The 57,671-nt window shown below is 40.0% G+C and carries 43 protein-coding genes, 1 tRNA gene, 1 riboswitch and 1 other annotated feature (1 of these 46 running past the window's edge); of the genes, 39 read left to right on the top strand and 5 right to left on the bottom strand.

Features of this window, described 5'->3' with window-relative positions:
- The 7 genes from leuC to EO114_RS04805 form a co-directional block, all read left to right on the top strand.
- Positions 1-1,126: the 3' portion of a 3-isopropylmalate dehydratase large subunit gene (gene leuC, locus EO114_RS04835; protein WP_127061840.1), read on the top strand. The gene continues 140 nt to the left of window position 1, outside the view; only the last 1,126 of its 1,266 coding nucleotides appear in the window; the start codon falls outside the window, past its left edge; the stop codon is at positions 1,124-1,126.
- Position 1,127: 1 nt separating this feature from the next.
- Positions 1,128-1,625 carry a 3-isopropylmalate dehydratase small subunit gene (locus EO114_RS04830; protein WP_127061838.1) on the top strand — a complete coding sequence of 166 codons (498 nt, stop codon included), beginning with the start codon at positions 1,128-1,130 and terminating at the stop codon, positions 1,623-1,625.
- A gap of 130 nt (positions 1,626-1,755) precedes the next feature.
- Positions 1,756-2,829, top strand: a complete 1,074-nt coding sequence (gene leuB, locus EO114_RS04825) for a 3-isopropylmalate dehydrogenase (RefSeq protein ID WP_127061836.1) — start codon at positions 1,756-1,758, stop codon at positions 2,827-2,829.
- 272 nt (positions 2,830-3,101) lie between these two features.
- The gene (gene pheA, locus EO114_RS04820; protein ID WP_127061834.1) at positions 3,102-3,989 is read left to right on the top strand and encodes a prephenate dehydratase; all 888 of its coding nucleotides are present in this window, start codon (positions 3,102-3,104) and stop codon (positions 3,987-3,989) included.
- Between the two features lie 343 nt (positions 3,990-4,332).
- Positions 4,333-4,749, top strand: coding sequence for a PepSY domain-containing protein (locus EO114_RS04815; protein WP_127061832.1), 417 nt, complete (start codon positions 4,333-4,335; stop codon positions 4,747-4,749).
- Positions 4,750-5,083: 334 nt separating this feature from the next.
- A complete protein-coding gene (locus EO114_RS04810; RefSeq protein ID WP_127061830.1) occupies positions 5,084-5,593 on the top strand; it encodes a hypothetical protein in 510 nt (169 codons plus the stop codon).
- A gap of 148 nt (positions 5,594-5,741) precedes the next feature.
- The gene (locus EO114_RS04805; protein ID WP_164723767.1) at positions 5,742-7,313 is read left to right on the top strand and encodes a class I SAM-dependent methyltransferase; all 1,572 of its coding nucleotides are present in this window, start codon (positions 5,742-5,744) and stop codon (positions 7,311-7,313) included.
- Between the two features lie 185 nt (positions 7,314-7,498).
- Here EO114_RS04805 and EO114_RS04800 read toward each other — a convergent pair whose 3' ends face one another.
- Positions 7,499-8,944 carry an aminoacyl-histidine dipeptidase gene (locus EO114_RS04800; RefSeq protein WP_127061826.1) on the bottom strand — a complete coding sequence of 482 codons (1,446 nt, stop codon included), beginning with the start codon at positions 8,942-8,944 and terminating at the stop codon, positions 7,499-7,501.
- A 177-nt stretch (positions 8,945-9,121) separates the two neighbouring features.
- Between EO114_RS04800 and EO114_RS04795 the strand changes: the two genes are divergently transcribed.
- Positions 9,122-10,099, top strand: a complete 978-nt coding sequence (locus tag EO114_RS04795; protein WP_127061824.1) for an asparaginase — start codon at positions 9,122-9,124, stop codon at positions 10,097-10,099.
- A gap of 4 nt (positions 10,100-10,103) precedes the next feature.
- Here the strand turns inward: EO114_RS04795 and EO114_RS04790 are convergent, their stop codons facing one another.
- Positions 10,104-10,838, bottom strand: coding sequence for an adenosylcobinamide amidohydrolase (locus tag EO114_RS04790; protein WP_127061822.1), 735 nt, complete (start codon positions 10,836-10,838; stop codon positions 10,104-10,106).
- A gap of 100 nt (positions 10,839-10,938) precedes the next feature.
- On the opposite strand from EO114_RS04790, the gene yfbR reads away from it, so the two are divergent.
- The 17 genes from yfbR to alr all read left to right on the top strand — a co-directional run bounded on the left by yfbR (position 10,939) and on the right by alr (position 29,891).
- The gene (gene yfbR, locus EO114_RS04785; RefSeq protein ID WP_127061820.1) at positions 10,939-11,532 is read left to right on the top strand and encodes a 5'-deoxynucleotidase; all 594 of its coding nucleotides are present in this window, start codon (positions 10,939-10,941) and stop codon (positions 11,530-11,532) included.
- A gap of 187 nt (positions 11,533-11,719) precedes the next feature.
- Positions 11,720-11,930, top strand: a binding site (T-box leader).
- Positions 11,931-12,028: 98 nt separating this feature from the next.
- Entirely contained in the window at positions 12,029-14,689 is a 2,661-nt protein-coding gene (locus EO114_RS04780; RefSeq protein WP_127061818.1) for a valine--tRNA ligase, read from the top strand.
- 11 nt (positions 14,690-14,700) lie between these two features.
- Entirely contained in the window at positions 14,701-15,993 is a 1,293-nt protein-coding gene (locus EO114_RS04775; RefSeq protein WP_127061815.1) for a folylpolyglutamate synthase/dihydrofolate synthase family protein, read from the top strand.
- Positions 15,966-17,192 carry an O-antigen ligase gene (locus EO114_RS04770; protein WP_127061813.1) on the top strand — a complete coding sequence of 409 codons (1,227 nt, stop codon included), beginning with the start codon at positions 15,966-15,968 and terminating at the stop codon, positions 17,190-17,192. The genes EO114_RS04775 and EO114_RS04770 overlap by 28 nt, the downstream gene beginning before the upstream one ends.
- 665 nt (positions 17,193-17,857) lie before the next feature.
- Positions 17,858-19,366: an acetyl-CoA hydrolase/transferase family protein gene (locus tag EO114_RS04765; protein WP_009352985.1), complete on the top strand. Its 1,509-nt coding sequence runs from the start codon at positions 17,858-17,860 to the stop codon at positions 19,364-19,366.
- 21 nt (positions 19,367-19,387) lie between these two features.
- On the top strand, positions 19,388-21,034 hold the full coding sequence (locus EO114_RS04760; RefSeq protein WP_126941051.1) for a methylmalonyl-CoA mutase: 1,647 nt from the start codon (positions 19,388-19,390) through the stop codon (positions 21,032-21,034).
- 30 nt (positions 21,035-21,064) lie between these two features.
- The gene (locus EO114_RS04755) at positions 21,065-21,460 is read left to right on the top strand and encodes a cobalamin B12-binding domain-containing protein (protein WP_009352817.1); all 396 of its coding nucleotides are present in this window, start codon (positions 21,065-21,067) and stop codon (positions 21,458-21,460) included.
- Positions 21,461-21,528: 68 nt separating this feature from the next.
- The gene (gene meaB, locus EO114_RS04750) at positions 21,529-22,470 is read left to right on the top strand and encodes a methylmalonyl Co-A mutase-associated GTPase MeaB (protein ID WP_127061811.1); all 942 of its coding nucleotides are present in this window, start codon (positions 21,529-21,531) and stop codon (positions 22,468-22,470) included.
- Positions 22,471-22,571: 101 nt separating this feature from the next.
- Positions 22,572-22,994 (top strand): methylmalonyl-CoA epimerase, encoded by a 423-nt coding sequence (gene mce, locus EO114_RS04745; protein WP_009352819.1) that lies wholly within the window; start codon positions 22,572-22,574, stop codon positions 22,992-22,994.
- A gap of 36 nt (positions 22,995-23,030) precedes the next feature.
- Entirely contained in the window at positions 23,031-24,560 is a 1,530-nt protein-coding gene (locus tag EO114_RS04740) for a carboxyl transferase domain-containing protein (protein WP_062401066.1), read from the top strand.
- A gap of 80 nt (positions 24,561-24,640) precedes the next feature.
- The gene (locus tag EO114_RS04735) at positions 24,641-24,967 is read left to right on the top strand and encodes an OadG family protein (RefSeq protein WP_062401065.1); all 327 of its coding nucleotides are present in this window, start codon (positions 24,641-24,643) and stop codon (positions 24,965-24,967) included.
- 16 nt (positions 24,968-24,983) lie between these two features.
- Entirely contained in the window at positions 24,984-25,148 is a 165-nt protein-coding gene (locus EO114_RS07850; protein WP_009352831.1) for a hypothetical protein, read from the top strand.
- 59 nt (positions 25,149-25,207) lie between these two features.
- A complete protein-coding gene (locus EO114_RS04730; protein WP_009352906.1) occupies positions 25,208-25,591 on the top strand; it encodes a biotin/lipoyl-containing protein in 384 nt (127 codons plus the stop codon).
- 56 nt (positions 25,592-25,647) lie between these two features.
- Positions 25,648-26,763 carry a sodium ion-translocating decarboxylase subunit beta gene (locus tag EO114_RS04725; RefSeq protein WP_009352994.1) on the top strand — a complete coding sequence of 372 codons (1,116 nt, stop codon included), beginning with the start codon at positions 25,648-25,650 and terminating at the stop codon, positions 26,761-26,763.
- 143 nt (positions 26,764-26,906) lie between these two features.
- Positions 26,907-27,170 carry a hypothetical protein gene (locus EO114_RS04720; RefSeq protein ID WP_009352887.1) on the top strand — a complete coding sequence of 88 codons (264 nt, stop codon included), beginning with the start codon at positions 26,907-26,909 and terminating at the stop codon, positions 27,168-27,170.
- A 51-nt stretch (positions 27,171-27,221) separates the two neighbouring features.
- Entirely contained in the window at positions 27,222-28,517 is a 1,296-nt protein-coding gene (locus tag EO114_RS04715; RefSeq protein WP_126941053.1) for an SLC13 family permease, read from the top strand.
- Positions 28,518-28,781: 264 nt separating this feature from the next.
- Complete coding sequence (gene alr / locus EO114_RS04710; RefSeq protein WP_062401058.1) at positions 28,782-29,891, top strand: alanine racemase; 1,110 nt, start codon at positions 28,782-28,784, stop codon at positions 29,889-29,891.
- A 211-nt stretch (positions 29,892-30,102) separates the two neighbouring features.
- Here alr and metF read toward each other — a convergent pair whose 3' ends face one another.
- Entirely contained in the window at positions 30,103-30,984 is an 882-nt protein-coding gene (gene metF / locus EO114_RS04705) for a methylenetetrahydrofolate reductase [NAD(P)H] (RefSeq protein ID WP_127061809.1), read from the bottom strand.
- Positions 30,985-31,330: 346 nt separating this feature from the next.
- Between metF and EO114_RS04700 the strand changes: the two genes are divergently transcribed.
- The 9 genes from EO114_RS04700 (at position 31,331) to gltB (ending at position 49,776) form a co-directional block, all read left to right on the top strand.
- Positions 31,331-32,491, top strand: a complete 1,161-nt coding sequence (locus tag EO114_RS04700; protein ID WP_126941056.1) for a M20 family metallopeptidase — start codon at positions 31,331-31,333, stop codon at positions 32,489-32,491.
- 34 nt (positions 32,492-32,525) lie between these two features.
- Positions 32,526-33,887 carry a C4-dicarboxylate transporter DcuC gene (gene dcuC / locus EO114_RS04695; RefSeq protein ID WP_126941057.1) on the top strand — a complete coding sequence of 454 codons (1,362 nt, stop codon included), beginning with the start codon at positions 32,526-32,528 and terminating at the stop codon, positions 33,885-33,887.
- A 257-nt stretch (positions 33,888-34,144) separates the two neighbouring features.
- Positions 34,145-35,080, top strand: a complete 936-nt coding sequence (locus EO114_RS04690; protein WP_126941058.1) for a LysR family transcriptional regulator — start codon at positions 34,145-34,147, stop codon at positions 35,078-35,080.
- A gap of 455 nt (positions 35,081-35,535) precedes the next feature.
- A riboswitch (cobalamin riboswitch) is annotated at positions 35,536-35,712 on the top strand.
- A 308-nt stretch (positions 35,713-36,020) separates the two neighbouring features.
- A complete protein-coding gene (locus EO114_RS04685) occupies positions 36,021-38,195 on the top strand; it encodes a methylmalonyl-CoA mutase family protein (RefSeq protein ID WP_127061807.1) in 2,175 nt (724 codons plus the stop codon).
- On the top strand, positions 38,196-40,379 hold the full coding sequence (scpA, locus tag EO114_RS04680) for a methylmalonyl-CoA mutase (protein WP_126941060.1): 2,184 nt from the start codon (positions 38,196-38,198) through the stop codon (positions 40,377-40,379).
- 127 nt (positions 40,380-40,506) lie between these two features.
- The gene (meaB, locus tag EO114_RS04675) at positions 40,507-41,691 is read left to right on the top strand and encodes a methylmalonyl Co-A mutase-associated GTPase MeaB (RefSeq protein WP_009352979.1); all 1,185 of its coding nucleotides are present in this window, start codon (positions 40,507-40,509) and stop codon (positions 41,689-41,691) included.
- Positions 41,692-42,006: 315 nt separating this feature from the next.
- Entirely contained in the window at positions 42,007-43,449 is a 1,443-nt protein-coding gene (locus EO114_RS04670) for a [FeFe] hydrogenase, group A (protein WP_127061805.1), read from the top strand.
- Between the two features lie 304 nt (positions 43,450-43,753).
- Complete coding sequence (locus tag EO114_RS04665; RefSeq protein WP_009352867.1) at positions 43,754-44,773, top strand: branched-chain amino acid aminotransferase; 1,020 nt, start codon at positions 43,754-43,756, stop codon at positions 44,771-44,773.
- A 416-nt stretch (positions 44,774-45,189) separates the two neighbouring features.
- Entirely contained in the window at positions 45,190-49,776 is a 4,587-nt protein-coding gene (gltB, locus tag EO114_RS04660; protein WP_009352978.1) for a glutamate synthase large subunit, read from the top strand.
- Positions 49,777-49,956: 180 nt separating this feature from the next.
- Here gltB and EO114_RS04655 read toward each other — a convergent pair whose 3' ends face one another.
- A complete protein-coding gene (locus EO114_RS04655) occupies positions 49,957-50,646 on the bottom strand; it encodes a GntR family transcriptional regulator (RefSeq protein WP_009352903.1) in 690 nt (229 codons plus the stop codon).
- Positions 50,643-51,527 carry a 4-(cytidine 5'-diphospho)-2-C-methyl-D-erythritol kinase gene (gene ispE, locus EO114_RS04650; protein ID WP_009352886.1) on the bottom strand — a complete coding sequence of 295 codons (885 nt, stop codon included), beginning with the start codon at positions 51,525-51,527 and terminating at the stop codon, positions 50,643-50,645. Before ispE ends, EO114_RS04655 begins: the two co-directional genes overlap by 4 nt.
- 136 nt (positions 51,528-51,663) lie before the next feature.
- On the opposite strand from ispE, the gene tadA reads away from it, so the two are divergent.
- The 5 genes from tadA to EO114_RS04625 all read left to right on the top strand — a co-directional run bounded on the left by tadA (position 51,664) and on the right by EO114_RS04625 (position 57,493).
- On the top strand, positions 51,664-52,161 hold the full coding sequence (gene tadA / locus EO114_RS04645) for a tRNA adenosine(34) deaminase TadA (RefSeq protein ID WP_071814776.1): 498 nt from the start codon (positions 51,664-51,666) through the stop codon (positions 52,159-52,161).
- Positions 52,115-52,205, top strand: a tRNA-Ser gene (locus EO114_RS04640). Before tadA ends, EO114_RS04640 begins: the two co-directional genes overlap by 47 nt.
- A gap of 66 nt (positions 52,206-52,271) precedes the next feature.
- Complete coding sequence (locus EO114_RS04635) at positions 52,272-53,114, top strand: DUF362 domain-containing protein (RefSeq protein ID WP_127061803.1); 843 nt, start codon at positions 52,272-52,274, stop codon at positions 53,112-53,114.
- A 230-nt stretch (positions 53,115-53,344) separates the two neighbouring features.
- Entirely contained in the window at positions 53,345-55,498 is a 2,154-nt protein-coding gene (locus EO114_RS04630; RefSeq protein ID WP_127061801.1) for a Dam family site-specific DNA-(adenine-N6)-methyltransferase, read from the top strand.
- Positions 55,499-55,510: 12 nt separating this feature from the next.
- On the top strand, positions 55,511-57,493 hold the full coding sequence (locus tag EO114_RS04625; protein WP_127061800.1) for an AlwI family type II restriction endonuclease: 1,983 nt from the start codon (positions 55,511-55,513) through the stop codon (positions 57,491-57,493).
- Positions 57,494-57,671: the final 178 nt, after the last annotated feature.

The raw sequence follows: 57,671 nt of genomic DNA, 5'->3' as shown, positions 1-57,671 counted from the left end.
AAAAATCGGTAAGCCTGTATTCGATGCAGACCGTATCTACTTAGTACCGGACCATTTTACACCGAATAAAGATATTAAATCCGCTACACAAGCCAAAGTGATGCGTGATTTTGTACGACAACATAAGATTACGCACTATTTTGAAGTAGGTCGTATGGGTATCGAGCACGTATTATTACCAGAACAAGGTTTGATTGGACCAGGGGAAATGATCATCGGCGCCGACTCTCACACTTGTACGTACGGTGCATTGAATGCTTTTGCTACTGGTGTAGGTTCTACAGATGCTGGGGTCGCTATGGCAGAAGGCAAAACTTGGTTCAAAGTGCCAGAAACGATTAAAGTTGTGTTAGAAGGAAAACCTGCAAAATGGATTTCCGGTAAAGATATTGTGTTGGACTTAATCGGCAAAATTGGTGTGGATGGAGCTCGTTACAAAGCCCTTGAGTTCCATGGATCTGGTGTGCAATACATGACAATGGCAGACCGCTTGACCATCTGTAATATGGCTATCGAAGCGGGCGGAAAATGCGGGGTATTCCCGTACGATGCAGTGACAGAGGAGTATATCCAAGGTCGCATCACACGTCCTATCGAGCCAATTGCAGCAGACGAAGATGCAGAATACTGTCAAGTGGTAACTATTCAATTGGACGAATTAACTCCAGTGGTGGCGTACCCACATCTTCCTTCCAACACGCATTACATGAAAGATATTGTGAAAGAAGACCGTATTCAAATCGACCAAGTTATCATCGGTTCCTGTACGAATGGCCGCTTTGAAGACTTACAGATGTGCGCAGAAATTTTTAAAGGTCGCAAGGTGGCGGACTTTGTACGTTGCATCGTCATCCCTGGATCTCAAGATGTGTACAACCAAGCTGTGAAAGCAGGCTTGATGGACATCTTCATCGAAGCAGGCTGCGCTGTAAGCACACCAACTTGTGGTCCTTGCTTAGGTGGTTACATGGGGATTATGGCAGAGGGAGAGCGCACCGTTTCTACTACAAACCGTAACTTCCGTGGCCGTATGGGACACGTAGACAGTGAAGTATATTTGGCAAGCCCATATGTGGCGGCAGCAAGTGCAGTAGCAGGGTATTTAGCAAGCCCTGAGGAGGTATAATATGGCAGACTTTCAAGGAACAATTTGGCGCTACGGTGACAATGTAGATACAGACGTAATTATTCCAGCGCGCTATTTGGCGATTGCGGATATGGCAGAATTGGCAGAACATGCTATGGAAGATATTGATACTACCTTTGCACCGAATGTGAAAGCCGGTGAAATCATGGTAGCTGGCAAAAACTTTGGCTGTGGTTCCTCTCGTGAACATGCGCCAGCGGTGATTAAAGAAAAAGGCATTTCTTGCATCGTAGCAGATAGCTTTGCTCGTATTTTCTTCCGCAATGCTATCAACATCGGTTTGCCAGTGATCGAAATTGGCGAGGCTGTGGAGCGCATTCAAGAAGGTCACGAAATCGCTGTGGAAATGGCTACAGGTGTTGTCCATAATGTGACTACAGGTGAAAGCTACCAAGGAACAGCGCTACCACAATTTGTGCAAAATATTGCCAAAGCAGGTGGACTTGTAAACTTTGCGAAAACAAGACAAGACGGATAGGAATGATAGAATTAATAGGAGGCCCTAGGTTATGCTATTATTGATTAGCCTAGTGGTATTCCCTATAGTATGTATACTAGATAAATAAAATATTTTAGTATAGTGTAGAGACTTTCAAAAGAGGATTACTATGAGTGAAAAACAAATTGTCCTAATTGCTGGTGACGGCATTGGAGAAGAGATAACAAATTCCGCGCGTGCTGTGGTGGACGCAGCCTTTGCTAAAGCGGGTGTAACAGCTAATTGGATTAAGAAAAAAGCTGGTGGTGCAGCTATCGATGCTTTCGGTGAACCATTGCCACAAGACACGATCGATGCATGCCAAGCGGCAGATGCTGTATTATTAGGTGCTGTAGGAGGTCCTAAATGGGACGATGTAGATCCATCTATCCGCCCAGAAAAAGCTATCCTTGGCTTGCGGAAAGCATTGGGCTTGTTCTGCAACTTACGTCCAGTGAAAATCTATCCAGCATTGCGTGAGTTTTCTCCATTGAAACCAGAACTAGTAGAAAATGTTGACTTCGTTATCGTTCGTGAATTAACTGGTGGCATCTACTTTGGGGAACGTGAAGAAGCTCAAGGAGAAGGACCAAACGAATTTGCTTGGGATAAAGAGACCTACGCTCGGTATGAAGTAGAACGCATCATGGATGTAGCTGTAGAAACAGCACGTAAACGTTCTGGCAAAGTGGTGAGCGTAGACAAAGCCAACGTATTGGCATCTTCTCGTTTATGGCGTAAAATTGCGAAAGAAAAAGCAGAAGCCAACCCAGATATTTCCATGGATTACTACTATGTAGATAATACAGCCATGCAACTGGTGACGAATCCAGGTCAATTTGATGTCCTAGTGACAACTAACTTATTTGGAGATATCTTGAGTGATGAAGGCGCTGTTATCTCTGGGTCCCTTGGCTTGTTGCCATCTGCCTCCATTGGTACAGGTACTTCCTTGTATGAACCAATTCATGGTTCGGCACCAGACATTGCAGGACAAGGCATTGCTAACCCATTAGGCACGATCTTGTCTGCTGCCATGATGTGTCGTTACTCCTTGGATCTACCTGCAGTAGCGGACTCTATCGAACAAGCAGTAACAGCTGTCCTTGATGTAGGTTATCGCACAGGAGATATGTACCGTGAAGGATTCACAAAAGTGAACACTCAAGGCATGACTAACGCTGTGATAGCACACTTAGGTTAAGATTTGGTATATAAGGTATAAAAAAGCGCGGCACACTCCTCCACAAACTGATACTATCGTTAAGTTTGCTTCGGAGTATGCCGCGCTTTTTGCATATGTTATTGTCTAGATGCCACTAACATCGCCTAGGCTAAGTAAGTTATGAGAGGTCTTGAGAAAAAAATAGAGGAATTTATAAAGAGAAAAACCTAGAGTATTTAAAGTTTCGCGTGCTTTTGTGTATAATAGTGTACGTATGTCAATATCGGGAACGGAAAGTAGGAGGGTTTACCATGGCAGATGAACGAGTTACGGATCTACAGTTGGCACATTCTGTGCTAGGTTATACAGGTGTACCTGGGGCCTATGCCTATGAAGTGTTGCAGAATGTACTTTCAAAATATATAGAAAAGGGCGGCTCCGTGGAGGGGCAACGGATTGAGCGTTGTCAAAGTCATCGTGAGCTCGTACAGGCTGTCCACGAAGGGCGCATCGATTATGCCATATTGCCCATTGAAAACTCTATCGTCGGGGAAGTGCGGGATAGCACGGATTTAATCAAAGATAAAAATATTCACATCGTTGGGGAAGTGCGCCATCGCATTAGCCATAGTTTGCTAGGTGTACCGGGTGCTAGCCTCGACACGATTCAAGAGGTGTACTCTCACGAGCAAGCCCTCATGCAATGCTCACAATTTTTGGCGACCCACAGTTCTTGGCAATTAAGTCCTATGAATAATACTGCTATGAGCGCGAAATACGTGAGCGACACACAGGATGTGACGAAGGCATGCATTGCTAATGCATCTGCGAAAGAATTATATGGACTCACATTGTTAGCCCCAGACATTGCAAACTTTAAGGAAAACTTTACGCGATTCTTCATCATCACTCATAAGGATGTAAGGATTCATGATGCGCACAAACTGAGCATTATTGTACAAACACCAAATACGCCAGGGGCACTGGTGAAAGTCCTACGAGTTTTTGAGGAACATCAATTGAACATGGTCAACATCAAATCACGCCCATGTATGCATACACCGTGGGAGTATTTCTTCTACATCGATATCGAAGGAGAAGGTCGAGAATCAGAAGTAGAACAAGCTTTAACTGAAGTGCGAGAACTATCCAATTATTTGCAGGTCTTAGGGCATTATAAAATTTATGATGTACTGTGAGAATTTAACGATAACTTAAATACCATATGATTCTAATAGGGGAGCGTATTGATTCTGTATGTGGTGAGTATAGCTAGCATAAGAGGAATAGTTTAAAAGTTTGATGAAGTTTTATGACACCCCTTGCTTACGGAAATAAAGATATGATACTATACTCCTATGAGCTATATAGAAATATATAGATATACTGTATAGATGTGCTAAGAGAATGTGCTATGTAAATGTAGTATGCAAATCTAGTATATAAATATAGTGTGCAAATACACTATGCAAGCATAATATAGGCAATCGCCAATTTCTATATACGAATTAAGAATGTGACATTTTAGCAAGGAGACATAGTATGAAACGTACAATTATTTCTTTTTTTGTGGGCGTTATCGTGACAGGTTGTGCGATGGGCTGGTTCTGGTATCAAGATCGTGAACAATATACACGTGCAATCCCAGCTGTGAAAGGTCCGATCCAAGTAGCACCGGTAGTGAATGGAACCCCAGCAGGAACGACAAATGGAGCTGTGCCACAACAAGCAGGAGTCGTAGCGCCGCAAGCGACACAACAACAAGTACAAATTACGCAAGAAAAGGCGATGGAAATCTTTAAAACGGCATACCCAGACTATCGCATTGAAAAAGTGAAATTCGATACAGATCACGGTCGTGCTCACTATGAAATCGATGGAGAAACATTAACTCGTGAAGTAGAAATTAAAATTGATGCTGTCACAGGGGAAATCTTTCACGTTAAAGAAGGACATTAATACGTTGATATAGAATTATGAATACCTAACCTACCTAGTAGGCTAGGTATTCTTTCATTAGCAAAGGAAATGATTGTGTTAGTATTGCTATCGTTAAAACAAGTGAGTTCCTAACAACATCAAGAATCATTTACCAGTAGTATATTTTAACGTACTGTGTTAGTATGAATTATAGAAGGCTTGGCAAACTATCTGCGTGTAAGGTAGATTTATTTGGTGTATAGATGCTACTACATCAAAGATAAAGTTTAGAAAATCAATGGGAGGAGACCTTAAGGAATTTAGAATTTAGCCTATCAAATTTGAGTGAGTAAAGTAGAATGGAGGAGATTGTATGACAGAATTACATATGTATGTAGCGTATTTGACAGCGTGGACCATATACCAATTATGGTCTATTCATAGATGGATGAAATCGGAGTCAAAAGAGGAAAAAGCTAAGAATGCTGGTCATGCATTGCAAGAAATTTTAAACTTTGTATCTCCTAAGGCAGTAGCTGGATTAGCCATGAGTGGAATCGTTTTTACCGGTGCTGCGGATGTGTTGGGTATTTTGCTAGTGAAAGGCTTCATACGCGATCCTCAATGGTTAGATACTTTGTTGCTAGGTCTCGTTTGTGTCAGTATTATAGTGGGAATTCGGGCTGCTATTGAGGCGTACCGTATTGTTCTAGGCGCGTCTAATTCTCGTCAACCGGATCTCTTTTTGGTTCGCCATGAAAGACTCTTTAAAAGGGGACGTATCAATCTAGAAATTGTAGTGAACCGGATATTAAATGTATTATACGCAGGATTTGCTATCTATACGATGGTTATACTTTTACAATTATTACATATTTTATAATCAAATCGTATACTATATGTCTATAGAATATTAGCAAAAGTTGTGGTAGTCTGTTATAATAAATTGATTACATTGAATACAGTGAAAATGATAACAGTGTGCATATCGTTATGAGATGACGAATATAAAAGTAAGAAAGGCATTGATAATGAACGTAAACAAAAATACATCAGTTGCAAAAGATGCAAGCGATGTTATCGAATCCTTAAAAAACTCGTATAACGAATTAGTATACCCTTCTAAATCCTTCGGAGTAACATCTGTTAACAGTTTGGAAGCAAAGGCGAAGTTATGGGGCTTAAATCCCGTACCAGCAAAAGAGGCTCGTGTCCTAGAACTAGGCTGTTCTATGGGTGGTAATATCATCGGTCAAGCCGTGTATCATCCAGAAGGGTCTTATGTAGGCGTTGACCTCAGCGAATCTCAGATTGAAATCGGCAATGAAATTATTGAGGCCATTGAACTTAAAAATGTAAAATTAGTAGAACAAGATATTCTGAAAATTGATAAAGACTTCGGTACATTTGATTACATTATTGTCCATGGAATCTGGTCTTGGGTACCAGATGTAGTAAAAGATAAAATTTTAGAAATCTGTAATGTAAACTTGTCCGAGCGTGGGGTAGCCTATATTTCTTATAACGTATACCCAGGTTGGCATCGATTGAATCAAGTTCGTGAAATGATGATGTTTGCCACACAAAATGATCAAGGTATGGATTTATTAGAACGTACAGAAAAAGCGATTTCCTTTGTACATCATATGAATGAGCTTATTAAAGAGTCTAAAGATATTGTTCCTAAATTGGAGTGGAAAACAGACAGCTTTGATTCAGCCTTGGATCATAAAGCGTATTATATTGCTCATGAGTATTTAGAACCTATCAATGATCCGGTATATGTGAGTGATTTCATTAACAGAGCTAGAAAACATAATATGATATATGTAGCGGATACAGACTTTCAATTGTCGGCGATTACTTGGATGAAACGAGAACGTAGAGAGTTAATTGAGACTATGTCAGGTGGAGATTGGAATACAAAGGAACAAATCCTAGATTTTTATTATGATACACAATTCCGTCGTTCCCTATTATGTCATGAGTCACAAGCTCATTTACTACGTCATAATGAAGAATTTTTAATTGAAGCTATAGATTCTTTATATTTCGGTATGGTTAATAAAGGTAAAGTGTTGAAAGATACTGAGAATGCTATAGAGCAAGCCATCGTAAATCAATGCCGAACAGGAGAATTCTTTAATGTCGCAGATTGTAAAGCAGAACTAGAACGATTGCAGAATGGTACAGAATACAATGAAGTAGAATTATACAGTATGCTCATTCGTTTCTTGTTGTGTGGATTTATTGTACCTGTGACGGAGAAAAAAGAAATCAGTACTTTTGTAGAAGGTGTATCTACGGTATCAAAAGAGCTGGCTAGCTATGTACAGACTGTGGTGGATCGAGGAGGATTTAATTTTATTAATATTTCCGATTTGTACAATGATAGCGTTACAGGCTTTAACTCTGCTCATGTATTGATGATGAAAGAATTAGAAACACCAAAAACATTAGAAGAACTCTATGTAGTGGCAGATGAAAAATTAAAAGTAAATGAAACAGAATCATCTGGGAAAGTGGTAGAAATAGCTGGTCGTAGCGTTGTAGACGGTGCATTAGATGATTTGGGACGTCTTGGTTTCTTGCGTAATAAGTAGATGAATGTATGGTCAGACTAGGTGGTAAATCTAGCATTTCCTATTAAAAAGAGCTGTACTTGCATGTATAAGTTACATGTGAGTACAGCTCTTGTGTTGTTTGGTGAAACATCTAAGAATAGATGTAATAATAATTTGTATTTAACACAAAGGGAATCGCATTACGATTCCCTTTGTTCATAGTGTTATTGTAATTTTTCTAATAAGGTTAACAAGAACTTAGACACTGTTGTTACTGATGGTAAGTGTAAACGCTCTTTTGGTGTATGGGCACCTAGAATGGTAGGACCAAAGCTCAACATCTGTGTATTAGGTAATTGTGCTTTCAATAAGCCGCATTCAAGGCCTGCATGAACAGCTGTCACATGAGGTTCTATACCGATGACCTCTTTGTATAGAGCGATGGCTTGTTCTTCTAAACGGCTACCGCGTTCATATTCCCAAGCAGGGTAACGGCCTTGTTCAGAGGCGGTGAAGCCATGGGCTTTTGCCAATGTCATGATGCGGTCACGTAAGTAGGCTAATTGGCTCATAGTTAAACTACGAACAGAGATAAGAATATCTAACTGAGTGTCATTGTCTTCGACGATGGCGATATTATTACTTGTATCTACTAAGCCTTCTAGTTTTTTGCTCATGCCGAATACACCATGAGGTGCTAAGTATAAGAATTGTAAAAAGTTTTGTGCTTGCGCATCGCTATAGATAGTGGCAGGAGTCTCACAAGGAGTGATGGTTACTTGTAAATTTGGATCTTGTGGAGATAATTCGTGACGAATGATGTTTGCATTCGCTTGGATATACTCTTGCAATGCTTTTGCATCAGAAGGCTGGCAAAGGATAGTAGCCTCTGCAAAGCGTGGGATGGCATTATGCTTAGAACCGCCTGTAAAATGGCTCACAGATATAGGAGTTTCACGATGTGCTTCTACCAATAAACGAGCTAAGATAGTTACGGCATTGCCTAATTGCTTGTCGATTTCGATACCAGAGTGTCCACCGTGAAGGCCATCTACCGAGACTTTCAATGCAGTGAATCCTGCTGGTGTTGGTATAGAATTTGTTGGTAATGAAAGGTCTAGTCGACAGCCCCCAGCACAAGCTACGATGAATTCATGTTCTTGTTCTGTATCAATATTGATTAAGTACTGTCCATGTAGACGTTCACCTTTCACTGCCATAGCACCATTCATGCCTGTTTCTTCGTTTGTAGTGAATAGACATTCTAGTGGACCATGTGGGATAGTTGGGTCATCTAGTACGGCTAGGGCCATGGCTACAGCAATGCCATTATCGGCACCTAAAGTCGTTTCATTGGCGTGCAACCATTCACCGTCCTCGATGAGCTCGATAGGATCTTTGGAGAAATCGTGAGTAGATGTGTCAGATTTTTCTGCCACCATATCAATATGGCCTTGCAAGATGATTGATGGATGATTTTCATAACCTGCAGTTGCATGAGCGCGGATGATCACGTTCAATTCTTCATCTTGCTCTGCCTCTAATCCTCTATCGTTAGCAAATTGTATTAGAAAATCACTAATACCTTGCTCATTGCCAGATTCACGAGGGATTTGGCTGATTTCATGGAACCAGTGCAATACACTAGTTGTATAATTAGTATGTGTCATAATAATACCTTTCTGATTCTAGGTGAATTTGTTAATAAAATAACTATACTCCATTCGTCGTAAGGGGTCAATACAAGAATTAGGAGATAGGAACGATTCCTTGATGATAAAACTTTGTGCCAACAGAGTAAGAAGGAATGCTATAATAGAAGTAATGATTTCAAAGGAGGTTACCACATGAAGGGTACAAAGATTATGATGATAGGCACAGGAGGCACCATTGCAGGTACAGGGAATGGGTCTAGTGCATTAACGGAATATAGAGCGGGATCGATTGGTGTGGATGATTTGATGCAGGCAGTACCCGATTTGGAGGAGTATGGTCCTTTTGAAAGTGTGCAATTCTCTAATATCGATAGTTCTGAAATGAGTCCTTATCGTTGGGGGCATTTAGCACTGCTTGTAAATGAAGTGGCCGAGCGAGATGATATTGGCGGTATTGTCATTACCCATGGTACAGATACGATGGAAGAAACTGCGTATTTCTTGCAGCTGACAGTGAATACAAATAAGCCCGTAGTAATGACTGGTTCCATGCGACCTGCTACAGCACTCAGTGCAGATGGACCTGTGAATTTATTGCAAGCAGTGCAAGTGGCGCGAAGTAAAAATGCTTGGAACCAAGGGGTATTAGTGGTCATGAATGGCTATATTGATAGCGCTAGAGAGGTGGCAAAGTTGCACACCACTGATGTAGCTACCTTTGGAAATATCCAATTAGGTCATATGGGTTGCGTACAAAATGGACAGGCTTATTTTTACTATACTCCATGTCGTAAGTATACGACTGACAGTGAATTTGTTTTGCGTGAGGAAGTGGAATTCCCAGCTGTAGGAATTGTCAATCTTTATGGAGGTATGGATACAGAGATTCTAAATATGGTAGCGAATCGCTCGCAAGGCATAGTGATTGGTGGATTTGGACATGGTACCTTACCACAGGGCGTTCGTGATACACTCAAAAAAATTACCATTCCCAAAGTGCGATCATCTCGCATTGGAAATGGTATTGTGTCTAGCAATTCATCGGATATGAAAGAAGGCTTTATCGTGAGCGACTCCTTGTCGCCTGTGAAAGCTAGAATTTTATTGATGTTAGCATTGCAACAAGAGCGAAGTCGAGAAGAGCTAGAACGGATATTTGCTACCTATTAGTTCTTTAGGTATCTAATGTATCTGCGTTCTCTAATGCTGTTTCGATGGCGGATCGTACGGCTTTAGCTAAGGTGTCGCCAAATTGAGAGAACGTACCTGAGTCTGTAAGGAGTTCTCCGTTCGGATCGATGGTCATAATGACGCCATCTGTAGATGTACCCGTAGCAGGCTGTCCCGATACAATGCTAGTAATCCCCTTGGATTGGAGTGCTACAGTTTTCGCTTCCGTTATGGTTAGCAATGATTTTGTAAGAGCCCCATCGGTGAGGGCGCAATTGGTAAATACTAATAAGTTGATGGTGCCTCCAGCATGGAAGGCGCCATCTTTTTCGTAGTACGTATAGCCATCGCCTGCTCGATGCGCTGTTTTTTCAACACCAGCAGTAGCAATAACTTCTACAATGATAGTTCCTTCTTGGTAACATACATAAGCATGTCGATCCATAGAGGCGCTAGTCAATAAGGCTGTACAGAAATGAATAGGTAAGTCTAACTGTACGCATTCTTTTGCCAAATAAGCAGACGTGGATCCACCAGGTAACTCACTTTCATCATTGACGAAAAACGTGAGTTGTTGATTGCGCACAGCCATTACATGGTGCAAGCCTCCGTTGAAAGGGCTCGTGCTGATGGCATAATAGGGCATGTCATAGGTCACAGTAATGGCAGAATTGTGTATATCTACATAGCCACCACTACGTAATGTAGCAGGGGCAAGGTATGAGTTTTGCGTTGTCATGAATCCTCCTAGGAATTAAATTTGTATTCTCTATATAGTTATAGTACCACAAAAGTGACAGGGATAGTATAATATAAATAGTTATTAGGAGGCATATACCATGGAAGAAAGTCATTTTTTTGCCCTCTTAGGGCGTATGAAATATATTCAGCGTTGGAGCTTGATGCGCAATACAGAAGTAGAAAATTTACAAGGTCATAGCTTAGAAACGGCTATGATTGCTCATCAACTGGGAGTACTTCGGAATACATATTTTGGTGGGAATGTGGATGTGAATCGATTAGCGGTACTGGCCATGTATCATGATGTGAGTGAAGTATTCACTGGAGATATGCCCACGCCAGTGAAATATTTTAATCCTAAGTTGCGTGCCCTCTATGGAGAAGTAGAACAGTTGGCCAATGAAACCTTATGGCGTACATTGCCAGAACCGGTGCAACCAGCCTATGAGGAAGCCTTAGTATCTGTGCCAAAGGAATATGAAGTGCTTGTGAAAGCAGCGGATACCTTGTCAGCATTTATGAAATGTGTCACAGAAAAATCCGCTGGTAATAATGAGTTTAATGCGGCTTATGATACGATTTATGAACGTTTAGCACAGATGCAATTACCAGAGGTAGATTTATTTTTGAAAGTCTATGTGCCTAGCTTGACGAAGTCTTTAGATGAAATGAATGTATCCTTTGCAAAGTAATGTGTACTCCCTATGTTGAAACGTTTGATGAGGAATGCTAGATATAGGTGATACGTTGATATATAGACAAAATGATAGTGTTGTGAAGGGATGTCACAAGTGTATGATAACTCTAGAAAGTGTATAGAGTTTTATGAGCCATATATTGACGATATTACATACTTTCACGTATACTAATATTATATAGATAATGACTAAGAAGAGGAAAAATCTTTTGAACGCATCACAGAGAGCATTGGGGTGGTGGAACAATGTATGTAGTAGGAAGAGGGTAGCCTCGGAGTTGGCATGGTGAACTAGAGTAAGTGTGCCCGCTGATCAGCGTTAACGATAATGAGTGATTGCTACGGCAATAATCTAGGTGGTACCGCGGAAGTATAGATCCTTTCGTCCTAACGGACGAGGGGTCTTTTTTGTATATATGGGAGGGATATTCACAGTTTTGCTGTACAGAACAGTGATAACCTAGTGATATAACCAATACATAGGAGGACATATGAAAGAATATAAAAATTTGACAACCTACAATCCAAAGGAGATTGAACAACAATGGTACACATATTGGGAAGAGAAAGGTTACTTTCACGAGGAAGTAGATACGAATAAAGAGCCTTTCAGTATTGTGTTACCGCCGCCGAATGTAACAGGTCAATTGCACATGGGTCATGCCCTTGATAACACCTTGCAAGATATTTTGATTCGTACGAAACGTATGCAAGGCTACAACGTGTTGTGGATGCCTGGTACAGACCATGCAGGGATTGCAACGCAAGTAAAAGTAGAAGAAAATATCATGAAAACAGAGGGAAAATCTCGTCATGATTTAGGTCGTGAAGAGTTCTTGAAACGTGTATGGGAGTGGAAACAAGAGTACGGTAGCACCATCGTAAAACAAATCCGTAGTTTAGGTGCTTCTTGTGACTGGACGAGAGAGCGTTTTACCTTGGATGAAGGTTACCATGAAGCAGTATTAAAAGTATTCGTAGAGTTATACGAAAAAGGTTTAATCTATCGTGGAGAACGCATCACTAACTGGTGCCCTAATTGTTTGACAGCTTTATCCGATATCGAAGTAGAACACGAAGATGAAAATGGTCATTTATGGCATATTAAATATCCTGTGATCGGGGAAGAAGATGTATTTTTAACAGTAGCTACCACACGCCCTGAAACGATGTTTGGTGACGTAGCCGTAGCGGTGAACCCTAACGACGAGCGCTATGCCCATTTAGTAGGCAAAGAATTATTGCTTCCATTCGTGAATCGTCATATCCCAATCATTGCCGATGAATACGTAGATCAATCTTTCGGTACTGGTTGCGTAAAAATTACACCAGCTCATGACCCTAATGACTTTGAAATGGGACAACGCCATAATTTAGAAAGTATTGTGGTGATGAACCCGGATGGCACCATGAATGCAGGAGCAGGTCACTTTGTAAATATGCCTCGTGAATTAGCGCGTAAACAAGTAGTAGCAGAATTAGAGGCGCAAGGTTTATTAGAAAAAGTGGAAGAACATGGGCATAGTGTAGGTCATTGTTCTCGTTGTAACACAACAGTAGAACCTATGGTATCGAAACAATGGTTTGTATCTATGGAACCATTGGCAAAACCTGCTTTAGAAGTGGTACGTGACAAATCTATTGAATTTGTACCAGAACGCTTTACTAAAACATATACCAACTGGTTAGAGTCTATTCGCGATTGGTGTATTTCTCGTCAATTGTGGTGGGGACATCGTATCCCAGCATGGTACTGCCAAGACTGTGGGGAAACGATTGTAACGACAGAAACATTGACAGAATGTCCACATTGCCATGGCAAAGTAGAACAAGATCCAGACGTATTAGATACATGGTTCAGCTCTGCGTTATGGCCATTTGCTACAATGGGTTGGCCTGAAAATACAGAGGAAGTGAAACATTGGTACCCAACTAGTGTTATGGTAACAGGCTACGACATCATCTTCTTCTGGGTAGCTCGTATGATTTTCATGGGCTTAGAATTTAAAAAAGAAATTCCTTTCAAACACGTATTCATTCATGGCCTAGTACGTGATAGCCAAGGTCGCAAAATGAGTAAATCCTTGGGCAATGGTATCAATCCATTAGAAGTGATCGAAGAATACGGTGCCGATGCGTTGCGCTTTACCTTGGTAACAGGTAATACACCTGGTAACGATATGCGTTTCTACATGGAACGTGTGGAAGCGAACCGTAATTTCGCTAACAAAATTTGGAATGCATCTAAATTTGTGTTGATGAACTTAGAAGGTTTTGATGAAAGCTTCGTACCAAGCGCAGAAGATTATACCTTAGCAGATAAATGGATTCTAGAAGAATACAATAAAACAGTCACAAACATTACGAATAACCTTGATAAATTTGAATTAGGGGAAGCAGCGAGCGCTGTATACGATTTCATTTGGAATACATATTGCGACTGGTACATTGAATTGGCGAAACCTCGTTTGTACAACAAAGAAGGTGGCCGTGACCGTCAAACAGCTCAATACCTATTGGTATCCATTCTTCGTCATATGATGGAATTATTGCACCCATTCATGCCATTTGTAACAGAACATATTTGGCAACACTTGCCACATGAAGGGGAGAGCATCATGGTTGCTCCATGGCCAAGTACATTATCCATGGAAGGTTTTGGATCTGCAGCGGCTCATATGAATGTGATGATGGACGGCATCAAAGGTATCCGTAACATGCGTGCAGAAATGAATGTACCAATGGGTAAACGTTCTGAAGTTATCTTAGTGCCTGCTACAGAAGAATTGAAAGGTATCTTAGAAACCCATGGGGATTACTTCCATACCTTAGGTTGGGCAGAAAAAGTGACAGTACTTTCACCAGATGCGCCAAAACCAGAAAATGCTACAGTAACCGTGGTGAACGGGTTAGAAGTGTACTTGTTGTTGAAGGATTTAATTGACGCAGACAAAGAAAAAGAACGTATCGCCAAAGAACAAGCCACAGTATTGAAAGAAATCGCTCGTTTAGAAGGTAAATTGAATAACCAAGGATTCTTAGCGAAAGCCCCTGAAGCAGTAGTAGCGAAAGAAAAAGAAAAATTGGAAGAATACAAACAAAAACAACAAGCCTTGAACGAACGTGAAGAGTTCTTAAAAACATTAGCATAAGGAGATCCATCATGAATTATACGGAAGCGATTGCCTACCTAGAAGAGGTAGCCTCCTTTGGGATTCATCCAGGATTAGAACGGATTACAGCGCTATTAGAAGAGCTAGGAAATCCACAATATACATATAAAACGATCCATGTCACAGGAACAAATGGGAAAGGATCTGTTTCTACTTATATTACCTATGGCTTGTATATGAGTGGCCTTCGAGTGGGGACATTTACGTCCCCGCATCTGCAATCCTATACGGAACGCATGCGTGTGAACACAGCCTGTATTACAGAAGAGGCCTTTGCTGATTTGATTGAACGTGTAAGCTATGCTGTGAAAACCATTATGGATCGCGGTGTGGAAGCACCTACTCAATTTGAAATCTTGACGGCAGCAGCATTCCTATTCTTCCAAGAACAAGGTGTGGACTATGCCGTTATCGAAGTAGGCTTAGGTGGATTACTAGACTCTACGAATGTCATCACTCCAGAAGTGGCAGTAATTACAAATGTGACCATTGACCATCAAGCGTACTGTGGAGATACCGTAGAGGAGATTGCCCGCCATAAAGCAGGTATCATCAAACAAGGAGTACCTCTTGTAACAGCAGCTCAAGGGAGCGCTCTAGATGTGATCAAGGAAACGGCTCGTTCTCTAGGCGTGACCTACCATGTGTTCAATGAGGACTTTACCATCGATAGTCGCAGTGCGATGGCGATGGGACAAATGATTACTGTAAAAGATAAAGAAGGACATAAAGACATGCTCTTTACTTCTATGCATGGTATCCATCAAGCCCTGAATTTAGCGTGTGCAGCAAGGGTATTGCAAATCCTGAAAGACAAAGAACAATCAGTGAGCGAAGAAACGTACCGTGAAGGCTTAGCTCGTGCTACTTGGCCAGGACGGTTTGAAACCTTCAAAGTCCATGGCAGGACAATCATTTTAGATGGGGCTCATAATGCGAGCGGAGCAGAAGCCTTTTCTATGACTTTCAATGAACTGTATCCAGAAAAAGCGAAAACTGTGGTTTTATCAATTTTGGAAGATAAAGATGTATCGACTATGGTTAGTTATTTAGTGGGACAAAAAGACCGTGTTATTACGGTGCCAGCGCCAACACCACGAGGCATTGCGCCGCAACAGTTGGCAAAACAAATGCCCGTCCAAGCAGATCCTATGGAGACAATCCAAGAGGGCTTAGACCATGCTATGAAAATAACTAAGGAAGGCGATATCATCGCTGTGGTGGGATCCTTATACATTCTTGGGGACGTGCAACAATGGCTCGCCCAAGAAATGGGGCACTAATGGATGCCCTACGTAGACTATCTGTGGACCAATGGATAGTCTACCTCCTCTATGGAGCCACCGTATGCATTCCTTTATTACCCATAGGTGGCAATATTCTTGTCCTTGTGGCGGGGATACTGGCATTGTTGTTTGATAGGCAACGATTTTCTGGGGCCTTACATTGGCTACAATGGGCAGTTCTGGGGTTTATTCTTTGGACGGGATTTTCTATCGTTAATTCCATAAATATACAATGGTCGGCTATGAGCTGGTTCTACCATATAGGTATGTATGGCAGTATCTATTGGTTGATGACATATTATATAGATAATGAATTACGGCAGAAAACGTTTTTGTCCTTATTTTGTATGACTGGAGTTCTCGTGTGCTTAGGTGCGGGATATCAGTATTTTTATATGACTCCGGAACATATTCATGAATGGGTGGATAATGTTCATTTTCCAGGACTCATGCGGCGCATGTATGGGACGTTACAGAACCCTAATTTATTGGGTGAGTATTTATTGTTTGTCCTATCCGTTGGTGGATTAGGAACGATACAGGTATTGAAAGCTAAAGATTGGAAACGCTTTGCTTACATGGCGTTAGCTGTCATATGTATGCTACTATGCCTTGTCCTTACCTATTCGAGAGGCATGTGGCTTAGTTTGGCTATTGTTGTATTTGTGGCAGGTATTTGTGTAGAGCGAAGATTATTATATGCTCTTCTAGTAGTGCCGTTGGTGTTATTCTTTTACCATGGGGAAGTATCCAGTCGATTGTGGTCGCTCTTTAGTGGGCAAGATACATCAGTCATGCTCCGGTGGGCATTATGGGATAGCACTATGTACATGATAGAAGATTTTCCTATCTTTGGTATTGGTTGGGATGCATTTTGGATGACCTATCCAGACTATAATTATTTTATCCAAGATCCAACGGTCATAATCTATCATGCCCATAATTTATATTTGCAAGTGGCTGCAGAAACGGGCCCGATTTCCTTGTGCTTGTTGTTAGCAATTTTATTAGGGCATAGTAGAAATATGCAAAAACAAAAGCACCTTGCCATTCCATATCGCTATAGTATGACCTTGATTACCGTAGTTGTTTTGGTAAGCGGTCTCTTTGATCATGCTTTATATAGCCAGCAAGTAAGTATGGTCTTGTGGCAACTATTAGGCTTTTCTATGAGTGTCATACGAAATAAAAAATAATATAAAACTTAAAAAGTATAGAGAAGGTCTTATGACAATCTCTATACTTTTTATATGTGGTAATCATTGTGTTTAGATTGTATATTGTCTATAACAATATTTGCATACATCAATTGTTATAGAAGAGTATGAATATTGAATTAAGAAATATGAAAAATGATACTGTTGTTTTGAAGTTAAAGGAATCATCAATTATATAGCTTTGAGTGGACTAACACAGTAAAGTAAAAAACTATAACTTGGGAAATAACAAAAAAGAATAAAAGCAAATAACTGTTAGTTATGAATAATATAACACGTAGAAATGCATAAACATAAATAGAGTATATGCATAAGAGTTGAAATATCGAAAAAAGTTGTACTACACCAACATTTATAGATATAGGTAGATAAAGGGTATAACAAAAAGTTATACTCGCATTGGATTTATCTGTTCTGTATGCCTATTATGCATATATTTGCATATATGGTTGACAATAATAAGAAAAATGAGTAGTATTTATGAGAATTAACAAATGTCACACTTTGAGTAGATATTTAATCTTATATTTCTATAACAGTTTTGTAAGTAAGAAATTTCTTTCATAATAGAAATAAAAGAATTGAATGTATAGTGTGATTGTTAGATAGCTGAATAAGTCATTCAAACTAAAGGAGATGGTAGTATGATCGACATTTTAGATCGCGTGCAAGGCGCAGCGTTGCAAGCAAAAATTACTACAGCAGAAGAAGCAGCTAAATTGATTAATCCAGGAGACCATGTAGGTATCAGTGGTTTTACACCATCTGGTTACCCTAAAGCAGTGCCATTGGCTCTAGCAAAACGCATGGAATCAGATCCTTTCCAAATTGATCTTTGGACTGGTGCATCAGTTGGTGATGAAGCAGACGGAGCATTAACTCGTGTAAACGGTATTCGTCGTCGTTTCCCATATCAAACAAATAACGATACTCGCAAAGCTTTGAATAGCCAAAAAATTCGTTATATTGATATGCACCTTAGCCAAATGGCTCAACAAATCCGGTATGGTTTCTTCGGTGACACTGACGTAGCTATCATTGAAGCGGTTTGCATCCGTGAAGATGGTGGTATCGTTCCTAGTACATCCGTTGGTAATTCTCCAACATTTGTTAGCCAAGCTAAAAAAGTTATCGTAGAAGTGAACGTATCTCAACCAATGTCTTTGGTAGGTATGCACGATATCTATGAACCACAAGATCCTCCATATCGTGAGCCATTCCCAATCAAAGCGGCTGGCGATCGTATCGGAACAGATTACATCCCATGTGATCCTGCGAAAATCGTAGCTATCGTTCCATGTGATGTACCTGACACAACTCGTCCACTAGCACCAATCGATGATGATGCAAAAGCGATGAGTCAACATTTGATTAACTTCTTCTTAGAAGAGGTAAAAGCAGGTCGTTTACCTGAAAACTTATTGCCATTACAATCTGGCGTAGGTTCTGTAGCAAATGCTGTTGTGTCTGGCTTGGCTGAAGGTCCTTTCACAAACTTATCTATTTTCACAGAAGTTATCCAAGATGGTATGTTGGACTTAATCGATGCAGGTAAAGTAACAGATTGCTCTGGTACAGCATTATCCCCATCCCCAGATGGATTGAAACGCTTCTATGACAATATTGAAAAATACAGCAAACATATTCTCTTGCGCCCACAAGAGATTTCCAATAACCCTGGATTAGCTCGTAGACTTGGTGTTATCACTATGAATACAGCGATTGAATTCGATATCTTTGGTAATGTAAACTCTACTCATATCATGGGTAGCAAAATGATGAATGGTATCGGTGGTTCCGGGGACTTCACTCGAAATGGTTATATCTCCATTTTCTGTACGAACTCTGTAGCAAAAGGCGGAGACATCAGTTCCATCGTTCCTTTTGTATCCCACATTGACCATACAGAACATGATGTACAAGTATTCTGTACAGAACAAGGTATTGCCGATGTTCGTGGTTTGGCTCCAATTGAAAGAGCATACAAAATCATTGAAAACTGTGCTCACCCAGACTACAAACAAGAATTACTTAACTACCTCGAAAGAGCTATTGAAAAGACAAATGGCGCCCATACACCTATCTTATTAGATGAAGCTCTTTCTTGGCATAAACGCTTCACTGAAACAGGAAGCATGAAAAAACAAGGTTAATTTTATAGGAGGATGATGAACATGGCTAATGACAACTTAAAAGCCAAACTTGCTGAATATGATGCAGCGTACGCTAAAAACTGTGAGAAAGTACCTGCTCGTCAAAACTTACCAGAACAACCGGTATACACACCGCTTGATTTAGAAGGTTTTGATTATGAACGTGATCTTGGATTCCCAGGATTCTATCCTTACACTCGTGGTGTGCAACCTACTATGTACCGTGGCCGTTTCTGGACAATGCGTATGTATGCTGGTTTCGCAACTGCTGAAGAGTCCAACAAACGTTATCGTTACTTAATCGAGTCCGGTGCAACAGGTCTTTCTTGCGCATTCGACTTACCAACACAAATCGGTTATGACTCTGACGACGCTATGGCTGAAGGCGAAGTTGGTAAAGTAGGTGTTGCGATTGACTCCTTAAAAGATATGGAAATCTTGTTCCAAGGTATCGACTTAGGTAAAGTTTCCACTTCTATGACAATCAACGCTCCTGCATCTGTACTTCTTGCTATGTACATTGCAGTTGCTGAAAAACAAGGTGTACCTTCCACTGAACTTCGCGGTACAATTCAAAATGATATTTTGAAAGAGTACGCAGCTCGCGGAACTTACATCTTCCCTCCAAAACCATCCATGCGTTTAATCACTAATATTTTCGAATATTGCTCTCAATATGTGCCAAAATGGAATACTATCTCCATCTCCGGTTACCATATTCGTGAAGCTGGTTCCACTGCTGCGCAAGAAATCGCTTTCACAATTGCTGATGGTATTGCATACATCGAAGCAGCTCTTAAAGCTGGCTTGGAAGTTGACGATTTTGCAGGTCGTTTATCCTTCTTCTGGAACGCACACAACAACGTATTAGAAGAAGTTGCGAAATTCCGTGCATCCCGTCGTCTATGGGCACATATCTTGAAAGAACGTTTTGGTGCTAAAAAACCTAAATCTATGATGTTACGTGTACATACTCAAACAGCTGGTTCTATGTTGACTGCACAACAAGTTGACAACAACATCGTTCGTGTTGCTCTTCAAACTGCAGCTGCTGTAATGGGTGGTACTCAATCCTTACATACTAACTCTCGTGACGAAGCATTAGCTCTTCCAACTGAAGCATCTGTACAAATCGCTCTTCGTACTCAACAAATCGTTGCTTACGAATCCGGTTTAGCTGACGTAGTTGACCCATTGGGTGGTTCTTACTATGTAGAAGCTATGACTAATGCTATCTATGAAGAAGCTAAAGCATACATCCAAAAAATCGATGAAATGGGTGGCGCTGTTGAAGCTATCGAAAAAGGTTACATCCAAAAAGAAATCCAAGAGTCTGCTTATAAATGGCAAATGGAAGTGGAATCTGGCCTTCGTACAATCGTAGGTGTTAACAAATTCCAAGTTGAGGAAAAACCAGTTGAAGGTCTTCTTCGCATCGATGCTTCTGTAGGTATCAACCAATCCAAGAAAACACAACAAGTTCGTGCAGACCGTGATCAAGCAGCAGTTGATGCAGCATTAGCAGCATTAAAAGCTGGTGCAGAAGATGAATCTGTAAACTTGATGCCATTAATCTTGGCTGCCGTTAAAACATATGCTACATTAGGTGAAATTTGTAACGTATTGCGCGGCGTATTCGGTGAATACCAAGCTCATTCCACACTATAATTAATCGAACCTATTTGGAGGTATAACATCATGGCAGAAAAACGTATCAGAGTAATCGTAGCAAAACCAGGTCTTGATGGTCATGACCGTGGTGCAAAAGTAGTAGCACGCGCACTTCGCGATGCTGGTTTCGAAGTTATCTACACAGGTCTTCGTCAAACACCAGAACAAATCGTTGAAGCTGCTCTTTCTGAGGACGTTAACGTAGTTGCGTTATCTCTTCTTTCTGGCGCGCACAACACATTGTTCCCTAAAATCGTTGAAATGCTTAAAGAAAAAGGCATGGGCGATGTATTAGTAGTTGGTGGTGGCGTTATTCCTGACGCTGATATTCCTGGCTTAAAAGAAGCTGGCGTATCCGCAGTATTCACACCAGGCACTCCAACAGCTGATGTAATTGAATTCATCAAAGCTAACGTAAAATAATATACTTGAGCTAGGCTCGGGCATGTATGTTCGAGCCTAGACGTATATATAATTGGGACGGTGACAATATGGATTTAATCAAAGAACTATTAGAAGGTTCTCGTCTTGCATTGGCTCGGTCCATAACGGCTGTAGAAAATGAATACGATAATGCGATCGACATTATGAAATCTATCTATCCACGTACTGGTAAGGCTCGTATCTTGGGTATCACAGGTGCTCCAGGAGCTGGTAAAAGTACATTGACAGATAAAGTGGTTAAGCATTATCTAGAACAAGGTAAGAGAATCGGCATCGTTGCTGTTGACCCGACCAGTCCATTCTCAGGCGGCGCTATTTTAGGTGACCGTATTCGGATGAATGATTTGACATTAAATGAAAATGTATTTATCCGTAGTATGGGTACACGTGGTAGCCTAGGTGGATTATCTAAAAAAACAGCAGATGTTGTTAAATTAATGGATGCATTTGGTATGGATCTTGTTATCATCGAAACCGTAGGTGTTGGACAATCCGAAGTAGATATCGTTAAAAATGCAGATACTACATTGGTTGTATTGGTACCAGGTTTAGGTGATGATATCCAAGCAATCAAAGCGGGTATTTTAGAGATTGGCGACGTATTCGCTATCAATAAAGCAGATCGCGATGGCTGTGATAAGCTTAATGTTGAAATTGAAATGATGCTAGACTTAGATTCTCGTGAACTTGATTGGAGACCACCAATTAAGAGAACTATCGCTAGTAAAGATGAAGGTGTTGATGAATTAGTGGAAGCACTAGATGAACACTTTGAATATCTTGAAGATAGTGGAGAATTAGCAGCTCGCCGTGCAGAACGTACGCATGATGAACTTGTAGCGATGATCAATGAGCAAATTATGCGTTATGTTCATGAACATGTGGTTGAAAGTGACGCTTTCAAACAAGATGTAGCAGCTGTTAATAATAGAACTAATGACCCTTATAGTGTTGTTAACGCGGTATTAGAAAAGTCCTTAAAAAGATAATAAAAAGAATGATAAAAATCTAATATCGTGGTATCATATAAGTAATCGAAAGATGACAAAAATCACTTTCGAGTTGCAGCTCATTTGAAAGGAGAGTTATTATGGCATTCAAAGTATTACAAGTAGACCACATCGGTATCGGTGTATCTGACTTGGCAGCAACAAAAGAGTTTTATAAAAACGCACTTGGTATGGAACATCTACCAGAAGATGAAGTAGTTGAAGAGCAAAAAGTAAAAGTAAGCTTCTTCCCTTGCGGTGATGCTGAACTTGAGTTCTTAGAATCTACAACTCCAGATGGCCCTATCGGTCGTTTCATCGAAAAAAATGGTGGCCGTAATGGTATCCAACACGTAGCGCTTCGCGTTGATGACATCAAAGCAGCGATTGCTGACTTAAAAGCAAAAGGTGTTCAATTAATCGACGAAGAACCTCGCTATGGTGCTGGTGGATCTGCAATTGCATTCCTTCATCCAAAAGCTACTGGCGGTGTTTTATTAGAACTTTGCCAACGTATGAAATAATAAACTATATCCGTAATTATTCTATGGAGGTGTAAAATGGCAACGGTTCAGGAAAAAATTGAATTATTGCACAAAAAGCTGTCCACTGTTAAACAAGGTGGCGGTGAAAAACGCGTAGAAAAACAACATGCGAGCGGTAAATATACAGCTCGTGAACGTATTGAAAAATTATTCGACGAAAACAGCTTTGTTGAATTAGATCAATTCGTTAAACATCGTTGTGTGAACTTCGGTCAAGAGAAAAAAGAATTACCAGGTGAAGGCGTAGTGACTGGTTACGGTACTATCGATGGACGTTTGGTATTTGCTTTTGCTCAAGACTTTACAGTAGAAGGTGGCTCCCTTGGGGAAATGCATGCTGCTAAAATCGTTAAAGCACAACGTATGGCAATGAAAATGGGTGCTCCTATTATCGGCATCAATGACTCCGGTGGAGCTCGTATTCAAGAAGCAGTAGACGCATTAGCTGGCTACGGTAAAATCTTCTTTGAAAACACAAACGCTTCTGGCGTTATCCCACAAATTTCCGTTATCATGGGACCATGTGCAGGTGGTGCGGTATACTCTCCAGCATTAACTGACTTCATTTACATGGTTAAACATACATCTCAAATGTTCATCACTGGTCCAGCAGTTATCAAATCTGTAACAGCAGAAGAAGTAACAGCAGAAGACCTTGGTGGTGCAATGGCTCATAACAGTGTATCTGGTGTAGCTCACTTTGCAACAGAAAACGAAGATGATTGCTTAGCACAAATTCGTTACTTGTTGAGCTTCTTACCAAGCAACAATATGGAAGATACTCCATTAGTTGATACTGGTGATGACCCAGCTCGTGAAGATGAAGGTTTAAATACTTTACTTCCAGATAATCCAAATATGCCTTACGACATGTTTGATGTGATTCGTGCAACAGTAGATAATGGTGAATACTATGAAGTACAACCACACTACGCACAAAATATTATTACCTGTTTCGCACGTTTTGCTGGACAAAGCGTAGGTATCATTGCTAACCAACCACGCGTAATGGCAGGTTGCTTAGATATCAATGCATCCGACAAATCTTCCCGCTTTATCCGTTTCTGCGATGCTTTCAATATCCCTGTTGTAAACTTCGTTGACGTACCGGGCTTCCTACCGGGCACAAACCAAGAATGGGGCGGCATCATTCGTCACGGTGCGAAAATGTTATATGCTTACTCTGAAGCAACAGTACCTAAAATTACTGTTATCACTCGTAAAGCATATGGTGGATCTTACCTTGCAATGTGTTCCCAAGATTTGGGTGCAGACCAAGTGTATGCATGGCCTACATCTGAAATTGCTGTAATGGGACCTGCTGGTGCAGCGAACATCATTTTCAAACGCGATGAAGATAAAGATGAAAAAACAGCTAAATACGTAGAAGAGTTCGCAACTCCATACAAAGCTGCTGAACGTGGATTCGTTGACGTGGTAATTGAACCTAAACATACTCGTCCTGCTATCATCAATGCATTAGCAATGTTGGCAAGTAAACGCGAAACCCGTGCTCCGAAAAAACACGGTAATATCCCTCTATAAACTATTTCCTAGAGGCATACTACACACTTTGCTTCTTGCATGATTCTACTATCATGGTTCTCTATTAATGAGGTGAAAGTATGACAGATAATCCGTGGCTAATTATGGCCATCAATATGACAATTGTATTCGCCGTTCTAATTTTGTTAGGCGTGCTTATGCATATTATTTATCTAGTAGATCCTACAAAAAAAAAGTCAACTAAGGCTGAGGTAGCAGAGGTACCATCAGCCACAGCTCCTAGTGTGGCAAGTACCACAACAAAACATGATGAAGTGGTTGCAGCCATTGTGGCAGCAGTATGTGCGATGGGATATTCCAAATCACAAATTGCTTCCGTAAGACCGATTGTGAGCACAGGTTGGAAATTGGACGGTAGACTGCTAGGTAGGAATGTAACCAGATAGTTTGGAGGAGAACTTAATGAATAAGACTACCAACGCACAAGCTGCAAACAAAGAAACAGAAGTTGTAGCAGCTATTGTCAGTGCTATCGTTGCTATGGGCTATTCGCAAAATCAAATTGCATCCATTCGCCCAGTAGTGTCTAATTCTTGGCGACTAGCTAGTCGTTTACAGGCCCTATAAGCTAATCTAAGCTTATGAAAAAGTTTCATTACAAATAGGTAATTCAGGAGGAAGTTATAATGAAAAAGTTCAATGTTACAGTAAACGGTACAGTTTATGAAGTAGAAGTTAATGAAGTTGGCGGTGCAGCTCCAGTAGCAGCAGCTCCTAAAGCAGCAGCTCCAGCTCCTAAAGCAGCTCCAGCAGCAGCTCCAGCTCCAGCAGCGGCAGCGGCTCCAGTTCCAGCAGGCGCAGAAACAGTAAAATGCCCAATGCCAGGTAAAATCTTATCCGTAGCAGTTACAGCTGGTCAAGCAGTTAAAAAAGGCGATCTTCTTTGCATCTTAGAAGCTATGAAAATGCAAAACGAAATCTATGCTCCACATGATGCAACAGTAGCTGAAGTTCGCGTAGCAGCTAACCAAACTGTAGCAACTGGCGACGCTTTAGTTGTTTTAGGCTAATCATAACTTTATACTGCTTAAACTAAACCCTTCTATTTCTTAAGGAGGAACTCCATATGGACGCTTTTCTTGTTGCACTCAACTCTGTTTGGGTGGATAGTGGTTTTATTAGTTTCACAATGGGTCATGGTATCATGATCCTTGTAGGAATTATCTTATTGTATTTAGCTTTTGCGAAAGGCTTTGAACCTCTATTGTTGAGTCCAATCGCATTTGGATGTATTTTGGCTAATATTCCTAATAATGGTTTCCATGAAGGTGTTATGAACCTTATTGGATTAGGGATTAAATACGAAATTTTCCCACCTCTTATCTTCCTAGGGGTAGGTGCTATGACTGACTTCGGTCCACTCATTGCAAATCCTAAAACATTATTATTAGGCGCAGCAGCTCAAATCGGCGTATTCGTGGCTCTTGGTGGAGCGATGATGGTTGGATTTACTGCGAAACAAGCAGCAGCTATCGGTATCATCGGTGGTGCTGACGGTCCTACATCCATTTACTTAGCTTCAAAATTAGCTCCTGAGTTATTAGGTGCTATCGCAGTAGCGGCATATTCCTATATGTCTCTTGTACCATTGATTCAACCTCCGGTTATGAAGTTATTTACAACTCAAAAAGACCGTGAAATCGTAATGGAACAATTGCGTGAAGTAACTCGTTTTGAAAAAGTTGTTTTCCCAGTAGTAGCGACAATTTCCATTTCCTTGTTGTTACCACCGATCACTTCTTTATTAGGCATGTTGATGCTTGGTAACTTATTCCGTGAATCTGGTGTAACAGCTCGTTTGGCAGATACTTCTGAAAACGCTTTAATTAACACAGTAACAATCTTCTTAGCTACTGGTACAGGTCTTACAATGACAGCAGACAGTTTCTTAAATTTAGAAACCATTAAAATTATCGTATTAGGTTTAGTTGCCTTCATCGGTGGTACCGCTGGTGGTGTCATCTTCGGTAAATTAATGTGCTGGGCAGACGGTGGTAAAACAAACCCATTGATCGGTTCTGCTGGTGTATCTGCGGTGCCAATGGCAGCCCGCGTATCGCAAGTAGTGGGTTCACAGGCAAACCCTTCGAACTTCCTATTAATGCATGCGATGGGGCCAAATGTAGCAGGTGTTATCGGTACAGCTGTAGCAGCTGGTACGATGCTTGCTATGATGAAATAATTTGTAACAGTGTCTAGGCAATCCGCCAAAAAGGGTTGCCTAGGCTATTACAGATACTTTTATGATGAACTATATAGTTTGTCTTAAAGCGCTTTAGAAATACTCAGACTTTTTTCACTTTTATTATGTATGAGGTGACGCCTATGATATTATCAGACGAAGGAAAGGTTTTTGCTTGTATTTGTATTGCGCTTTTTATTTTTATCATTACCGCACTCCTATTAGGTGAAGAGCGAAAATCTAAATGGTTTCAAAAACGAAAAACATATAGCTTTTTTCTCCGCCGTGGCCTACTTGGAGAGTGGCTACATTTTGGATACCCTTGTACAGCAGAAGGGTATGGAGTAGCGGCGATTATGTTATTTCTTATTGGCCTATCTTCCTATATTATATACGCTTTTTTTTAAAGCGTTTTGCGGCTAATAAGGAATGTATCCCTTAGGGAGGAGTTGATTCTTATGGATCCGGCTGTACAAACCTTAATTGTCCTTGGTGTAATGGCGTTATTATTTGTAACAGAAATTATTCCACTTGCAATTACGTCTATCGGTGGTGCTATGGCACTTGGTTTATTAGGTGTAATTCCTATGAAACAAGTATTTAGTGGTTTATCTGATAGTACAGTAGTTTTATTCGCAGGTATGTTTATTATTGGTGCTGCATTATTCCATACTGGTTTAGCACAAAAAATTGGTATTTCCGTTGTTAATAAAGCAGGTAAAAGTGAAAACGGTCTTATGATTGCTTTGATGCTTGTAACAGCAGGTATGTCCTCTGTGCTTTCTAACACAGGTACTGCAGCAGCGTTATTGCCAGTAGTTATTGGTATTTGTGCATCTGCTAAAATTCCAGCATCCCGTCAATTGATGCCTATGGCATTTGCTGCAGGGATTGGTGGTATCATCACTTTAGTGGGTACACCTCCTAATATCATCATCAATGGTGCATTAGGCCAAGCTAAACTACCTCAATTCGGTTTCTTTGAATTTGCATGGATTGGTATTCCTTTAACAGTTGCATTTATGATCTACATGGTAACAATTGGTAAACATTTTTTACCTAAACATGATGGTAATGCAGATGCTGAAGTAGAACAAGAAGTAGATGCTAGTGAAATTTCTAATGATCCTAAAAAAATGTGGTACTCTGGTATCATTTTATTAGGTGTTGTATTATTCATGGCATTGTCTGATCCATTGAAAAGTATTGGTATTAATGTTCCACTTCACTTAGCAGCTATCGTTGGTGCTATCTTAGCCGTACTAGCTGGTTGCTTGAAAGAAAAACAAGCGTATCAATCTATAGACTGGGTAACTATTTTCTTATTTGCTGGTATGATGCCAGTAGCAGCGGCTATGAATGATTCTGGGGCTGGTAAAATGATTGCTCATGCAGTAGTAAGCATTATGGGTGATAACCCAAGCCCTTACTTTGCAACAGCTGTATTATTTATCTTATCTTGTGTATTAACACAATTTATGTCCAATACAGCATCTTGCGCATTGTTAGCACCAATTGGTATCTCCATTGCTCAAGCAATGGGCGCAAGCCCTCATGCAGTACTTATGGCGATTGGCGTTGCCGCATCTTGCGCATTTGCTACACCAGTAGGTACACCACCTAATACAATCGTATTAACACCTGGTAATTACAAATTTATGGACTATGTGAAAGCAGGTACTCCATTAATCCTGGTTTGCTTCATCGTAAGTCTTATCGTGATTCCAATGGTATGGCCTTTCAATATGCCATAATGTAACATACTTTACTTAGGTATAATGCAAAATTAAATAGGTAATAGATAAGGACTGACGCAGAATCTTGTTTGTAAGATTTTGTAGTCAGTCCTTTTTATGAAAGGTATTAAAAGAAATATTCTAAAAGGATTGCATATACTTTTATAGCATGGTACATTAGTAATGCAAATAATCATTTAGAATAGTTAGGAGCTATTATAATAGTTTAATAAATAGTAGTTAATACTAGGTTTTATATACTAATAATAAGAAGGTGAATGTGTGAGACCTACATATGTAGAAATTGATACAGCACAAATACGAAGTAATTTACGAAAAATTAAGGATTGTTTACCAGAGTGGTGCACGAGTACTGCGGTGGTGAAAGCAAATGCGTATGGACATGGTAGTGTTATGGTAGGACGTATTGCCGTAGAGGAAGGGTATGAGTCGCTAGCCGTAGCTTTTCCAGAAGAGGCGATTCCTTTGCGTGAGGCGGGTATAACGGTACCTATTTATCTATTAGGTCTGACGTTGCCACAATCCTTTGATTTAGTGATAGAAGGGCATTCTAGACCTGCCATTTGTGAATCTACTGATTTAGAAGCGTTGGATGAATGTGCTCGTCGACATGAAACAATTGTAGAGTGTGCTATTGCTGTAGATACAGGTATGCATCGTATCGGTAGTAAGCCAGATGATGTATTAGCATTTTTAGAAACAGTAGAGTCTTATGAATATTTACGAGTAGATGGATTTTTTACACACCTAGCCAATGGGGATGCTGCGGATCAAACTCATGCCAATCAACAAGTACAACAATTTCGAGATGTGGTGGAGTTAATTCGTGCCAATCGTACTGAGGATTATCGCTTTTCTTTAGCCAATAGTGCTGGATTGTTAGCAGTAAGAGATAGTTTATTTAACGATGCTCGACCAGGTATTATTCAATATGGCATTATGCCTTCCATGGATGTGCCTAATCGATTGGGATTGAAACCAGCTTTGAGTTTATATAGTAAGGTAGTACATGTACAACATTTACCCAAAGGGTCATCTATCGGCTATGGAAGTACCTATACAACGATGGCTGAGGAAACGATCGCTACTATACCTGTGGGTTATGCCGATGGATATCCTAGGGCGTTGTCTAATAAAGGATCTGTGCTTATCCATGGTACACGCTGTCCTATAGTAGGGCGTATCTGTATGGACCAATTTATGGTGAAAGTACCAAGTCATATTACCGTAGCTCCAGGAGATGCTGTTGTGCTATTAGGACAACAAGGACAAGAGAGTATTACAGCGCTTGAATTGGCTTATTTGGTTGGGACCATTCCTTATGAAATATTCTGTAATTTCTCAGAACGGGTGCCAAGACATTATATTTAGAGGCTATCTTGTTACACCCCCTTTTACTAGAGATATGTTGTTACACTCTCCTTTGAGCAATATAACTATAAATGTAACTACAATGATAAGATTAAGATGAATAAAAAGAATGCTCTACTTAGGTTCTCTTTGAGAGAGGTACTAGGTAGAGCATTTTTATTGTAATTTGTATGTATACTATACGTATTGTAGGCTATATAGAGTTTCTTATTTATTGGTTTTCATATATGGGAGAGCTAAATAAAGAACGTGCTGCATTTTCGATATATAAGGCTGTATTAGATTGGTTCATTGTGTATAGATGAATACCAGATACGCCTTCTGTTACAAGGTCTACGATTTGATTTAAGGCGTAAGCAAGGCCAGCATCACGAAGGGCGATTGGATCATGCTCATATTTGTCTAAAATAGCTTTAAATTTGCGTGGAATAGAGGTAGCATTACTTGTTAATAGACGCAAAGCTTGGTTGCGGTTGATGATAGGCATTACTCCGGCTAAGATTGGTACATCAATACCTGCTAAGGCGCATTTTTCTTGGAAATCGTAGAATACATTGTTATCTAAGAAAAATTGTGTGACTAATAGTTCACAGCCGGCATCTACTTTTTCTTTTAGAAATTTAATGTCCTGTAATTGATTGGGTGAGTCTGGATGTACTTCTGGATAGCAAGCGCCAGAAATTTGAAAATGCGGAGCATAGTCTTTTATAAAATGTACGAGTTCTGAAGCATATTTGAAGTCTCCTACTGGTGGTAGGTCTTCTAAAATATCACCACGAAGTGCCAGTAGCTTATGGATACCTAGTTGATCTAATTGATCAATAACGGAGCGCACTTGCTCTTTAGATAAATAAATAGCTGGTAAATGAGCTTTTGTAGGGATATGCAATGTATTTTGCACATAGTTGGATAACTTTATGGTTGTTTCTTCAATATTGCGTTGTTTATTACTGCAGGTAACAGAGATGAACTCTGGTTTTAAACTTTTTAATTCGTCTAAGACCGTAATGATTTTTTCATCGCCTACTTGTGTGTTAGGAGGGAATATTTCGTAAGATAATGTTGGTCGTTTTTGTTGTATAGTTTCGCTCATGGCTGGTTCCTTTCATATCAGTAAAACATGTTCTTATGATACCAATTTTTTTCTATATAGACCAATTCTTAATATATATAGTTTGTTATAGGTAAAAGCTATAGAATGAAATGTAATGAAAATTAGAATCTAGTGATATGCATATGAAATTAGCATAGAGAAAACAGGAGAATCGTATGCTATATGTATTGGAACTTTCATTAGAAATCTATATAATAGTAGTATTCGGAATACTGCTATTGCTAGTTAGTTATAGTAGGACTTTCAGAAGAAGAGAAAAATGAGGGAATGTAATTCCTGTAGTCATAGAGTTGTGCATGTCTATTGTGCAAGAAAGGAGAAAGTGATGAGTCAATTACTAGAAGAAATTGAATCCTTGCGAGGATCCATGAAAACATTAAATGATTTTTTCTTCGACCATCCAGAACTAGGGAATGAAGAGTTTTTAGCCCATGGTAAATTAACAGATTTACTGGAAAGTGAAGGGTTTACTGTAGACCGTGAAGTGAGTGGTTTACAAACCGCATTTCGTGCTGTGTACCATGTGCAAGGAGGAGGACCGAAAATTGGGCTTCTCTGCGAATATGATGCCTTAGAAGGTTTGGGTCATGCTTGTGGGCATAATCTGCAAGGGCCTTCCATCTGTGCAGCAGCTATTGGTTTACGTCGTACCTTGCAAGTGCCAGCTACATTGGTGGTGTATGGGACACCAGCAGAGGAAACGGCATCTGGTAAATTGGTGATGGCAAAAGAAGGCGTTTTTGACGATTTAGACGTGGCTTTCATGATGCACGGCAGTGATTCTACCACGGTAGATGGCAAGTCCTTAGCGCTTAACTTGGTAAATATTAAATTCCATGGCAAATCGGCTCATGCAGCGATTGCTCCAGAAAAAGGCATCAGTGCTTTGGATGCAGTGTTGTTATTCTTTAATGGCATGGAATATCTTCGAGAACATGTGCCTACAGAAGTACGTATGCATGGGATTATTACAGATGGTGGTAAGGCAGCGAATATCGTGCCAGATTATGCGTGTACACAGTGGTATATTCGTTCCTCTAGTCGCATTCGTTTAGATGAAGTGGTGGAGCGCGTGAAACAAGTGGCTCAAGGGGCAGCCTTGCAAGTGGGAGCTACTATGGAATGGGATGAAGTAAAAGCCTATGATAACAAGGTCAATGTGCAAAGCTTAAATGATTTACTCTTAAAGAATGCGGAAATCGTAGGTGCTCCAGATATTTCAGAACCGAGAAAGGTAACTGGTTCTACTGACTTTTCCAGTGTTACGTTCCGCGTACCAGGAGCTTGTTTACGGGTTAAATTTGTAGGTAGAGGTGTGACTAGTCATTCTCAAGAATGGTTAGATAATGGGAAAACTCAATTAGCAGAGGATGCTATTATGTACGGAGCCAAGGGGATTGCTCTTACAGTAGAGGAAATTCTCACCACACCGGGCTTATTGGCTCAGATTCAAGAAGACTTTCAACGGTCGAAAGCAAATTATTAATTAGCCTATCTTCATAGGTAAAGGAGAAGTAGTTATGAATTTATTGTTGTGCGCTATCGTAATTTTAGGCGCAGGTACATTGGTGATTAAAAAGTTTAAAGCACAAACAGTATTGCTGTTAGGCGGTTTAATCATGATGCTAGGGGCGTATTTCCTTGGCTATACAACGGAGTTTGTAGATGCGAAAAAAGGAACAGGTGTGATGTTCTTTGATGCTTTTGAGTGGATTAATAATACTACTGCAAAGGATGCAGCAGGGTTGGGTCTCATGATTATGACATGTACTGGCTTTGCTAAATACATGGATCACATTGGTGCTAGCTCTCGCTTGGTTACAACTGCGATAAAACCTTTGCAAGCGATGAAAGCTCCTTATGTAGTATTATCTTTAACATTCTTATTAAATATGTTCATGTCCTTGGTAATCCCAAGCGCATCTGGTCTAGCTATGTTGATGATGGTGACCATCTTCCCTATTTTGGTGCGTTTAGGCGTAAGCCCAGTAGGGGCAGCGGCAGCGGTAGCTACTGGCCATTTGTTGGACATTGGACCAGCCTCTGCTACAAGCTTATTAGTGTCTAAAACAGTGGGCTTAGGAGTAGAAGAATACTTCGTAGGCTATCAATTGAAAGTATACATTATTTGTGGTATTGTGACAGCTATTGCGCATTACATATGGCAACAATACATGGATAAAAAATCCGGTCATGTTCCTTCCGAAGTTGTACATACAGAACTACAAGAAGAAGTAGCAGTAGGACCTCTTGCGTATTTAATATTGCCATTCTTGCCACTTGTATTTATGTTAGGATTTAGTAAATATGGTATTGCAGGCATTAAGATGAATGTTAACTTGGCTATGTTCCTAAGCTTATTCATCGCCATGATATTTGAATTGATTCGCTTGCGTGATTTCCGAAAAGTAGCTGCGTCTATTCAAACTTTCTTTAAAGGTATGGGGGACCAATTTACCAATACGGTAACGTTGATTGTAGCAGGGGAAACCTTTGCATTCGGTTTGACATCCTTAGGGATTGTGAATGAGTTTGTAGCATTCATTAAAACCTTCTCTATCCAAGCAGATATGGTGGGTGTTATCGTATCTGTGATTATCTTAGTATTGAGCATTGTTATGGGCTCTGGTGTAGCATCTATGTTTGCATTCTCACCATTAGTGCCAAATTTTGCTAAAGAATTAGGTGGTAATGCGATTACCATGCTACTAGGTATGCAAAATGCGGCCTCTGTTGGACGTTTGTTGAGCCCAATTAGTGCGGTTATGATTGCAGTAGCTGGTGTGGCAAATATTTCTAGTTTTGATTTAGTAAAACGAACTGCAGTGCCAGTATTGATTACATTCATTACCTCTACGATTTGTATTTTAATTTTCCATTAATGAGTGAAAGATGCATAAGATAGGGATTGATTATAATTCCTAAGGATTTGATAGAAATTAAATGTTGACGATGAGTGGTCTTTTATGTATTATAGTTGTACAAGACTATTACCCCCTGAGGGTGAATAATGGAATCGTTAACAACATGAAGTACCTAACGTGTAAGTATTTGTAGCTTACTCGTTAGGTTTTTCATTCCTATGAAAGTAATGACAAAAGGGTGTACTTCATGATAGATATAGAAAAGGCCAAAACAGATGAGAATACAACAATTACAATATTTAGAAAAAATTGCAGAAAAAGGATCTATTAATGAAGCGGCTAAGGAATTATATTTATCCCAACCTAGCTTATCCAATGCGGTAAAAGAACTAGAACACGAAATGGGTGTTCAACTATTGTTGCGTACTAAGTCAGGGGTAACCTTAACCCATGATGGACGCGAATTTATGATTTATGCTCGACAAGTACTAGATCAAATTCAATTATTAGAAGAGCGATATAAATCGAATACCAAACGAAAAGAACATTTCTTTATTTCGGCTCAGCATTATGCCTTTGTGGTGCATGCTTTCGTAGAGCTTATAAAAAGTGTAGATACTGATGAATATCAATTTGGTTTGCGGGAAACAGAAACACAAAATATTTTTGAAGATTTAGCTACTTTTAAAAGCGAATTGGGTATTTTGTATTTGAATAGTTTTAATCGTCAAGTGATGGAAAAGTTATTTAAAGAGTATAAATTGACATTCTACCCATTATTTGAAGCGGAACCGCATGTATTTCTGTGCCGAGAACATCCCTTGGCAAACCAAGATAAAATTACCTTGGAAGAACTAGAGGATTTCCCTTACTTATGCTATGATCAGGGAGAAGATAATTCCTTCTATTTTTCAGAGGAAATTTTAAGTACTTTGGACAGAAAAATGACTATTAAAGTATCTGACCGTGCTACTATTTTCAATTTAATGGTTGGTTTGAATGGATATACTATTAGTTCTGGTATTTTGAGCCGTGAATTAAATGATGATAAGATCATCGCCATTCCTCTAGATGTAGAAGATACGATGACTATGGGGTACTTAATGCCACATATGCTAGAGCCAAGTCCCATTGCGAAAAAATATTTAAAACTATTGAAAGAACATATTCGTAACTATGGTTTTGAAGTCATGGAATGGAAAAAGAAATAAGCTTTTGTAATAGAATATAAGCGATAGAACAGAGGTATGCTACTGTAGGCGTACCTCTGTTTTTGCATATCTAGTAGGTGCTATTGCATAGAATGGGTAGTTCTTTTGAAAAAGGAGTGAATGATGGTAGATACTAGAAGAGTGAAGGACTGTAAGATGACGAAGGAGAGGCGAGTTAGTAGACAGTGTGTAGAGAGACGTAGGGATATAGAGAGATGTGCATATGTTAGAATGTAACGAGTCTATTGAGAATAAATATAGATTATGCATTAAATAACTATTAGTAATGAAAAGATGGTCTATTATGAGATAGATGCTAATCATTGCGTTAGTAAGACTGTAAAATGCATTATAGGTATCTTATAATAACTAAAAATTATGTAAATGTGAAATGTTGTTATAGTCTGTAAATGACGTTCTATTCTTTCAGAAAACAGTTTATAATCAAGGTATAACTTTATATTCGCCTTACTGGTGCCGCGAGGCTTAATAGGGAAGCTTGGTGAAAAGCCAACACGGTCCCGCCGCTGTAAAGGGGAGCGAAACTTCATGTAGTGTCACTGGGAAACTGGGAAGGCGAAGCGTAGCGAAGATCCTGAGTCAGAAGAACTGCCGTAAGAAGCATGTCGTTAGATCCGCGAGAGACGGGTAGAGATGGTTTTGCGCTAAGTGCATACGCTAAATCATAACCTACCGTTTTCAATCGAAAACGGTTTTTCTTTTATGAATGATAGTTATATCTTTCAGTAAGAGACTAGGTAGGGTGATGAGTTATAGGGATGGGTAGGGTATACCCAGTTTCTAATTGTTTATTTTATTTTATGAGAGCTGCAACGATTACATAAGCTATTAGAATCTCTATAATGAGGCAAATCTCACTAGAAAAGTGGTTTGAGTAAGGGAACGTATGCCTATGTGGTCAGAGAAAGGAAGCTAGACTATGGGACAAGACAAGCATCATGAACCACAAGTTCACGAAGAACAGTTTGAGCTACCAGATGTATCGTTTGATGAGTTTTCTATCCCTACCTACGAGGAGTGGAAAACGACGGTAGAAGGTATCTTGAAAGGGAAAGATTTCCAAAAAAGTATGTATACAAAAACATACGAAGGAATTACTTTACAACCAATGTATTGGTTGAGCGACCAAGAGGGATTGACTCAAAACTTGACATATCCTGGTCGTGATAGCAATTTACGGGGTGCGAAAGCTAGTGGATATATCCATACACCTTGGACAATTGCACAACGTTGTGACGGAAAAACAATTGCTGACATGCATGACATGTTACAATTTGAATTAGATAAAGGTAGCACAGCTATCAGTTTCACACTGGACAGTGCTACACGGAAAGGACAAGATGCTACGAAAGCTGAAGCTAAAGATGTGGCTGACGCAGGGGTGTCTTTGTCTACTGTAGAAGAAGTGGAAGCTTTATTAAAAGGCATGGACTTAACTACAAAAGAATTAGATATTCGTACAGGTGCTAGTAGCGTATGCTGGGCGGCTGCATTACATGCGCTTTGCGAATCTCAAGGGGTGGATGTAAAATCCTTGTCCGGTATGATTGGGGCAGATCCAATTGGTACTTTGGCACAAGATGGTCATTTATCACGCCCTATGGACGAATATTTCGATGATATGGCACATACCATTGCTTGGGCATCTGCACATGCACCACAATTGCGCACAGTTTTGGTAGATACAGATGTATACCATAATGGCGGTGGCAATGATGTACAAGAATTGGGTTTTGCTATGTCTACGGCTGTGACATATTTACGTGAGATGGAACGCCGTGGTATCGATGTGAATACATTTGCAAAACAAATTCGTTTCCATGTCAGTGTAGGAGCTAATTTCTTCATGGAAATAGCTAAACTACGTGCTATAAAAATGGTATGGGCTCAAATTATTGAACATTGTGGCGGTGATGAAGAAGCGAAGAAAATTAACTTGTTCGTAAGTACATCTCACTTTGCACAAACTGTATTTGATCCATATGTAAACTTATTACGTGCTGGTTCTCAATCCTTCTCCGCAGTAGTAGGTGGTATGGATGGTATGTTTGTACGACCTCTTGATGGCTGCATTCGTCCAAGTGATGAATTCTCTCGCCGTATTGCCCGTAATATTCAAATCATGGAGCAACAAGAGTTCAACTTCATTCAACCAGTTGACCCTGCCGGTGGTAGCTGGTACTTAGAACCATTGACACAAGAGTTGACTGAAAAATCTTGGGCATTGTTCCAAGAATTAGAAGGTAAAGGTGGCATCTTAGAAACATTAGTATCTGGTGAAACGCAAGAAGCCGTGGATGCTATTTTACAAAGCCGCTTTAAAAACTTGGCAACCCGTAAAGATCGTGCCGTTGGTAGTAACATGTATCCAAATATGACGGAAGAATTACTAGAAGTGCCAGTGGTAGATTTTGAGGGCTTACGCCAAGCTCGTGTAGCAGCATTAGCTAATGTGGGTACAACTGATGCAGCTGAATTAGCTCTAAAAAAATTACAAGAATCCGACTTCAGTGAAATTGGTTCTTTGGTAAGTGCTGCGTATACTGCATTAGTAGCGGGCGCTAGCTTTGGACAAGTTTTTGAAGCCTTAGCAGATGGTAGTGAAGGTATCACTGTGAAAGCAATTCTATCTCATCGTTGGACAGAACAATACGAAGAATTGCGTATGCGCACTGAAAACTTCAAAGAAACACATAATGGGGATAATGTTAAAATCTTCTTGGCTAACATGGGTCCAATTCCTCAACATAAAGCGAGAGCCGATTTCGTTACTTCTTTCATGCAAGTAGCTGAATTTGATGTGCTTACCAATGATGGATTCCCAACTGTGGACGAAGCAGTAGCAGCTGCTTTAGCATCGAATGCAGATGTGACAATCGTATGTTCCACTGACGATACATACCCAGAATTGGCACCAGCAGTGACAAAAGCAATCAAAGCCGCTCGCCCAGCTATGAAAGTATTCTTGGCAGGGGCTCCATCTCCAGAGTTGAAAGAACTTTGCGATGCAGCAGGCATGGATGATTATATTAGTGTACGCTCCAATTGCTATCAAACATTATTAGCAATGCAACGCGAGAAAGGAATGATGTAGATGATTCCGGATTTTAGAAATATTCCTTTTACAGCTGCTAGCCCAAAAGCATCCGATTTCGATGCATGGAAAGAGCAATTACAAGCTGAAACTGGCAAGTCCTATGATGACAACTTCATTCGTACTATGGAACAAATCGATGTGGGTCCTGTGTATGATGCCTCCATTTATGATCAATGTAACCATTTACAATATGTAGCGGGTATTCCTCCGTATCTTCGTGGACCATATGGCACAATGTATGTACAACGTCCTTGGACAGTACGTCAGTATGCAGGTTTCTCCACAGCGGAAGAATCCAATGCCTTTTACCGTCGTAACTTAGCGGCAGGTCAAAAAGGTTTGTCTATCGCCTTCGACTTAGCGACTCACCGTGGTTACGACTCTGACCACCCTCGTGTAGTCGGTGACGTTGGTAAAGCCGGCGTTGCGGTAGACTCCATTCTAGATATGGAAATCTTGTTTTCTGGTATTCCATTAGATCAAATGTCTGTATCTATGACAATGAATGGAGCCGTATTACCAGTTATGGCCTTCTATATCTTAGCCGGTGAAGAACAAGGCGTAGATAAATCCGTTATGGCAGGTACGATCCAAAATGATATTTTGAAAGAATTCATGGTGCGTAATACTTATATTTATCCACCAGCAGCTTCCATGCGTATTATTGGTGATATCTTTGCCTATACATCTAAATACATGCCTAAATTCAATAGTATTTCCATTTCTGGTTACCACATGCAAGAAGCAGGTGCTACAGCAGATATCGAATTAGGTTACACCTTGGCCGATGGTTTGGAATACTTGCGTACAGGTGTGGCAGCGGGTCTTACAGTTGACCAATTCGCACCGCGCTTATCCTTCTTCTGGGCAATGGGTAAAAACTACTTCATGGAAATCGCTAAAATGCGTGCAGGCCGTATGTTATGGGCTAAAATTGTTAAATCCTTTGGTCCGAAAAATGTTAAATCTATGGCATTGCGTACTCACTCCCAAACATCTGGTTGGTCTTTAACAGAACAAGATCCATTCAATAACATCACTCGTACTTGTATCGAAGCGATGGCAGCAGCCTTGGGTCATACCCAATCCTTGCATACAAACGCTCTTGACGAAGCGATTGCATTGCCTACAGACTTCTCGGCGCGTATTGCTCGTAATACGCAATTGTATATCCAAGATGAAACTAACGTATGTAAAGTTATCGACCCATGGGGCGGTTCTTACTATGTAGAATTCTTGACTAACCAATTGATCCGTAAAGCATGGGCTCATATCCAAGAAGTTGAAGCCTTGGGTGGTATGTCTAAAGCGATTGATACAGGTCTTCCAAAAATGCGTATTGAAGAAGCGGCAGCTCGTCGACAAGCGCACATCGACTCTGGTAGTGAAAAAATCGTCGGTGTTAACTACTTACGCCTTGATAAAGAAGATCCATTAGATATCTTGGAAGTAGACAATACAGCTGTACGTTTGGCACAGATCGAACGATTGAAAACATTGCGTGCTAATCGTGATAATGACAAAGTACGCAGCTGTTTGGATGCGATTACAAAAGCGATGGAAACAGGAGAAGGAAACTTGCTTGAATTAGCCGTAGAAGCAGCTCGTGCTCGTGCCTCTAAAGGTGAAATCTCTGATGCAGTTGAAAAAGTATGTGGTCGTCATAAAGCGATCATTCGATCCATTTCTGGCGTATACAGCAGCGAATTCAGCGATGACGATGTAATCACAGAAGTACGCAGCATGACTGAAAAATTTGAAGAAAAACACGGTCGCCGTCCACGTATTTTCGTAGCGAAAATGGGTCAAGATGGTCACGACCGCGGAGCTAAGGTAATTTCTACAGCCTTCGCAGATATGGGCTATGACGTAGATATCGGACCTTTATTCCAAACACCAGAAGAAGCAGCAAAAGATGCAGTAGATAATGACGTACATATCGTAGGTATGAGTTCCTTAGCAGCAGGTCATAAAACATTGATGCCTCAATTATGTGAAGAACTTAAAAAATTAGGCCGTGAAGATATTATGGTTGTTATCGGTGGCGTTATCCCAGCTCAAGATTATGATTATCTCTATGAGCATGGTGCAGCAGCGATCTTTGGACCTGGTACAATCATTCCAGTATGTGCTAAAAAAGTTCTCGAATTATTAGATGAACGCTTAGAAGAGGAAGAATAATCTGAATAGACGATTCTAAACTCGTAAATAGGTAAGACATGACACGTAGTCAGTGCCTCGTGCTACTTTGTAGCTGGCTACTGATTGCGTGTTTGTCATATTCGAATCGGTGAAAGGAGGGTGTCTTATGAGTGATGATACCTATAAGCCTTCTTGGGTTCCTGAGGAGAAAGATGATAAATTTGCATGCCGTGTCATGCGTGGAGTGGATGGTGGTCATGATGGAATGGACGCACATACCCATGCACCACAAAAGCCGGTAGCGCCTAAAGTAGTGAAGCGGAAAAAATTGACCGTCGATGACTATGTAGAAGGGGTGTTAGCAGGGAATCGTATGATACTTTCACGGGCTATAACCCTCATTGAAAGTAATGCAGCAGCTCATTTTGAAATGGCACAACAAGTCATCCAACGTTTGTTACCGTACACAGGTAAATCCACCCGTGTAGGCATTACAGGGGTGCCTGGGGCTGGTAAATCTACCTTGATTGAAGCGTTAGGTACAAAACTGTGTCAAAACGGACATAAAGTAGCCGTTCTTGCGGTGGATCCATCGAGTACAGTGACAGGTGGTTCTATCCTAGGGGATAAAACGCGGATGGAACAACTTTCACGGGAGCCGAATGCATTCATTCGCCCATCCCCATCAGGTGGCACTTTGGGCGGGTTGACTCGTAAAAGTAGAGAAACCTTGCTGTTATGTGAAGCGGCAGGGTACGATACAATCCTAGTAGAAACCGTAGGGGTCGGACAAAGTGAAACGACAGTACGTTCCATGGTAGACTTTTTCTTGCTCGTAGTGCTTACTGGCGCTGGTGATGAATTGCAAGGCATGAAAAAAGGTGTTATGGAATTAGCCGATGCTATAGTGGTTAATAAAGCTGATGGTGACAATTTACAACGGGCAAAAGTGACACGCCAAGAATACGAACGTATTCTATGGTTTATTCGTGATGCCACGGAACAATGGACAACCCATGCCTACACATGCTCTGCTTACACTGGGGATGGTATCATGGAGTTATGGCAAGGTGTCATTGAAAAATTCATGGAACAATGTAAAGGTAATGGAGTGCTACAAGCACGTCGCCGTGACCAAACTTTATCGTGGGTATATTCTATGGTAGAAGAACATTTACAAAACTTGTTCTATCGTGCACCAGAAATTGTATCTTGCCGTGGAGGCATTGAAGATGCGGTTATTGAGGGGCGTTTAACTCCTACATTGGCGGTGCAACAATTTATTAATACATTTACACAAACAGCTTTGGGGGATCAAGCAAAGAATACCCCATTATTTGAGCTGAAATAAAATAGAAACAGGAGGGGGAACTCTCCTGTTTTGTGCTACTGAGGGCTAAATCCTAGTAGATTTTAGGGTATATGAATTTTGAAAGATACATAATGAAAAATATTTGATAAAAATCTACATGTGTGACAAAAGTAACATAAAAACAATATAAATGTATATTCTATATGGATGTGTAAAATTTTATTAGAACTTAAAAGAATAGAAAGATAAATGGCATATGCCTTTCTTTTCACAAGCCTGAATATTTGTTATAATATGGTGAAAAGTTTATGAATACATAACTAGTATTGTTTACACTATGTGAGGTGCATAATAATGAGTTTCGAAAGTCGATTCCAACATCTTGATCGCCGTGCCCCTATTGCTGAGGATAATGTGGCGATTATTCATGATTTAGAAAAATGTAAGAACTGTACTCTTTGTCGTAAAGCATGTGCTGACACTATGAGCGTACTTGATTACTATGATTTGGAAGCAACAGGAGATAATCCTATTTGTATCCAATGTGGTCAATGTGCGGTAATTTGCCCATTTGGTGCAATGTACGAACGTACAGAATTAGATAAAGTAAAAGAAGCCATTGCAGATCCAGAGAAAATTGTGGTTATCCAAACAGCGCCAGCTGTTCGTGTATCTATCGGTGAAGAATTTGGATTTGAGCCTGGTACATACCAAGAAGGCAAAATGGTAGGTGCTCTTCGTGCGTTAGGTGCTGACTATGTAGTAGATACTAACTTTGGTGCGGACTTAACCATCATGGAAGAAGCAAATGAACTATTAGAACGTAAATTACATGGCACAGGTCCATTGCCACAATTCACTAGCTGTTGTCCAGCATGGGTAAAATTCTGTGAAACATTCTTCCCAGAATACGTATCCCATATTTCTTCCGCTCGTAGTTGTATTGCTATGGAATCTGCTATGGTAAAAACATATTTTGCAAAAAATATGAACATTGATCCTAAGAAAATTGTATCCGTGTCTGTCGCTCCTTGTACTGCTAAAAAAGCGGAAATTCGTCGTCCTGAGCAAAACAATGCGTCTCGTTACACTGGTGAAGATTTAGGTCCAGATACAGATATCTGTATCACTACACGTGAATTTGCACAATGGATTCGTGAAGCAGAATTAGATTTTGCCGCAGTAGAAGACTCTGCATACGATAAATTCATCGGTGCTGCTACTGGTGGCGGTGTTATCTTCGGTAATACTGGTGGTGTTATGGAAGCAGCGATGCGTGCATCCTACAAATTCATCACTGGTGATGAACCATCTCCAGCTCCACTTCTTAACTTAACAGATGTGCGTGGTATGGACGGTGTGAAAGAAGCAAGCGTAGAAATCGGTGGACATATCATCAACGTGGCTGTGTGTCATGGTGGTAAAAACATCCGTGAATTCTTGAACGAATTGAAAGCATCTGGTAAAACATATGATTTCATCGAAATGATGGCATGCCCAGGCGGCTGTATCGGCGGTGGTGGACAACCACGTGCTAAATTACCAGTGGCTAATAAAGTAAAAGGTGAACGTATTGAAGGTCTTTATAATTGGGACTCCAACATGAAGCTTCGTTCTTCCTATGAAAACCCTGAAATTAAAGATGCATACGCTAATTTCTTGGAAAAACCATTAGGACACATTGCGCATGAATTGTTACATACTACCTATGTAGATCGCAGCGGTGACTTAGGGGCTCGTAAAGACGTAACTCCTGAAACATGTCCAACATCTCCAAAATTTAAAAAGCCGGAATAATTTAGTTAGTAACTTCAACTCCGGTGAGTCAGCGAATGTGTAAGTTGGTTTGCTGCTGAACGAAGTTATTATATAGTCATCTAAGGATGACAACATACTGCAAGACGAAAAGACTCTTATGGGGATCATCCCGTAAGAGTCTTTTCTATTCTATATATACTCTTGTACATTTTCCGTGTTGGGTGTATAATAGTTTTTATCTAAAATACAAATCAGTGAGTATTCATATAATGTGAAGGGCTAGAAGGATAGATATACGTATACTTTCACGGCTTTCACAGGTATGAAATAGTAGGAGGACAGTATGGCAAAGATTGATATGAATAATTTAGATTTTAGTTATAAAGAAACGCCATTCCGTTATGTGTCTAATTTCAAGGATGGTCAATGGGATGAAGGCGGTTTGACGGATGAGGCGAATATTGTCCTCAATGAATGTGCTGGTGTATTCCAATATGCGCAAACAATTTTTGAAGGTTTGAAAGCGTATTACACGAAGGATGGTCATATTGTGTGTTTCCGTCCAGATTTAAATGCACAGCGTTTGCATGATTCTGCAAAATATCTTGTGATGCAACCATTTCCAACGGATCGTTTTATCGAGGCTGTGAAAGAAGTAGTAAAAGCGAACCAAGACTTTGTTCCTCCATACAGCACGGGTGGTAGTTTGTATCTTCGTCCATTCTTGATGGGTACGAACAGTGTTATCGGTGTTAAACCGGCAGATGAGTTCCAATTCCGTATTTTTGGTACTCCAGTAGGGGATTATTTCAAAGGCGGTGTGAAGCCATTAAAAATCCAAATTTCCGATTTTGACCGTGCAGCACCACATGGTACAGGTCATATTAAAGCGGGTTTGAACTATGCTATGAGCTTGCATGCTCTAGAAGCAGCCCATGAAGCAGGGTATGCAGAGAATATGTATTTGGATCCACAAACTCGTACAAAAGTAGAAGAAACTGGTGGAGCGAACTTTATTTTCATCACGAAAGATGGCAAATTAGTAACGCCTAAATCCGATAGTATTCTTCCATCGATTACACGTCGTTCCTTGATGTATGTAGCTGAACATTATTTGGGCATGACCGTAGAACATCGTGAAGTGTATAAAGAAGAATTGAAAGACTTTGCTGAATGTGGTCTTTGCGGTACAGCGGCTGTTATTTCTCCTGTTGGCATGGTGCATACAAAAGAAGAAGATATCTTCTTCCCAAGCGGCATGGATGAAATGGGACCAACATTAACAAAATTGCGCGAAACATTACTTGGCATTCAACATGGTGAAATCGAAGCACCAGAAGGCTGGATTGTTCGCATCGTATAATAGAATACTTTTACAATGACGTAAACGCATGGTTACCTTGGGGTAGCTATGCGTTTTTGTATATTCCTATATAGGGAGATATGAAAGTAGTATGAGATGGTCCAAATTTAAGAATACATGTATACATAAGTAATGTGTATTGAAATATACAATAATTTTTGCTAGTATAATATACAGTTCTATATTCTATAGAATAATAACTATTATATATAACTGATATACACTGAAGTTATGTATTAAGATAAGAATCTAATTCTTACAGAAGAAAGATCAAAAAGGTACATACTCATCCGGTTTATAGTTAGACAGCTATACGTATAGTCAAAAAGCATAGGTGAATTAGAACTTTCAGTATATGTATGCCTAGTGTTAAGTACGCTAGTATAGTGATAGAGAGCCTAAAGGAGGAGAGGGTTATGATGGAAATGAGTACCATTGCAAAACAACATGAGGAGCAGCGACATTTGGAAGCAAATGGTTTGTATAGTTCCCAATTTGAAAAAGATGCGTGCGGCATGGGATTTGTGGTGAATATTAAAGGTAAAAAATCCCATGATATTATCGACGACGGCTTGCGTATTCTTGAGCGATTGGAGCACCGTGGTGGTGCTGGCGCCGATAAGGATACTGGCGATGGAGCGGGCATCTTAGTGCAAATTCCACATGATTTTTTCCGCCGTGAGTGCGAAGTGTTAGGTATCCATTTACCACCTGCTGGTGACTACGGGGTGGGTATGGTCTTTGCTCATAAGTATGAAACATTACGGAATGAGCAAAAGCAAATCTTAGAAGAAGTAGTTCGTGAAGAAGGTCAAATTGTATTGGGCTGGCGGGAAGTTCCGGTAGACTCTACAGCAGTTGGTCATGAGGCGGCATTAATTCGTCCTTGGATGATCCAAATTCTTATCGGTAAAGGTCAAGATGTGACAAACCAAGCGGAGTTTGAACGCAAATTATATATGATTCGTAAAATTGCAGAAAAACGCATCGTCCCATTGAGCAAAGAAATGAGTAGCGATTTCTACATTGCCTCTTTGTCTTCTAAAACGATCGTCTACAAAGGTATGTTGACACCAGTGCAATTACGAAACTTTTACCTAGATTTGAACGATTTAGATTTCACCTCTGCCTTGGCGATGGTTCATTCTCGTTTCAGTACGAATACATTTCCAAGTTGGGCACGGGCCCATCCTAACCGTTATTTAGTACATAATGGGGAAATCAACACCATTCGTGGTAATGTGAACTGGATCAATGCTCGTGAAGGAAAAGCAGAGTCGCCATTGTTCCCGGATATTAAAAAAGTGTTCCCTGTTGTTGATGATACAGGATCTGACTCTGCCATGTTCGACAATACTCTTGAGTTCTTGCATATGACAGGCCGTAGCTTACCTCATGCGATTATGATGATGATTCCAGAACCATGGGAACGCAATACCTTGATGAGCCAAGAAAAACACGACTTCTATGAATTTAATAGTTTCATGATGGAACCATGGGATGGTCCAGCGGCAATGGGCTTTACTGATGGGACTGTGATCGGTGGTGTCTTAGACAGAAATGGCTTGCGTCCAGCTCGTTACTATGTGACAGCAGATGACCGTGTGATTATGGCATCCGAAGTGGGCGTTGTAAATGAAGCAGATGATATGATTCGTGCCAAAGGCCGTTTAGAACCAGGTAAAATGCTATTAATCGACACAGAAGAAGGTCGCATCATTTCTGATGAAGAAATCAAACACCGTGTGGCTACAGAACTTCCTTACAATGAGTGGGTGAAAGAACATGTGATCCACTTGTCGGAGATTCAACAAGCTACGGAAGAGAGTATCCCTGAGGTAGGGGACTTGTTCATGCAACAACAAGTATTCGGCTATACCCAAGAAGATTTGGTACGCATGATTATCCCTATGGCAAAAGATGGGAAAGATCCTGTAGGATCTATGGGGGCTGATGCGCCGCTAGCAATCTTGTCGGACAAACCACAAATGTTATACTCCTATTTTAAACAGCTTTTTGCACAGGTGACAAATCCCCCAATCGATGCTATCCGCGAAGAAATGGTGACATCCACACGAGTGATGCTCGGAAATAGCGGTAACTTGACGGACCCTAACAAAGTGGGCACCTATGCAGTATCCATGCGGACACCTATCATGACGAATCAAGAATTGGCAAGTATTAAACAATTGGACTGCCGTCGCATGAAATCCGTGACCTTGTCCATCTTGTTTGACCCAGCCAAAGGTGCTGAGGGTATGAAAGAAGCCTTAGACCGTTTGTGCAAGGATGCAGAGGAAGCAGCTCGCACAGACCAAAATGTGTTGATCTTGTCTGACCGTGGCGTGGACGAACACCATGCGCCGATTCCAGCTTTATTGGCAGTGGCAGCGGTGCACAATCATTTAATTAACACTGTATTACGCACGGAAATGGGCTTAATCTTAGAATCTGGGGAACCTCGTGAAGTGCATCATTTCTGTACACTCTTAGGCTATGGCGTAACGGCCATCAATCCATATGTGGCATTAGCAACAGTACGTGACTTACAAGCCACCAACCGATTGGGAGACCTTACACCAGAGGAAGCAGAAGCAAACTACATCAAGGCCTCTGTGTCGGGCATTATGAAAGTGATGTCGAAAATGGGTATTTCCACTGTACGTAGCTACCATGGGGCACAAATCTTTGAGGCATTGGGATTGAATACGAACTTTATTAGTACCTACTTCCCGAACACACCGACACGCATTGGTGGTATCGGCTTAGGTGGCGTAGCTCATGAAACATTGGAACGATTCCAACGGGCTTTCAAAGAAGATGTGAAAGTCCTTGAACCAGGTGGTTGGTACGGACCTATGAAAGATGGGGAAGAGCATTTATTCAATCCAGATACGATTAAGTTATTACAAACATCCTTAATCGAAGGGGATTACAATAGATACAAAGAATATTCCAAAATGATTCGAAATGATTACCATGTGACCTTACGGAGCTTGATGGAATTGAACTTCCCTGTAGGTGGCGGTATTCCTGTGGAAGAAGTAGAACCAGTGGAAGACATTGTGAAACGCTTTAAAGCTGGCGCTATGAGTTACGGTGCTATCAGTAAAGAGGCCCACGAAACTATTGCCATCGCTATGAACCGTTTAGGATCTACATCGAACTCTGGGGAAGGCGGCGAAGATACAAGTCGCTTTGTTCTCGATGCCAATAGAGATAATCGCAATAGTGAAGTAAAACAAATTGCATCAGGTCGCTTTGGGGTAACAACGAATTACTTGGTACATGCGAAAGAATTACAAATCAAATGTGCCCAAGGAGCGAAACCAGGTGAGGGCGGTCAATTACCGGGTAAAAAGGTATATCCAGAGATTGCCAAAGCTCGTCACTCCACACCAGGTGTAGAACTGGTATCTCCGCCACCACATCACGATATTTACTCCATCGAAGACTTGGCAGAGTTGATTTACGACTTGAAATGCGTCAATCCAAGTGCAGCGATTTCCGTAAAATTGACCTCAGAAGCTGGGGTAGGTACCATTGCCGCAGGGGTAGCCAAAGCGAAAGCAGACAGCATCCTCATCTCCGGCTACGATGGTGGTACTGGCGCAGCAGGTCGTACATCTGTAAAACATGCAGGTGTGCCATGGGAATTGGGCCTTTCAGAAACGCATCAAACCTTGATGTTGAACCGTTTGCGTGACCGTGTACAGCTGGAAGTGGACAGTAAACTGATGACTGGTTATGATGTGGCGATCGCAGCCTTGTTGGGAGCAGAATTATTCGGATTTGGTACCTTGCCATTAGTGGCAGTGGGCTGTCGTATGGCACGGGTTTGCCATATGAATACATGTCCGTATGGTGTGGCCACACAAGATGAGAAATTGCGTGCTAAGTTTACAGGTAAACCAGAATATGTGGAAAACTTAATGAAGTTTATCGCCCAAGAATTGCGTGAAATCATGGCTCGTTTAGGTATCCGCAGTGTTCGTGAGTTAGTAGGTCGTATTGACTTAGTACGCCAACGCTCACAGGACGATAATTTCAAATTGTCTCGTGTGGACTTGAAACGAATCTTGTTCAAACCATATACAGATGCGTCTGTGGGACATTTACACAGCATCGACCAAGACCATGAATTGGAACGCACCTTGGATATGAAAAAATTACTTCGTATGTGCCGTCCTGCCTTGGATGATCAAAAACCAATTCGTGCCAAATTGGCTATCAGCAATGTGAATCGTGTAGTAGGTACCTTAGTTGGTGGCGAGGTGGTTCGTCGTTACGGTGAAACGGGCTTGCCAGAGAATACTATCAAATTGAATTTCGTTGGTTCTGCAGGTCAAAGCTTCGGCGCTTTCATTCCGAATGGTATGACATTGGAACTTGAAGGTGATGCCAACGACTATCTTGGCAAAGGCTTGTCTGGTGGTACTATCATTGCGTACCCACCAAAAGCTGCTACCTATGAGGCGCATGAAAACATCTTAATCGGTAACGTGGCATTCTATGGGGCTACTTCTGGTACTGCCTATATCAACGGTGTGGCTGGGGAACGGTTCTGCGTTCGTAACAGCGGTATTACCGCCGTTGTAGAAGGTGTAGGTGACCACGGTTGCGAATACATGACTGGTGGTGAGGTCCTTGTCCTTGGCCGTGTGGGCCGTAACTTTGGGGCTGGCATGTCCGGTGGTTATGCGTACGTCCTTGATTTAGATGGACGCTACTGTAATACAGGACTTGTGGAACTTCGTAAAACTAGTGAAAGTGATTTAGCACGGATTCATGAGCTAATACGACAACATGTATTGCATACAAACTCTAAACAAGGTCGACATATGTTAGAAAACTGGGTATTGTACAAAGATCGCTTTACGAAAATCGTGCCAACAGCTTACGAAGAAATGGAGCAAAGTATCGCTCACTTCCAAGAGGAAGGCATGGCATTAGAAGAAGCACAATTAGCAGCATTTAAAGCAAAATATATGAGTGGAAAATAGAGGGTAGATCTTAGGTAACCGATATATCTAGGGGGAACTCTATCCATAAACTGAATCGTTGTGTAAAAAAGAGGAAAGTTGAGCAAAATGCATCAACTTTCCTCTCTATTTATACTCTGATAACTAAAAAAGGGTCCGAGAGGACCCTTTTAATTTGAAGTATGATATGTGGAAGATATATTAGCCTTCATGACTTTTTAATTGCATACCTTCTAACAATGTTTTCTCCGATTCTTCCATATGGATACGAGCAATCTGGCGAGCTCGTTCCACATCGCGATCGGAGATAGCTTCCACAAGTTGACGATGTTCATCCCAAGTTTTGGCAAGACGACCTGTTTGGCTCATAGACAATGTACGGAACCGCAATGTTTGTTCCCGTAGATTGTTTATCATTTCAACAAGACGATCATTACGAGAAGCTTTATAAAGGATTTCATGGAATAGAATATCGGCTTGTACGACTTTGTCTAAGTTATTTTCGTTCATGTAATTGCCGATTTCTACAAGATGTTGCTCTAAGGCCTCGATTTCTTCATTCGTAATACGTTCTGCAGCTAGTTCTGCGGCTAATTCTTCTAAGATAGAACGAAGTTCAAACACTTCTGTTACATCTTTCAAACTCATATCTGCCACATAGGTACCACGGCGAGGAATCATAACAATGAGTCCTTCTTGCTCTAAAATGCGGATGGCTTCACGGATAGGGGTGCGGCTCACACCGAGTTCTTCCGCAAGAGGAATCTCCATGAGACGTTCTCCTGGTGGTAAAATACCATCGCGAATGGCTTGACGCAAAGCATCGCTAACAATTTCACGAAGCGGTTTGTAAGCGTCTAAACGGATGGGTTGTAAACGTGGTGCATTCATCGTAGGGCCTCCTCATCATGTGTTTTCGTAATTAGTGAAAGCCAGTTATAACCAGCTTTTTTGATTTCTTCTTGTAATCGAATTGCATCCAGTGCTTTTTCCAATAGAACCACCATAGTAGGACCGCTACCTGTCATGATGGTGGGAAATCCACGGTCTAAGAAAAATTGCTTACATGCTGTAAGTTCTGGATGGACAGGGAATATTAATTCTTCAAAGGTGTTGTCACTACTAATAAAAGCTTGACAAAAGTCTTTGGCATTCATATGTGCAGTAACGGTATCCATCGTGTCTGAAGTGACACGAGAAGTCCCTGCAAATCTTCCGTAGGCTTCTGCCGTGGAAATACTCACTTCTGGTTTTACGATCAGTAGCCATTGAGCACTACTAGTTGGTAAAGTTTCTAATAGTTCTCCTCGACCGGTGCCACGGGCAGTGCCGCCTTTTAGTAAGAATGGTACATCAGATCCGAGTTTAGAAGCCATGGTCAATAGTTCTTCATCGGTTAAGCGCAGGTCCCAAAACTTGTTAAGGCCTAGTAGCATAGCGGCACCGTCACCACTACCACCGCCCATACCAGCACAAGGGGGAACTCGTTTTAACAAATGAATAGCAGCCCCTTGTTTACAGCCCGTATAGTCTTGCACCATACGAAGGGCTTTCATAGCAATATTACTTTCTGTATAGGGAATTAATTGTGCCATATAATAAGGCAGTTCAGGAGCATCGCCAGAGAACACCACAGAATGGTGACGCGCGAAATAGAGGGAATCCCCTAAGAAAATAGATTGAAAAATGGTATCTATATCGTGGTACCCATCATCACGTTTGCCCGTGATAGCAAGACCTACATTGATTTTACTAAAAGCTCGTTGTTCCATAAGATTGTCACCTCAGTGAAGTCATCGAAAATGTTTACATGTACTCTTTATTATATCATAATTAGCTTAAGAAGTGACGATTCTCTGAAAGTATGGTATTCTATTGTGTAGCGGCAATTGGAAAGGAAGTGACTGTATGACTGATGAAGAGTATATGCGTGAAGCCTTGGTAGAGGCACGTAAGGCCTATGATATGGGTGAGATTCCTATTGGTGCAGTATTAGTGCATGAAGGCAAGATTATCAGTCGTCATCACAACAGACGCGAGATTGACCATGATGCGACGGCTCATGCAGAGGTCCTTGTCATCCGTGAGGCGAATGCTATGCTTGAAAGGTGGCGGTTGACCGGTTGTACGCTTTATGTTACCATAGAGCCGTGCCCTATGTGTGCTGGTGCTATTATTAATAGTCGTATAGATCGTGTTGTCTATGGCAGTAGTGATTATAAGGGCGGTGCGGTAGAATCTTTGTTTAATGTACTTTCACATCCGAATTTAAACCATGAACCACAGGTGTTATCGGGTGTATTGCAAGAAGAATGCAGTCAAATTATGAAAGATTTTTTCAAAGAACGCCGTCGTATACGGAGAGGTACTCAAGTGGCTGAAGAGTCCGCACTCGAAATGCGGTAGGTCAGGAAACTGGCGCGGGGGTTCAAATCCCCCTCTCTCCGCCAAAGTAAGGGCTGTGTCAGTAGATGCAGCCCTTTTTTACAAAATGACGTAGTTATAGGAGGTATGATATGGAAGTATATTACTCCCCTTTACAAGAGGTTAATCAAGAATTAATCCATAAACGATTAGATTTTTTGTTGTGTAAAATCAGCTTTGATGAAATTGGTTGCGCTGGCAAAAAAGTGGCTCTACTTCGCAATGATTTGCACAGCGATTATGAGGCGTATGAAACGGTAGTGGCATACATGAAAGCACGCATCGAATCCGAAGGTGGCACTGTAGTCTATGTAGATGAGCCTAGCCATCATTCCCGTGAGGTCATCATTCCTGATGGTGAATCTGTGAAAGTAGCTTATATCGATGAACGCATTGCTACCAGTGATGTGGTGATTTCTGTAAACCACATTAAAGCGAATGAGTACAGCGGATTCTCTGGGGCTGTGAACAATACAGGGTGGTACTCTGCGAGCCTAGAAGGTCGTCGTGAATTGGTAGCCTTAACAGGTACAGAGCATCATAAAGCGGTGTCTGAATATGCAGCAGCTGCTACTAGAAATCGTCAACGATTCCATGTAGGGGTAGCGATGGATGTTGTGGCGGATTATGTGAACCAAGATAAGCTGAAAGAGGCTGGTGCTACTAACGAAATCGTAGGTAACTTAGGCATTGTTGTATCCTATGACATGGTGGCTATGGACGAAGCGTTGGGAGATATTATTACCCAAGCCACACCAGTGGAAAATGGCGTGTTGAGTACAGTGGAAAAACGCACGTGGGATTATTTCAAAGATATTTCCCCTAACAGCGAATGGCAAGCCATCTTACTTCGTGCGGACCGCATGGGACTTGGTACACGTTCCTACGCCTTAGTGAAAGACGAAGAGTTAATCTTCTATGGTGAAAAAATTTAATAGATAATAAAAATCTCTAGTGTAAGCGAGTGCGTAAGGCATAGCGTATACTAGAGATTTTTGTATCTAGGAGAGGATTAGGAGTTAGAAATATACATAATTTATGTTGTATATGTATAAAAAATAGATGCTATTAGCATCCATATTTTAGGAAGATTTTAATAGAGAAGGGGTAGTTTTTATGGTATAATGTCTACTAAATAGGGAAAATGTGGCAAGAGGGATATAGAATGGAAAATGTTACTGTTGCTGAAATTATCAAAGAACTAGATATTTCTAAAGCGTACTTATATAAATTGATTGAAAAAGAAAACATTGTCGTACCTAAAAGTGATACAGGGCGATATCTTTGGAATGAAGAGATTATTAAAGTTTTGAAAACAAAGCTTAATATGGAAGATGAGAAGCCTAGCGATCATATTGAACAGTTAATAGCAGAATTAGGTCTAAAAAAATTATTTATCAATAATAGAAGATATTTAGGAAATAAGTACTCTCTTTCTGATTTTATAAGAAAGACTATTGAAGAAAATTGTAAAGGGATTAATATTGTCATAGACATTTTTAGCGGAACAGGCGCAGTTTCTAATGCTTTTAAAGATAAAATGCTTATCACCAATGATTTGTTGTATAGCAATTATATTTCAAATTATGCTTGGTTTGGTGCAGAAGCGTATTCTAGTAAAAAAATAGTAGAGATTATCTATGAGTACAATCAAATCGAAACAAAAGAAAATAACTATATGAGAGAGAACTTTGGAGATACATTTTTTTCTGCAGATGATTGTAGCAAGATAGGATATATTAGAGAAGATATAGAGTTAAAATATAAATCTAAAGAAATCAACTTCAAGGAATATGCAATTTTGATTACAGCATTATTATATGCTATGGATAAAATTGCAAATACGGTAGGACATTATGATGCATATAGGAAAAAATTAGAGTTTGATAAATCATTGGTTTTACATGTGCTACTACCAGAGATGTGTATAAACCCGAATAACAGTTGCTATAATCTTGACGCTAATATATTGGTAAAGTCGATTAAGGGGGATTTATTATATTTAGATCCGCCGTATAATTCAAGACAATATTGTGATGCCTATCACTTGCTTGAAAATGTAGCACGATGGGAAAAACCAGAAGTACATGGTGTTGCTAGAAAAATGGATAGATCCTCTATAAAAAGTGATTATTGTATGATTAATGCAACAAAAGCATTTGAAGATTTGATTGATAAGGCAAATGTAAAATACATTTTACTTTCATATAATAATATGTCAGATAAGGGAAATGACCGATCAAATGCTAAAATTTCAGACGAAGATATCATTAGAATTTTGCGCCAAAAAGGAAAAGTGACAATATTTGAAGCAGACTATAAAGCATTTTCAACGGGCAAATCAGATATCAAAGATAATAAAGAGCGGTTATTTTTGTGTGAAGTATACGATGCAACAAAGAAAGTTAATATAGCAAGCCCATTTAATTATATTGGAGGAAAGTTTAAGCTATTAGATCAAATTCAGCCATTATTTGATGAAAAAGAGGTATTCTTAGATATTTTTGCTGGTGGTGGCAATGTAGGAATTAATTCTTTATCTTCAAAAGTTATTTTTAATGACCTGAATGATCGTGTGATTGGGTTAATGAAATTTATAAAAACTTCTGAAACGAATGAGTTGCTAACTTTTATAGATAAGATGATTGAAGAATATGGTCTATCTAATACAGCATTATATGGATATGCGTATTATAATTGTAATAGTAGCAAGGGGTTGGCTGAGTATAATAAAGAAAAATTTACAAAGTTGAGAGATGATTTTAATGCTAAATATAGTGATGGTACAATCGATTATGTGATGCTTTATGTATTAATGGTGTATTCCTTTAACAATCAGATTCGGTTTAACAGAAAAGGTATGTTTAATCTTCCTGTAGGGAAACGAGATTTTAATTCAAAGATGAGAAGTAAATTGGTCTTGTTTTCTGAGGAGTTAAAGAATAAAGATGTTCAATTCATGGAAAAAGATTTTAGAGATATCTTGTTAGATGATTTTGGGGCAGGAACGTTTATATATTGTGATCCACCATATTTAATAACTAGTGCGACCTATAATGAAAATGGAATGTGGACAGAACATGATGAAAAAGATTTACTAAATTTTTTGGACGAGGCCAATAAAAAAGGATTTACATTTGCGTTATCGAATGTATTAGAAAGTAAGGGTAAAAAAAATCATCTTCTATATGACTGGGTTGAAGCCAATGGATATACTTGTCATTACTTAGATAAAAGTTACTCCAATAGTAATTATCATAGAAAAGATAAGGATAGTATCTCTAAGGAAGTGCTGATTACAAATTATTTGGTGGACTAAAGAGGTGAGTCAATGTCTAATACAGTTATCTCATATCAGAGTTTTTGCTGGGTTGTGGGGACCACAAGTTTTAGAACTGCAAAATTAAATTTAAAAATAGAGGAACAATTACTGTTGCTTGATGAGTTTTATCGTGAAATTATCAAGAAATCACAATGGGAATGGCGCCCTACAATTCAAGAACAATATTATAACTTTATGAAAGATAAGGGATTTGTTACAGGGGAAGCAAGTCGAAAAGATAAAGATGCTAGAGAAAAAACTTCTGGGCTAGTAGAAATTGGCCTTGTTACAGCAGACAGAATACTTACGGAAGCAGGTAGAACTCTGCTAGATGTAACAACTACAGGAGTATTTGAAGTCAATAATGATTTCAATATTAGTGGCGATAGCTTTATGTATTTAAAGCAACTGTTAAAAACAAGCGTGGATGTAAGTGGGTGTATTATTAGACCTTTTATTGCTGTGCTCAAATGTTTAACTGAACTAGAGTTTTTAACGTATGATGAGTTTACATATTTTATTCCATTAATCAAGGATAGTGAAAGTGCTGAGCAAATTATTAAAGATATAAAATCTTATAGATTAGGGAAAATTAAAACCGAGGAAATTATCTTTAAGAGATTGATGCAGATGGATAATTATAAGTTGGCTTTGAATGTGTTCATGGATTCTGAGGTTGATGAAGATGTAATTTGTACAATAGGGATTAATCGTAAAAGTCGGAGCTATGATAAACCTTATTACGAATTATATGAAAATGTAAAAGGAATATTTCTTGAAGGGAAAAATGATTACGAAGGATTATTGCAAGCTGCGAAAAATATAAATCAAAGACCGGGCACATTGTGGAGAAACTTGTTATTCCGAACTACTAATATTTCGTCCATAAGAAGAAAAGGGAAAGAATCGATATCAGAAAATTGTCCATTCTTATCATGCAGAAATGAACTGGAGTTGAAAAAGGTATTTTTTGAATATCTACATGTATTTAAGGCGATATCAACGTTGGCGGATTACTTTGATTTAAATAGAAGGTATTTTAATCTCGCGGATGTATTGATTTTTGAAGATCGCACAATCAAATTAGATATGATTCCTAAATATTATTTTAAAGAAATCATAGATGAGTTATATCGTGTTGCGTTTATAAAAGATGGGAATCTACAAGTTGATGTAGAGCTAGAGGCTATATCATCTGCATTTACTATAGATATGAGTAAAATATATAGAACTTTAAGTCAAGATCTAGGAATTAGAATTGATAGTGCAGATCAAGCATCAACATATATTAATGATGAGCGTTATAGAAGATTCAATATAATGATTGATAAGAGATTCACTGATGATACACTCATTGAATTGTTGCAATGTTTCGAAACACGGAATGATAGCAGAATTGAAGAGTTAGTTACCGATGAAGCAACTATTCCAACCATTTTTGAATATATATTGGGGATCATATGGTATAAAGTTAGTGAGCGACAAGGTAATATTTTGGAGTTTATGAATTTGTCCTTGGAAGCCAATCTTCTACCTAAAACTCATGCAGCTGGTGGGTATGCTGATATTATCTATAAGTATGAAGCGTGTAGTGACTATCCTGAACATTCCTTGTTATTAGAAGCAACTCTTGCAGATGGAAGTAATCAGAGAAGAATGGAGATGGAACCTGTTTCGAGGCATTTAGGGGATTATAGGATTCGCTATAATAATCAGTTTGATTATAGTCTGTTTGTTAGTACTTATTTAGATAAAAATGTTGTATATGATTTTAGATATAGAAAGCTAATTCCATACACTAAAAATGAAGTAACTATTGATGGTATGAAAATTATTTCTATGGATACACAGGCTCTAAAGAAAATTATAGAGCGTAATATTTCTTATAGACATTTGTACCAAGTATTTGATGTATATCACAATAAAGAGTTAGGAGATATTGATTGGCATGATGGTTTAATACGAGAAGCAACTAAAGGATATAAGGTATAATTTTAATGTTAGATAATTGATATTTTAGAATTAGAGTGGTAGAATGAAAAAAATTGATTTACATTTACATACCCAAAAATGTAAAAATGGTGATGGAGTAGGAAGGGAAATAGAACCAATTTGCTTTATAGAGGAGATGCATAAAAATAATATTGGAATATGTGCTATAACAAATCAT

Source organism: Veillonella sp. 3627 (assembly GCF_003992195.1).
In the GTDB taxonomy this organism is placed as follows: Bacteria; Bacillota; Negativicutes; order Veillonellales; family Veillonellaceae; genus F0422.
Note: the sequence above shows the minus strand (reverse complement) of the source record. Positions and strands in the feature narration are given on the sequence as shown.

What these genes read in the sequence shown, in the direction of transcription:
- EO114_RS04830 (WP_127061838.1), top strand. Translation starts at nt 1,128, where the DNA reads ATGGCAGACTTTCAAGGAACAATTTGGCGCTACGGTGACAATGTAGAT.
- leuB (WP_127061836.1), top strand. Translation starts at nt 1,756, where the DNA reads ATGAGTGAAAAACAAATTGTCCTAATTGCTGGTGACGGCATTGGAGAA.
- pheA (WP_127061834.1), top strand. Translation starts at nt 3,102, where the DNA reads ATGGCAGATGAACGAGTTACGGATCTACAGTTGGCACATTCTGTGCTA.
- EO114_RS04815 (WP_127061832.1), top strand. Translation starts at nt 4,333, where the DNA reads ATGAAACGTACAATTATTTCTTTTTTTGTGGGCGTTATCGTGACAGGT.
- EO114_RS04810 (WP_127061830.1), top strand. Translation starts at nt 5,084, where the DNA reads ATGACAGAATTACATATGTATGTAGCGTATTTGACAGCGTGGACCATA.
- EO114_RS04805 (WP_164723767.1), top strand. Translation starts at nt 5,742, where the DNA reads ATGAACGTAAACAAAAATACATCAGTTGCAAAAGATGCAAGCGATGTT.
- EO114_RS04800 (WP_127061826.1), bottom strand. Translation starts at nt 8,944, where the DNA reads ATGACACATACTAATTATACAACTAGTGTATTGCACTGGTTCCATGAA.
- EO114_RS04795 (WP_127061824.1), top strand. Translation starts at nt 9,122, where the DNA reads ATGAAGGGTACAAAGATTATGATGATAGGCACAGGAGGCACCATTGCA.
- EO114_RS04790 (WP_127061822.1), bottom strand. Translation starts at nt 10,838, where the DNA reads ATGACAACGCAAAACTCATACCTTGCCCCTGCTACATTACGTAGTGGT.
- yfbR (WP_127061820.1), top strand. Translation starts at nt 10,939, where the DNA reads ATGGAAGAAAGTCATTTTTTTGCCCTCTTAGGGCGTATGAAATATATT.
- EO114_RS04780 (WP_127061818.1), top strand. Translation starts at nt 12,029, where the DNA reads ATGAAAGAATATAAAAATTTGACAACCTACAATCCAAAGGAGATTGAA.
- EO114_RS04775 (WP_127061815.1), top strand. Translation starts at nt 14,701, where the DNA reads ATGAATTATACGGAAGCGATTGCCTACCTAGAAGAGGTAGCCTCCTTT.
- EO114_RS04770 (WP_127061813.1), top strand. Translation starts at nt 15,966, where the DNA reads ATGGCTCGCCCAAGAAATGGGGCACTAATGGATGCCCTACGTAGACTA.
- EO114_RS04765 (WP_009352985.1), top strand. Translation starts at nt 17,858, where the DNA reads ATGATCGACATTTTAGATCGCGTGCAAGGCGCAGCGTTGCAAGCAAAA.
- EO114_RS04760 (WP_126941051.1), top strand. Translation starts at nt 19,388, where the DNA reads ATGGCTAATGACAACTTAAAAGCCAAACTTGCTGAATATGATGCAGCG.
- EO114_RS04755 (WP_009352817.1), top strand. Translation starts at nt 21,065, where the DNA reads ATGGCAGAAAAACGTATCAGAGTAATCGTAGCAAAACCAGGTCTTGAT.
- meaB (WP_127061811.1), top strand. Translation starts at nt 21,529, where the DNA reads ATGGATTTAATCAAAGAACTATTAGAAGGTTCTCGTCTTGCATTGGCT.
- mce (WP_009352819.1), top strand. Translation starts at nt 22,572, where the DNA reads ATGGCATTCAAAGTATTACAAGTAGACCACATCGGTATCGGTGTATCT.
- EO114_RS04740 (WP_062401066.1), top strand. Translation starts at nt 23,031, where the DNA reads ATGGCAACGGTTCAGGAAAAAATTGAATTATTGCACAAAAAGCTGTCC.
- EO114_RS04735 (WP_062401065.1), top strand. Translation starts at nt 24,641, where the DNA reads ATGACAGATAATCCGTGGCTAATTATGGCCATCAATATGACAATTGTA.
- EO114_RS07850 (WP_009352831.1), top strand. Translation starts at nt 24,984, where the DNA reads ATGAATAAGACTACCAACGCACAAGCTGCAAACAAAGAAACAGAAGTT.
- EO114_RS04730 (WP_009352906.1), top strand. Translation starts at nt 25,208, where the DNA reads ATGAAAAAGTTCAATGTTACAGTAAACGGTACAGTTTATGAAGTAGAA.
- EO114_RS04725 (WP_009352994.1), top strand. Translation starts at nt 25,648, where the DNA reads ATGGACGCTTTTCTTGTTGCACTCAACTCTGTTTGGGTGGATAGTGGT.
- EO114_RS04720 (WP_009352887.1), top strand. Translation starts at nt 26,907, where the DNA reads ATGATATTATCAGACGAAGGAAAGGTTTTTGCTTGTATTTGTATTGCG.
- EO114_RS04715 (WP_126941053.1), top strand. Translation starts at nt 27,222, where the DNA reads ATGGATCCGGCTGTACAAACCTTAATTGTCCTTGGTGTAATGGCGTTA.
- metF (WP_127061809.1), bottom strand. Translation starts at nt 30,984, where the DNA reads ATGAGCGAAACTATACAACAAAAACGACCAACATTATCTTACGAAATA.
- EO114_RS04700 (WP_126941056.1), top strand. Translation starts at nt 31,331, where the DNA reads ATGAGTCAATTACTAGAAGAAATTGAATCCTTGCGAGGATCCATGAAA.
- dcuC (WP_126941057.1), top strand. Translation starts at nt 32,526, where the DNA reads ATGAATTTATTGTTGTGCGCTATCGTAATTTTAGGCGCAGGTACATTG.
- EO114_RS04690 (WP_126941058.1), top strand. Translation starts at nt 34,145, where the DNA reads ATGAGAATACAACAATTACAATATTTAGAAAAAATTGCAGAAAAAGGA.
- EO114_RS04685 (WP_127061807.1), top strand. Translation starts at nt 36,021, where the DNA reads ATGGGACAAGACAAGCATCATGAACCACAAGTTCACGAAGAACAGTTT.
- scpA (WP_126941060.1), top strand. Translation starts at nt 38,196, where the DNA reads ATGATTCCGGATTTTAGAAATATTCCTTTTACAGCTGCTAGCCCAAAA.
- meaB (WP_009352979.1), top strand. Translation starts at nt 40,507, where the DNA reads ATGAGTGATGATACCTATAAGCCTTCTTGGGTTCCTGAGGAGAAAGAT.
- EO114_RS04670 (WP_127061805.1), top strand. Translation starts at nt 42,007, where the DNA reads ATGAGTTTCGAAAGTCGATTCCAACATCTTGATCGCCGTGCCCCTATT.
- EO114_RS04665 (WP_009352867.1), top strand. Translation starts at nt 43,754, where the DNA reads ATGGCAAAGATTGATATGAATAATTTAGATTTTAGTTATAAAGAAACG.
- gltB (WP_009352978.1), top strand. Translation starts at nt 45,190, where the DNA reads ATGATGGAAATGAGTACCATTGCAAAACAACATGAGGAGCAGCGACAT.
- EO114_RS04655 (WP_009352903.1), bottom strand. Translation starts at nt 50,646, where the DNA reads ATGAATGCACCACGTTTACAACCCATCCGTTTAGACGCTTACAAACCG.
- ispE (WP_009352886.1), bottom strand. Translation starts at nt 51,527, where the DNA reads ATGGAACAACGAGCTTTTAGTAAAATCAATGTAGGTCTTGCTATCACG.
- tadA (WP_071814776.1), top strand. Translation starts at nt 51,664, where the DNA reads ATGACTGATGAAGAGTATATGCGTGAAGCCTTGGTAGAGGCACGTAAG.
- EO114_RS04635 (WP_127061803.1), top strand. Translation starts at nt 52,272, where the DNA reads ATGGAAGTATATTACTCCCCTTTACAAGAGGTTAATCAAGAATTAATC.
- EO114_RS04630 (WP_127061801.1), top strand. Translation starts at nt 53,345, where the DNA reads ATGGAAAATGTTACTGTTGCTGAAATTATCAAAGAACTAGATATTTCT.
- EO114_RS04625 (WP_127061800.1), top strand. Translation starts at nt 55,511, where the DNA reads ATGTCTAATACAGTTATCTCATATCAGAGTTTTTGCTGGGTTGTGGGG.